The organism is Spirochaetota bacterium, from assembly GCA_034190085.1.
Classification (GTDB): domain Bacteria; phylum Spirochaetota; class UBA4802; order UBA4802; family JAFGDQ01; genus JAXHTS01.
This window is the reverse complement of sequence record JAXHTS010000058.1, coordinates 57,672-106,169: the sequence shown is the minus strand read 5'-3', so window position 1 is coordinate 106,169 and position 48,498 is coordinate 57,672. Positions and strand designations below refer to the sequence as shown.

The following is a 48,498-nucleotide window of genomic DNA, read 5'->3' as shown; positions in this document are numbered from 1 at the left end:
TATTCCATGCCGCGCATACTACGCCGAGTTTGGGGCAACCTGTGGGATCGCCGCCAGCCGCTGATCAGTCTGGTGGGCAATCTCTCATACAGGAAAAATTCTCAGTTGAGTTGCAAAGCATACACGGCCTTCAAGCGTTACCTGGGCAATAGGCGCGACTGTGAAAAGAAGCTGTGAAAGAAGACAGTGCTTGGTTCTTTGAAGACAATCACTGCGGGGAAAATGGCCTAATCGGGTAGCCGAGGGGTTCTCCCCCTCAGCTCCCACAACACCCAAGCAAGCGGGTCCGCACTGGGCGTTTCGTTAACCCTAGCGAAGCGAAATCCAGATATCTCTCAGAGATATCAAACCCTGTTCTTTCAACCAGTTATTACTATATGCAATTTGAATTCCTTCTGTCTTTGCACTATGCCAATATCCCTTGCTTGTAATACCGCAACTAACCGCTAATTTAGTTGAGACTCCAAGTTTAATCAGATTCCGTACTTTCGTGCGTGGTCTGCGCCATTGCTTCCAAAAGCACATTCGAAAACGTCGACGAATCCATTGGTCAAGATCCACTGATGTCTGGCAGGTTACAGCTATACCAAAATAGTGCACCCGGCCCCTGAGATATTGTGTGAGTTCCTTTATCTTTACCTCCATTGATACTTCCCAGAATCGACCTGATAATTTGTCTGGGAAAGATCTTATACCTAATGATATTATCTGATTAAATAAAGAATCCTCTATCTCTTTGTTTAATACATCTTCTTCAATATCAATAATACTAACTTGATCTTTAATTACCCCTTTTTATTGTTATACACCGTGGGTATCGCCTTTAAATTATATTTCTTATTGGCCCATTATCTAATAATGGGCTTGGAGACGCCACCTAATTTACAACATTCAATGGGACATTCCCGTTTCTTGTAAGCAGTAAAATTAAAATAAAATGCAATCGGCTTATTGACGTCAAAGATAGGATACAGTATTAAATTATTATTGAATAGTTTTAACAGTTAATTATTTTAGAGACAAACAAACGGAGCCTAGCATGCGATTATATATATTATTTTTTCATATTATTAACAATATCCGGATGTTCAAATAACAAATCATCCAATCCTTCTGATATTGGAACTGAAAATAAAAAGCCTGTAATTACAATTACTGGCTCTGAGAATATTGATATCAGTATTGGGGCGAATTACTTTGATCCCGGAGCAGCAGAATTTGACAGGGAAGACGGGGACATCTCTGCCCAGATCATTAGCGACGATCCTGTAGACACAAATAAAGTCGGATCATATAGCGTAATATACAACATAAATGATTCCGCAGGAAGTCCCGCTGACACAAAAACACGAATTGTTCACATGATAAATTCCAATAACTGGACAAACGAATTTGCGAAGGGAAAATATATACAAACAGCAAAAGCTATATGCAATGACCATGATCCGGTTTATCTCGGATTGGGAATCGAGGTAAATACCTACTATGAAACAGACTCTAAGGATTTTGACAGGTTCGTCACGTTTATAAGTCCGCTTACGATGAAATTAAATCAGATATTTCATATGCTGATGCCTGATATAAGGAAATAATCAAATACAGATTGCGGTTATCATGTTATTACTTTCCTGCGAAATTGTTTTTTAACTATTCCCGTAAGTCCTTGAGATCTCAATATAAATGACTGAAACGATGAGAAGCTATATTCTTCTTTCAAAAAAAGCGGCATTCTGCATCCAGTGAACAATAGAAAGGGATTTTGCTGAGTAATATTTTAATGGTTGCAGATATAACCATGTTGGAACAGAACTCATTGAAGTTCGCCGTTGAACTTGCAGATATAAGTGATATCCAGAACCAGATAATAAATAATTATGCATACAAGGATTTAGGGACTGAATATAGAGCATTATGAAATTATCAGAAATAGTACCTTGGGGAAGGTCATTGAGCGAATACAGGGAGATGTTTTCGTTATCTCATAGTGATCTTCAAATAAAGATACTCGGTTGTGGCGATGGTCCGGCTTGTTTCAACGCACAATTATCAAAAGAGGGAGGCAATGTCATATCCGTTGATCCAATATATCAGTTTAATGCTGAACAAATCCGCTCAAGAATTGACGAGGTATACCCTCAAATAATGGATCAAGTTTTAAAGAACAAGGAGGATTATGTTTGGACAAATATAAGCGATGTAGAGGAACTGGGAAAAATTAGAATGAAGGCAATGAGTATATTCTTAAATGACTATGAACAAGGCCGTAAAGAGAAAAGATACATAAACGCCTCATTGCCGACATTACCCTTTGAAGATGTTGAGTTCGACTTGGCCTTGTGTTCGCATTATTTGTTTCTGTATAGCGAGCATATAGACCAAGATCAACATCTCATGTCAATGAAAGAGTTGTGCCGTGTGTCTAAGGAAGTACGAGTATATCCACTCCTATCCATTGGCAACAACAAAAAATCGCAACATATTGATCATGTAATAACCTCATTAAGGGATAGCGGTATTGATATTTCATTGGTTCCAGTTGAGTATGAATTTCAAAAGGGCGCCACTGAAATGCTGGTCGCAAAATGTACATAACAATGCAAGATTAGTGGATCGTTATTGTATCAGCTAATTTACAATGACCTGGATAAGAATGTAAAAGTCTTAATCAATTATTATTTCTTCAGATAGATTCATGAAAAATATAACAATAACAGGCGCGCGTATCCACAACCTTAAGGGAATTAATATCTCCATCCCTAAAAACAAATTAGTCATAGTAACAGGTGTTAGTGGATCTGGCAAATCCAGCTTAGTGTTCGATATCATTTTCGAGGAAGGACGCAGGCAATACCTGCAATCCTTAGGTATGTTTTCAGGAATTGATAACGAGGACAAGTTCGATAACCTATCAGGCATAAGCCCTGCAATAGCAGTGCAGCAGAGTATTATCCGTCAAAGCAATCCACGTTCAACCGTAGGTTCGAGGACCAATTTACTAAATATGCTTGCAGTACTCTATGCGGGGGAAGGGCAAATCTCCTGTTCCTCATGCGCAACGCCTGTTGACGATGACTTGAACTGTGAGAAATGTGGGAATTCGGAAGAACGTCTTGAATCTAATTATTTTTCATATAATTCTGCAAATGGAATGTGTATGAGGTGCTCCGGACGTGGAGCGTACTATGATATTAATATAAAAAAACTGGTTCCGAATAATAGCACGACCCTTCAACAGATTTTTGATAGAGTTGGACTATCACCCGGTTATGAGAAGCTGCTATACAGGAAATTTTGGAAATATATGAAAATGCAATTCATACAAATCCCCGATGAAGTGAAGGAAGAAATACTCTACGGCCATCATGTAAATAGTAACTATCAAAAACGCAGCTTTTGCCTAACAAGATTTTTCCAAGCTCGTCTTTCCAAGGGTGAAGATTTAAAGGGTCTATACACAATATCTCTATGCGCAGAGTGCCAAGGATTCCGGATTGGAGAAGAAGCGCGCAGAGTGCATTTAAATGGCAGGCATATTGGAGAGATAGGGAAGATGACGATTGCTGAGACACAGGATTTTGTTGAAGTCTTATTAAAGCAGAAGACATTAAAGCCATTCGGAATAAACCTGCTTAAAGAAATACGGCATAAAATCTGTCATTTGACAAAGATCCGGCTGGGGCATCTTTCCCTTTACAGAGAGATACCAACGCTAAGTGGTGGAGAAATACAGCGGCTCTTTCTCAATTCTCATCTTGAATCAAAGATGGATTCCCTGATATATATATTGGACGAACCAACGATAGGACTGCATGAATCTGAGAAGGCCGAACTCTTACAATCGATAAATGCCCTTAAGGAATTGGGTAACACAGTTATTGTTGTAGAGCATGACAGGAATACAATAAAAATGGCGGAACATATAATTGATATAGGACCAGGAGCTGGCATAAGAGGTGGCCTGGTGGTTTATCAGGGTGATTTGGCTGGATTGCTTCAATGCGATGAATCTATAACAGGCAATTATTTATCAGGAAAAGCCGCAATGCCAAATAGAACTATTACTCAAAATATCAAAATTGATAAGCAAACACATAACAAAATTGCGTTTGATAAGGCAAGGCCATGCTTGACTATCCGCAATGGCAAAACGAATAATCTTAAGAATGTGACTGTATCAATCCCATTAGGTGCGCTTGTAGGAATTGCAGGTGTGTCCGGAAGCGGGAAGAGTTCGCTAATATCCAATACCCTAGTTCCCCTACTTAAAGAATACTTTCGTAATCAGAGGTCGAATGGCGAAACAAAGATTGATGAAACCGAAATTGATGATGTTGCTGAATCAGCACCGATTGAGACAGTAGCGGACAAAATGGAGGGATTGGAGCATATAACAGGATACGCGGAAGTATCACAAGCCCCTATTGGCAGACATATGAACTCCAATCCTGTATCCTATATTGGCATCTGGGATAAAATACGCAAACTGTTTGCCAGACAACCGGAAGCTATTTGCAAGCAATTATCATCAGGTCATTTTTCATTCAACTCTAAAGGCGCCTGTTCTGTGTGTGGTGGTAGCGGTCGTGAAAGGATATGGTTGGGTGGTAATTTAAATATATACAATACATGTAGGAAATGTCATGGGAAGAGGTATAATGATGAAGCTTTATCAATTCGATACAAAGATAAAAACATCTCCCAAATCCTTGAAATGCATGTATCAGAAGCTATTACATTTTTTGAAGATAACCAGGGAATTATCTCAACATTATTCGTATTGGAACGTATAGGCATGGAATACATAGAACTAGGTCAACCTGCTCCTACCCTTAGCGGAGGCGAAGCGCAAAGGATCAAACTCGCTAAAGAGATCGGCAGACGACGGCGAGGTAATATACTTTATGTGCTGGATGAACCTACAACAGGTCTTAGTCTATATGACACTACCAAGCTTATACTACTATTAGACGAACTTGTAGCAAAGGGAAATTCTGTAATTGTTATTGAGCATGACCCAGTAGTCTTATCTGTCTGTGACTGGATTGTTGAACTAGGTCCTGGGGGAGGAACAGAAGGAGGTAGGATTATTGCTGAGGGCATGCCTCAGTCACTGAAAACAAATTCAAAATCTATTATAGGGAGGTATTTAAATCTTAAATAATAATGAACCAGGAATAAAAAGAGACTACTGGCCTACCCTGGAGTGGCAGACTGCAGAGCCGGCATTCCTAGATATGGATCCGAAAAAATATCAAGATATTGAATACACTATAAGAACTCAGTATAAAAATATTAATGGCATAGTAGTAATGAGGAAGGGGTATATTGCCTTTGAAAGATATTATAACGGCTATAATCCATATGATACACATAATATCGCTTCTGTTACTAAAAGTATCATCTCTGCCCTAATCGGTATTGCTATAGACTCAGAATACATTAAAAGCATAGATCAGAAAATATTGGATTTTTTTCCTGAATATATTCAAGGTGAAGATGATATACAAAAACGCATACTAACCATAAGACACCTTCTCACTATGACAGCCCCGTTAGCATGGAAAACAACAGGATCAATGGGATACGAACCCCTGAACAGACTACGAAGGCAACGTGACTGGGTAATGTATATCCTTAACCTGTTAGGAGAAAAGGGACAGCTTGGAAGATTCCAGTATAGCAGTGTTGGGGTTCATCTCCTTTCAGCTATTATCACACGTACAACAGGCATGTGTGCCCGTGAGTTTGCAAATGAATTTTTATTTCGGCATATTGGAATGAGAGAAATCCCAGAGCAGAATATGAAATCATTTGGATTGGATGATGTTTTTGGAAAAGACGTAACCGGATGGATAAATGATCCTGATGGCAATAACACGGGGGGTTGGGGATTGACACTAACTCCCAGGGACATGACACGTTTCGGATTTCTATATCTAAACCGCGGTATCTGGGACAATAAACAGATTATTTCTCAAAAATGGATTGATGAGTCAACAGCTATGAATTCAAACAAATACGGCTATCTTTGGTGGCTTAAGGGAGAGGGCAGCACATCTGCCTACACAGCGGTGGGTTCAGGAGGAAATCTTATCTCTTGTATTCCGGAAAAGGATCTTGTAGTAGCAATAGTATCTAAAATAGTCCCAAAGCCGCGTGATATTGAACCACTTATTGAGAAATACATCATTTCTTCTTTAGTAGATTAAGTATTTTATTTTCGACCTAATATTAGAAAATGGATAAATTGAAATTTAGAGATGTACTGAAAAAAATATTCGATTGCGGCATATACCCAAGGGATTCAAAAGCTTTTTTGAATAAAAAAGTGAAAAATAAAAAATATTATTGAAATAATAATTAATAATGAGGCAGTATTATTTTCAATAATATTACTCCAATAGAAAAAAAATAAATCAATATAACTATCGATTGCACCAGATCTCATCTGCAGAGCCATTCTAATAATTATAGAGGTACTCAAGAACCTAGAATTTAGCAAATTTTGATGAATCTTTACTTTAGGTAAACCGATGATTCCTTGCGACTCACATCGCAAGGAATAGCAACACTCGCTTCATCAAGCGCCTTATCTTTCACGGCAAGTGCGCTGTGCAAGGTACTTGATCAAACTGTTTGTGGCAAGTGGAAGCAGAGGGATACATACAATTACCCGACATTATATCGTTTCAGCGCTTTTAGCTATGTAAGGGGGAAGATACATGTATGATAGAAACCTTGCACCAGTGTGTGGGATATACTGTGGGAACTGTGATCATCTTGGAGAGCTTTGCAAGGGATGTGGATACGTCAGGGGTAAGCCATTCTGGACCGTCCAAGATCCTTCTGGCGTCTGTCCTCTTCATTATTGTTGCCGTAACCAAAAAAAATTGAAGCATTGCGGACTCTGTTATGAGTTTCCCTGTAAGGCATTCCTGGACCTTAGGGATCCTAGCATGACAGATGAGCAGTTTCAGGAGTCATTGAAGACCAGACAAAGGGCTCTCAAAGGAAGAACCAAGATCGGGACTGATAACTGGTTAAAAGAAGTATCTAGCGACTAATTAGTCGATGCATGACATACACAGAACGAGTAGGTACTTAATTTAACTCTATAGTGAGGTTCCTTTAATAGTAATGGAAATATCACAATTCCCGCTGCTGGATGTAATTTCTGATGCTCATTGATTAATTATGAAGGTTTGTTGTTTATAAATAATAATTGTAATACAATCTAATAGCTATAAAAATAAAATTGAATTGATTCTATGGGAATCTCACTTCAATCATAACTACTGACCTCGATCTAAGGGATATAGAAAACCTTAAGTAATACATCCCCTTTGGTTTACGGGATTTTTCTCAAAAGTTTAAGAGATTACTATATGATTAACAGAGTGTCAAACCGGGAAAGAAAAAATTGAATATAAGTTAGATGATAATGCAATCACAATCAGAGATCTATAGACCAGCTGCGTTTCCCAGGATTATACAACTTAACAGATAAGAGGAAGTATGCCAACGAAAGACAAGATGATGATTCCTAGTGTTAAGGCGATTCATGTTGGTGCGCCATTCTTGTTGGTTTCTCTATTGCTGGTCTCTGGTGAATTGCTATTTGATATCCAATGGGAAAGGACTATCATCAACTACTTAATCCTCGGTGATGCAAAATCATTTGAATTATTTTCTGCCTTATTTGGAGCGGCTTGGATAACGGTAGGGATTTACCGATTTTGGAATTATCGACGGTTTCTGGAGTTACAAAATAAACTTCCCGAGAAAATATGTTTCGAATTGTTTTATGAAACTCAAAATAATCCCTGGTTGCCGCAAGTTTTGGTAGGATTTATATGCATGATTCTTTTCCTCTACATTATCAGCGGGAATCTCTATCCGCTTCTTGAAGTCTCTTATTCTGTTGAAAGTTTCATTGACAACCTGCGCGAAGAAGTACAATATTTGCCTGAATATATCCTGATCCTTAGCTGGTTTGGCGGATGCATCTACGGGATCTACCTTATCCTCAAAGGCTTGAAAAACCGAAGCTCTCATTTGAAGAAAACTGCTGAAATTTTGGATATGAATGATTGATAGCAGATCAGTGTGTAAAATTATTCTTAGGCTTAGTCACTAAAATCTGTGTGTATTGTAGTTCGGGTAATCCTTAAAAAAATAAGGTTAACTATAATCACGGCTCTTTGGATACAATAAACTCGATAGCTTTTCTAAATGGATTAAATAATGGATGCACTTGACATAATTAATTCTATCCCCCCATTGCATCTATTGATCTGAAAGAAATAATGAAACCAAGAGGCATCAATGAGAAATTGAATCGTTGTGCCTAAATTCCAATAACCAAATTTACTTATTGAAATTGTATCTTTATCAGAAACCTTCACAGCAAATTATAATATGAAACCCCGTTTGAGGTTTAACAAACTAGTTTGATATAGATTCTAATGCACTATATAGGTAGAATAAATGAAGCAACAATAAATTAGAGGGATACTATGAAAGCGAATGTACATACAAAATATGGGCCACCGGAGGTTCTTCAGCTAAAAGAGGTGAGAAAACCTATTCCAAAGGACGATGAGGTACTGATAAGAATATTTGCAACAACAGTTAATAGAACGGATTGCGCTATTCTCTATGGTAAACCGTTTCTAACGAGGTTTGCTTCAGGTTTGTTTAAACCGAAATCTCCCATTACGGGAACAGACTTTGCTGGGAAAGTTGAAGGTATTGGCAAGTGTGTAACATCCTTGAAAGTCGGTGATAAGGTTTGGGGATTTAATGACAATGGTTTAACTTCACATGCCCAATACATGACGATATCAGAAGATAAGGCAATTACAACAATACCGAATAATATCACTTATGTGCAAGCTGCAGCTAGCGCAGAGGGTACGCATTATGCCTATAATTTCATTAAAAAAGTGAACCTCGAAAGTGGGCATAGTGTTCTCGTTAATGGTGCAACCGGGGCTATCGGTTCTGCGGCTGTGCAATTTCTAAAATATTATAAAGCTAATGTTACAGCGGTATGTGATACAGAGAATATTGAATTAGTAAAATCCTTAGGGGCTGATAGAGTAATTGATTATATTAATGAAGATTTTACACGTGATGATCAAAAATATAATTTTATCTTTGATACAGTTGGCAAAAGTTCCTTTTCTAAATGCAAACCATTACTGCATCCTGGTGGGGTTTATATTTCTTCAGAGTTGGGTTATATGTTACAGAATCTGTTTTATGCCCTTGTAACACCAATATTTGGTAACCAAAAAGTCATATTCCCTTTTCCCACTGATATTAAGGGAAGCATCCTCTTTGTTAAGGATCTAATTGAGAAGGGAGAATATAAACCATTGATAGACAGAAAATATCCGTTGGAGGGAATAGACCAAGCATACATGTATGTTGCGTCCGGTCAAAAAATAGGAAATGTTATAATTATTTTTGATGATAATATGGAAGCATAGCAAAATAAAGCCATCATGGCTAATCACTATCACTACCGCTTTAGTTTAGCGATATGTGTAGAAACCAATACTCTATAAAGGAATGTAAAATGTCAAACATGATCAATGGAAGGGGGAGTTGCCTTTGTGGTGCAACTCGTATTACAGCAAAGAATATCAATAATAATGTAGGCGCATGCCATTGTCGCATGTGTAGGCAATGGGGTGGCGGGCCATTAATGGCAATAAATTGTGGTACGAACATTTCATTTGAAGGAGAAGATAATATATCAATATTTAGCTCATCAGATTGGGCAGAGCGTGGCTTTTGTAGAAGATGTGGGAGCCACCTGTTTTACCGATTAAAAGAAAGCAAACAATTCATAATCCCTGCAGGGATCTTTGATGAACAAGATAAGTTTGTTTTCGATAATCAGATATTTATTGATAAAAAACCTTCATTTTACAGCTTTATAAACAAAACAAACGACCTGACAGAAGCTGAGGTGTTTGAAAAGTATGGTTAATCTTTAAGAATAATACTTATTTTGGTACTCAAATCATACCTTACCCTTTTCACTTTGATGTATATTTTTATATCATACGTTATGTCCTAAGCCATTGGTGCCTTACTAAAAATGAGTGAAAGCCTCATAGTTTGGCAAGCTGAAGCAGGAATCATTCTGTCCTAAGCAGAGTTTGATCATAGCAACTGTCATGAGTATTGATAGATAAACAGTCAGGTAGTGATTGAAAAGGGGGACGCAAGTCAGCATATTACTGACAAATCTGTTTTCACCCAATGTATTCAATATCCGGGTTGGAAGGCACTGACAAGAAATACAGTCTACCAGCTACACAGTGGGCAATACAATAATGATCTACTGTTCAAACTGGAGATATGAGATAAACTAAAATAGATAGGGGGAAAAATTATGTATAGGAAGAAAAGTCTTATTAAAAAAACAAAATGGCAGAAATTATTATTTCTTACTTGCTCTGTTTTTATACTATCAATTGTCAACTGCAATGATGAAGGAAATAGACTTGATCCCCATAGCAGCAATGATGACAATGATATTGAATATGAGGTGAGTCTGGCTTCAAGTATAGAGAACAATCTTCCCTATGAAGAGGGGATGGACCAGGATGTATCTTTAAGTACTCCAACACATTTCGATGAAGGCACATATGGCAAAGGGAAACTTGAAGCGATAGATGAGGATAGTAATAAATATATTCTCAAACTGAGAGGAACACCTTATGAAATGGGATTCCAATACGGATACCTGATAGGTGATCATGCATTAATTATGGCCAGAGAATATCCGGAAAAAATCTTAATGTGTAATGTTGAATCCTTTCCCATTGAGATTTCAATCTCCCTTGATGGAGATATTTTAGATGTAGGAATAGCCCCGAACATACATATCAAGTTTAATTGCTGGACAATACTCAGTTATCATCTTAATTCCGTTCCAGCAGAATTTTTACAAGAGATTGACGGCATAGTGGATGGCGCAGCAGCAGCCGGTCATATTACAGACACTGAAAAAAGCAGAGAAAGATTCAGAAAAGATTTACTTTTTATTAATATGGGACAGGATATTCAATCAACTATCTATTATAAACTTAAATCAATATTACAACTTATTTATCCTAACCAAGAAGACAAGGTTGAAACAATACCTCATTCATGTGACGGTTTTGTGGCGCTTAATGATGCAACCGAAAATGGCAATGTCATTATGGGAAGAGACTTCATGTTTCATAGGGATGTATTCTATGAGCACGGTATTCTCATCGAATACAATCCAGATAATGGGAATTCATATGTAAATGTCGCGGCAGCGGGTTTGGTTTCTGTTGTCAGCGGGATGAACTCCAAGGGGATCGCTATTGGTGCGCATGTAACACCCTGTAGGAATGTTAATTATTTTACAGCAGGCATGGGAGTTAGTTTCCTGAAAAAGAAGGTAATGCAGGAAGCTAATGAATTAAGCGAGGCTATAGAAATATTGAAAAATAATAAAAGAGGCGTTCCCTGGATTGTTATTCTTGCCGACGGTCAGGGTGAAGAACAGGGCGGGGCAGTTGTTGAATACTCTGCCAATTTTTTCAAGGTAAGGCATACAGATTATGAATGGAATCCAACCTATATTCAAAGACTACTCGGTTATACTGATGATCTCCAAATAGAAAATAATCCCAATGTTGTGATAGCAGCAAATACCTTTATCACTCCTGAAATGAATATCTGGACACGTCCTATATACTCAAAAAAGTTTTTGTGGAATTCTCGAGAGAGATATAAATGCATTCTGGATCAGATATTTAACGTGAACTATGGGCTTTATGAAAGGATTAACATGGATAATGGGATGAACCTGGTTAATTACCTACATGCTGACCTGGAAAATTACCGAGAAGGGTATACTGATTATCATATTCTTGATTATGTGTGGATGCCAGAGGTGTTAGAGGACGACTTTGTTTTCAGCGAGGGACTTCCGGTTTCTGGCAGCAGAACAATATTTGACCTTGGCAATTTAGAACTCAAAACACTGTATGGCAAATATGGAGATCCATGGGTCTTTTATACAATGCCAAGATAAAAATCCATATACTCGTACAGTAATCATATCAACTATTAAGGCTTCCTGAATTAGTATATATTTAACTATAGAGTTAAACACTTCCCTTCATGAGATCAAAGTCAATGCAATTACATTTTATCAAACTGAAGCCTTTATTTCGTTTTAAAAGTCATCATTAAAATAAAAATACCTTTTATTGATTCACTGGATTACAGGAATTTAATAAATACACATAAATCCGAATCTCCTCCCCCTTCCCCACCCTTTTCTTCAATTATACTCAGTCGATTTGAGATTACGAAAGTATTAAATTTTTATTATAGCTTAGCTTCTGCAAGTCTTCTGATTACGAGAAGTTACGGTTAAAAGTTGGCTAATTTTGGATAAAGATCTTTCGCAAACCTATTTAGAATGAGTATACAACTCGATCTCTCAAACCAGCACTCCCTGCGTTATTCTATATGCTAATATTTCTTTTTTGTCAAACAAGATCCTAATTGAAATTTTAATATTATGATTCTTGCAAAACCTTATATTCTCTCCTGAAGGGTATATCTTATCCACATGGACTGAAGAGGAATAATTACTATAAGACAATAAGGACAAATGAGAGTGTCAGATATTATCGTACTATTACATCAAAAACTATACTTTGCCTCAAAAAAAAACCGATCCTTATCGTTGATATTTCTAAATAGTATCCTGTCACCTGATCTATAGAAGATGATGCCAGCCAATATAGAAAAGGCATCTATAACATCATATTCAATTGAATAGCGCTCGAAACCTCCCCCATCATCAGTAATACCTATAATTGATGCCAAAATTGTCAAATGAAGTGTGTCATTCATTAAATCTTTATTGCACCTCAATACAGTCTGAAAGTCATCCTCCTGGGTGCTGTCTGGCATTTCCTGCATCCTAGATTCATAATCAAATAAATGCCTATTGACCGCTTCAAGAGAAATTACTGTATCTGAAAATCCTGAATACTCCAATCCTGCAAGAAGATCAAAACGAGATGCTCTCTTGTCAGGTAGAGCGTAATATTTCATTCCATAAAAGTAGGCACTCTCAATCTTAAAAAGAAGGTTGCCTTTGACAACATTCACTGATAAACCTGCCATAGTCAGACGGCTATGATGCAGTTCCATACCAGAAAGCTCTCCCTGTAAGTTAGGCTTATCATCATAGAATCGAGCTAAATAAAAAGAAATATCCCATCCAGTAAAAATACCGTTAACAGCTAGGGCATATTCAGTATTATCTATAATATTTGCCGGTGCTTTCTCTTTTAAGTCAACTGGCATTGAATAGAAATCACTCCCATACACTGGATTCTTGTTCAAACGCATTTCGTGTACACTAAGCGCACTCAAGTTCCATTTGTCATAATAATAATCAACCCTTGTCATGGTAACTGGCAATCGAAGATCTTCAATATCTACAACCCCTGGCTCTCGATTATCCATTGGGTTGATTACATCAACCACGCGAATATTGTCCGACCTGCCCCACACAGCAATCTGACGTCCTATCTTTACATCTAGATTAGATAAAAGACTTCCTTGGAAGTATGTCTCTCCAAGCTCTAACTCCCTTTCATATAAATTCAAGGTCTTTTCTGTGAACTCACCCCGACCCTTGATTATGTATGCAAAATCATAAAATCCCTTTCCGCTTATCAAAGCACTCCATGCATCTGAAAACCTGAGCTTTAATTCCAGATTCAGCTTAGTTCTTAACCGTGAGAGGCATCGATAATCCGCTTGAGTGCTATCAGGTGGATCATGTGTAAAGTTATATGATACACCAAGACCAGATGATCCGGTTAGATCGTAAAAATAGGACTCTTGGACAGTATCTATTGATTCGGTAGTTTCATACTCACCCCATTCCCCATCAAATCCACTCAGGGCCTCATCTATCTCTTCATTATGCTCATCAGATAGCCCATTATCATCAAAACCTTCCAAAGCCTTATCTATCTCGATAGTATTATGCGGCGATTTTAACACCTCCTGTGCCTGAATGAGATTACGGGCCAAAATAAAAACCAAAAAAACAATAAAGAAATAATTAGCTGCAATATAAGCTATTCTATTCATCCAACTCACTTTATTGCTATAATAAACCCTTCTCAAGCTGACGCACAGAAAAGAGGCTTGGCTTTAAATCTTGATTAAATCTGACATTACTCCGTTTTAATATAGTCTTGTGTAGTATTATCTTTCCCTTCTTAGTGGTCATCTCTACTTCGGTTGCTACCCAAATACCATCTATCAATTCCAACTTTTTCACATCCATATACTTAAGCCGCTTCCCCTTCTTAACCCAGTGAAGGGCACGAATAACAACGTAGTTATCCTTTTGAACAAAGAGAATCGATTTAGTATAACCAATCTCATCTATCACCCCTTTTGTGCGGGGCACGGCCTTTAGCTGCCATGTCTGTACTCCCTTTACCCCAGTAGACTTCATCACGGAAAAATCATAATCATCCAGATCCCTTTTAGTCATATCAGCGTAAGAGAAGTCCGATCCCATAAAGCTCTTGCTCTTATCGCTGGATGCAATACGCTTGACCTTTCTCAGCGCTGGGAGATAGAGCCACTGATCATCATCCCTATTGGAATCATCATAATCATAGGTAAGAAATCCAGTATCCTTAACATCTGCTGGAGATAGAAAGAACAAAATGAAATGCGTATCCATCCCCATATCCTTCTCAAAACGGCGGATCTTCCTAACCCTCTGCTTCTTATTTTTATCTATTAGAATCATCTCTACATCAGATACTGCTCTATCCCCATCATCACGATCCTCCACTCTCTGCATTATCTCCCGCGCATTCATCGAAGAGGCATGTGAAAGGGAAGGATATATAAACATTAATCCCATAGCCATAAACCAAACAATTAGATTGGATATTGGAAATAGGCTAATGTATTCTGAGATTTTCTTTCGCTCCATAATTATTCTCCTTCATTACTGAGATATTACAGCTTTGGCCAGAACCGGGTAACCAATGTCATAAGAGCTGGGGCCAGGAGAACATCGGACAGAAATGCCAACAAAATAGTTAATCCAGTCAAAAGGCCAAAATTAAATAGATTATTCATTGAAGATAACAGATAAATAAAAAATCCACCCGAAAGGACCAATGATGTAAATAGCATTGCACGTCCTGCTATCTGCAATGTTTCTCTAACTGCAAATTTTGCATCACCGCTCCTTTTATAATATCTTCTAAAATTATGCATAAAGTGAATTGTATCATCAACTGCAAGGCCAATGGCTATGCTTCCAATGAGCATTGTAAATATATCCAATGGAAGATTCAACCAACCCATTATGCCTAGGATAATTACTACGGGCATTAGGTTAGGTATCATGCTGACAATGCCCATCCTGAAGTCTGCAATGAGCAAAATCATAAGGAATGTAATCACAATGCCAGCTATTAGATAGCTCATAGCCATACTGACAATCACAGCATTGAAAGTCCTCATTAAAATAGCTCCAATTCCGGTTAGGGTTACATCTATTTTATTCCCAAGAACTTGACGAAATCTACCCTCCAACTCATCAAAAAAATCCTTATATGCCATTGAATCAAGAAATGGCAATTTGACGCTAAAACGTGCCTTGCTGAACTGACTATCTACAAAATCCTCAAGATCATCCGAACCGCTGTTCTCAAAGAGAAGAAATTCCTGTGCAATTAAATCACCCTTTTGTGGAATGGCATAGAATTCAGGGCGTTCTTCATTTAGGGCCTGGTGTATTTCCTTTAGGATATCCACAACTGACATGGTCTTTCCAACAAAGAGATTATTCTCTTCATATCGTAATCTTTGGGTTGACTCACCTAAATCCTCAAGCTTGTTTAAGATATCAGGACTATACAATCCATTCTCTACACCCGTATTTATAACCACTTCTAAAAAAACGGAACCCTTCAATTCTCTATCTATCGCTTCAGTTGATCTGCGAATATGAGAATTATCTGGAAGCCAGTAGAGGGGATAATGTGTAAACCATAATCTGGATATTCCGATAAAAGAGAAGGCGATCAATACCATTGAGACAAGCACAATCCTCCATGGATGCATTGTTGCAAAGTCGCCTGATTTTATTAAAATCCTGTCGAGAAATGCCTGCAGAATATTGGAATCCCTTCCTTTGCCAAATGGAATTATTGAAAGGAGTGCCGGAAGCAAAATAATAGAAAATAAAAGTGCCAATATAACTCCAATCGAAGAAAATATACCCAGCGCTGATATGGGTTCTATCTGAGCAGTTGAGAATGATAATAATGCTCCTGCTGTAGTTACGCTAGTCATCACAATGGGCATCCCTGCATGAGCAAGGGAAAAGCAGACAGCTTCCTCTTTTGCATCTCCCTCTTTAAGGCGTCTGTAAAATATTGTGAGGATATGAACAGAATCCCCTACCCCTACAGCTAGCAAGAAGGACGGGAGGATCTGGGTTGGAAGATGTATGGGGATTTCAAAAAAGGCCATCAAACCGAGTGTTGAGAACAAGGAAAGAAGAACAACAAATAAAGGCAAAATTACACCTGACACGCGGCGAAAGAGAAAAAATAACAATATACATACAAGTAAAATCACAACCCCCATAAAGCGTCTAATATCCCTCATCATTCCCTTCTTAAGATTATCCATCACCACAGGCGATCCAGCAAAATATATAAGAAAATCCTCTCCCTTATGCCGCTCAATAACATCATTTACAGCTTCCACTATAATGCTGTTCTCCCTGTCAGTGAGCAACCTCCTTTTGCCTTCCTGATCCTCAAATCCCAGTAACTCATCAGTCTCATCATCACTTGAATAAAAGGCATCAACTTGTAGGATAATCGTCGTAAACCTCCCATCCTCAGATATGAGCATATTCCGATATATGGGATTTGATAATACCCTCTTCTTTACCTCAATTAAATCCGCATTATTCCTGGGCCATTTCTCCATCAATTCCTCTACAATTAACTCATCCCTCATACCCCGAGTTGAACGCGCATTGATAAGGCTTGTTATATCGTTTAAAAAGGGCACGTTATTCTCCATATCCTCATGAAGGGCCTTGAGCTTACTTAGAAATTTCATATTAAATACATCATTAGGTTTAATAGCAATAATAAGCCTATCATCCCGGCCAAATTGCTCACGAAAGGCGTTATACGTTATCCTTATCGGATCCTCCTCGTCTAGGAATCCCTCAATAGATGTATCAACCCTCAATTTTGGTAATTGAAAAACCATTACCGCAGATAGTAATACGATTATTAAAACTGCAATATAACGATGTTGATACAAAAAATGACCATAGGCCTCAAATCCATCTTCAATTTTCTGAATGATTTTGTTCATAGGTAATCCTTATGATTAACCTCCTGCTGCTTTCAGTGGAGGGAAGATAATCTTTTCTGTCCTTTTGATTATGCAAAGCAAAATTATTTTGTTATAATATATTCTGATCCTTCCCAGATCTAATACTTCTCAATGATCACAATATTGAATCGTTAAAAAAGTGAGAGCGGGCGTTAGCATAATAGCCATCACCCGCTAATTATGTGGTTAGTCGCTCTTGTCCGATATAACGCATGGATGATCATTTACATCTCCATGACACTTTTTAATCTGCTCAGATGTGCAGTCTCTGGGTTTTCCTTTCAGTTTTTCTGGTCTTTGACAATCACAGACTCTCTTATCACACATGACAACCTCCTAATCGATTTGGTTATTGAGTTAATACATTATAAATCAAATAAAACACCTCTTCATTATATTATTAGCAAATCATCAATTATATTCTTCCACACTGCCAATGTCTCCTCGTTTACTTCGTAATGAACATAGTATCCTTTCTTCTCCCCCCTAATGATCTCAGCATCCCTCAATACGCGCAGGTGCTGAGACACAGCAGGGGGAGAAATGCCCAGATGCGATGACAACGCATTTACACATAAAGATCGTTTCTTCAATAATTGTATTATTCTAACACGAGTGTCAACAGACAAAGCCTTGAAAATACGCGCTAATCTCCTTGGGTCACTCATAAGACAACATCCAATTAAGTTATTGCGCATATACTAACACAACCGGATTCTATGTCAAGTAAAAATTAATTTTTCCATAATTACTCAGTAACTAATGCTTACGTGCCTTCTTAGAGCAATTAGAACGCCCTGTTCGATAGATTTTCGATAGATTAAAGAATAAAAAGAATTAGGTAAGAAGTAACAAATATTATTGACTAACCTCAAAAATGGGTTTAGTCTCTTAATTGATTCATATTAATGGAAAGCAACGAAAGAAGTGTATGATTGATTATAATTATCCATAATAAAAGGATGACTCTATGTTAAAGCGAAAGCAATATCTACTTGATAAAAGGTTTCAACTAAAAACAACCTTTTCAATAATTGGCGTATCATCAATAATTGTGGCAATACTAATAATTGTGATTGTTTCGAGTATCACAGAAAATAATAACAAACTCGCAAATATAATCATAATACAAGAGAATGTCGTTGAATCCCTTTTAACCTACTCCCAAACAAACCAGAGTAGTGTAAAGAGATTAGCCTTCAAGAATGTCGCAAACAATCACTATACGAACATTACTACTATTAAAAAAATCATAAATCACAATAATCGATTGCTAATTATTATCATTATAATTGGCGTGCTTCAGAGTATAGTCCTATTCTTTTTCATGATAAGGAAGACTCATCAGATTTCAGGTCCCCTATTTGTTCTATCAAGACACATTAAGGATATTATCAATGGAAGCCATCCGACAATAAGACCTCTAAGAAAAAATGATGAACTAAAAGATCTATATGAGCTTTTTATAAAAATGGTCGAAACCATGAAAGAGAAAGAAAAAGATCCGACGGATGATAGTTAGTGAGTCTTTGTATTATTTATATTCAATGTAATAATCCTCAACTCACGACAAGCCAATCCTCGTAAAGGGTATTGTAGTAAAATGTTATCAATTCTGAATGCTTTCAAAACATTGTGGGTATACTCGCTGTCTCTTCTTGCTTCGATGATAATTTTTAGCAAGCTCCAGAAAGATGTCAAGGTCAGCCTCCAGGTTTGTTACTGTCCCATCAAAATAGAAATTCTTAATTGGTATATTATCATAGTCCCTGCTAAGATTCGGAAAGACTGATTCAGTGGCTATTCCATTCATACAGGTAAAAGGGCTAATATCAATTATTCCATCAATACCCTTCCCATACAAGTATATAGATTTGCCTACAGTCAACACCATCTCGCCTAACGCCCCATCAACTGGCAGATAAGGCAGGCTTGCTTCCAGGATTATGTTGATATCCTCTGGCTCCTCATATCCCTTCAAATCCTCATGGAATGGTTTAATTAACCTATGCTCATCATGGCGCTGTATCCGATTTTTTATCATATCAAAAATCATATCCCTTGAGAAACTATTCCCTGAATCAACTATCCGCTTACGAGTCTCTCTGTTCGTATACCATATCCATTCCGATATATCAGAAACCCAACATTCACCGCCTAAATCTTCTACCCTTCGAACTAGATCTTCATTGGAAAAGGGATTCATTCTACAGAAAATCTCTCCAAGAATGCCAATTAAGGGCCTGTCCTTGGTATATGTGGCAGGTATTGCCCTGAATTCATCACGAATTCTAATCAATACAGCCTGTAACTCTCTAAACTTCTCCTTCAGTTTGTTTCTCTTCTCAAGTACTGAGCATATATCCCCTGTGCTCCTCTCAAAAATTTGATCCGATTCCCCCGAGTTTAATTCATAGGGTCTGGTTCGGAGCAACAACTTCATCAATATATCCGAGCTTACGACACTCCACCATGCAGTGCGCATCAATTCGTTAGACGCATCCGTTAAGCCTGCATAACCATCATGGCTTGATGGAGATAGAATAATCGCATCTTCAAATCCAATATCTGTGAGAATCTTTTGGATAAGCGTTCTATACTGCCCGAACCTGCATGGGCCGCCAGCAGTTGGCATGAAAAAGGCAACATCTTTAGCATCTATCTTCTCATCAATAAGTATCTTCAGTAATCCACCCAGTGTCACCCTCTCAGGAAGGCATTCATCTCCTGACAGATATTTACCTGCAAGATCAAATCCAATCCTATTATCATCAGGAGAAACGGCAGCATTTATCCCCACGGAACGCAATGCCGCTGCAAGGGCTCTTGAACCAGCGTAATTCATCTGTGGCACATAGACCGTTCTCCTCTTTAACTCCTCCCTCTGATCGCGAAGCCTCATCTGCTGAAGATCTTTATCATCATTTTTTTCAAACATCTATTCAATCATCCTTAATTAATTCTTTCTGGCCCACCATCGTAAAAATCCCTTGCTATCCAAATAAGCCTCAATACGAGTCATTATACCAGCATCATTTGCATGTTCATCAAACTGGAGCGAGAGAAATGGTTTGCCCGAGGCGTTCAACATAAAATGCTTAATATAAGAGTCAGGGCCGCATTTAAAATTAGTGAGATAAATCAGATGGAGATTGGGATATCTCTTGATAAACTTTGCAGCCTGGAGTATCTTCTTCCCATAATTCCAATACATATTCTCATTTACATCGCTTATATCTATCCCATCAAGGGGCAAGGCATCTATTGGAATAACGTTAACGCCATAATAATCCCTTAACTTTTTGGAAACATCCAGGCTGACTCCGCTATCATTAATATTATAGGGTCGCCCGACAAGGACCATACCGAGTTCCCCTGACTCATCGATCTTATTCAAGGCCTGCCTGCCCACCTTTTGGAATTCCTCTTTAAAGGTTTGCATAGCAGAATAAGCAGAGTCAATCGCCCTATTGGAGCGACGACGCGATACCCCTAAAGATCGAGTCATCTGATATATCTCATCCTTAACGTTTTCAATTCCATCACGAAAATGTATTCGTGGACGAAGTATCATATCCATCTTGCCATCCATGAGGGGAGAATGAGCAATCATGAATGTCATTGTTTGCCCCCATGGGCAGAGATGAGAATTAACTTCCATGAACTCTGTCTCAGAATCTATTATATTCGGCAACAGGATATAATCAACACCCTTCTCCAAAAGATTCGCCACATGACCATGAGCTACTTTTATTGGAAAGCAAGGCTCAGCAACCGTGGCGTCAACACCAGAAGAAATTATTCTTTTATTAGTTGGATCAGAAAGCACAACACTGAAACCCAACTCATTAAACAGACTAAGCCAGAATGGAATTCTGTCGAAGAAATACATTGCCCTTGGAAATCCTATTTTGGTCCCATTGCCTTTATCAGGATGATAGTCACGTAATAACAAATCATCACGAAGGGAAATTATATCAGGAATCACGGGCTCCTTTTCACTCTTTACATGTTTTCTGTATCTTTCAGAACACTTATCCCCCCAATAGGTCACATCCCCCTCAACAGTAAATTGTTGTATATCACAATAATTTGAACACCCCTTACATGTAAATTCTCTAAGATTATATTTAACCTCCCCAATATTAAATCCTCTAAACCTTGTGGGTATCTTAAACTCTTCCACCTTCTCCTTAGCCAAAAGAGCCGCTCCAATGGCGCCTATTACACCATTGTGCGGAGGTACAACAATCTCCTTATCCAGCAATGTAGAAAAGGCCGCAGCGACAGAATCGTTATACGCTGTTCCTCCTTGAAAAAAAACTGAGTCGCCTATATGCCTTCCTCTCACTACCCTGTTAAGATAATTAGTAGCAATGGAGTATGCAAGCCCAGAACACAGATCCTCTTTCGTTGCTCCCTTCTGCAAAAAGGGATTTATCTCCTTCTCCATAAAAACTGTGCACCTTTCGCCAAGCCTTATGGGGTTTGCTGAGCAGAATGCTAAGTGGGAAAATTCATTTATAATATTTACATCCATCCTTGCAGCCTGCTCCTCAAGAAAGGAGCCTGTACCAGCAGCGCATGCCTCATTCATGGTAAAATCCACTACAACATCATCCTCGATGCTGATATATTTAGAATCCTGACCACCTATCTCGAATATGGTGTCAGGAGTATTGTTTATCAGTTTTTGACCCACAAAGGTTGCTCCGGTTTTGTGAGAGGTAATCTCATCCTTGATGATATCCGAACCTATGAGTTTGCCAATAAGTTCCCTTCCGGATCCGGTAGTTCCAACACCCCTGATAATTATTTTATCACCAATTGTTTTTTCAATGCTCTGCAATCCTTCACTAATAACCTCAATCGGCCTTGATCTTGTTCTCTCATATATCTCCAATATCATATTTCCAGCACTGTCAAGAATGGCAAAATTCGTGCTAACTGAGCCTACATCTATCCCCATATAGGCATCCACTGGCAACCCTTTCCCTACAAAGGAGAAGGGCTTAATCATATCTCTCAGGAGAACCACCTTCTCTTTTGATAATACATTCATGAAAGGCAAATCCGATCCTTGAGAGTTTGTAAGTGAATCGAGGTCACCTATGTGATAAACATTATTCCTATCTGAGTTTTCAATTTCAATCATGCTAGCGCCAATAGCGCTAAACCATGCATGATACTCAGGTATGAATATCTCTTCCTCTGTAAATTCATATATCTCTCTCATGGCAGAGGAAACACCCTTGTTTGCAGCAACACCGCCAATAAATGCTACTTTAGGCACAATCTTCTTTCCTTTAGTAATGCTTCCCTTAAAATTCCTGACCACTGCATCGCACAATCCCTTAAGGATCTCTGAGGGTGTATAACCCTTCTGTTGAGCATGGATCATATCAGACTTTGCAAAGACTGAACACCTCCCAGCTATAGCCGGATTTTTTTTTGCAGATATCACGATGTCACCAACATCCTCAATATCATATTTTAATCTGACCGCCTGCTGATCAATAAACGAACCAGTTCCAGCCGCGCATTCACCATTTTTTTCATAATCCAGAATCCCAATTTTCCCATTAGGATCACGTCCCAAAAGGGTGTACTTGGAGTTATCTCCACCCATCTCAAAGATCGTCCTAACATCCGGATAAAGGGTTCCAACCCCTATTGCTGCTGTTTTAAAATCATTCTCTACTGGAGCATTTAGCGCCTGACCTACCAACTGTGCGCAAACTCCGGTAATCCTTATTCCATCTATCTCAGGCAGATAACCGAATATATCTCGAAGTATATTAAGGGTTGACCCTAATGGCTCCCCTTTAATCCTGCGGTATTCGGATATTAGAATAGGTCTATCAAAATCTACTCCTCTAATTAGCGAGAGTAAAGGGCTCTTCATATCAATTTCGCGAAACCCCTGCCAATCACTTAAACTGCCTATTACAGCTACTTTTACGCTAATAGAGCCGACATCGATCCCAAGGCTAATCATATTTCATCCCTACAAATAAATTTACATATAAAAAAATCTACAATGTCTACTTTCCCAAATGTAACAAATAGACTGTCTATTTCTCAATAAATCAATGTATAGACATTGAATCACCAAACAAGAATATTATTGTAATGATATTGATCATATCAATTATTTGAATCTGTAAAAATATAAAACTAATACTTGCATATTACAAAAATCAAGTTGAATTCTTAATCCTAACACAAAAAAGTTAGGCCAAATCTAAATCGTAATTCTCATCAATCCAATCAATAGATGTCGTTAATTCATATTCTCTATTCTTCCACAAGCTCTTTAAGTATGAATAGATGCATCATATAATTAATTCAGTGATTACATCTCCCTTTACTACTGAGTGAAATTATGTCTATAGCTCAGGATGACAAATAAAATCTAAATAAAGAAAAATATTTGATTGATATTCAAAAAAATAAGAAGATAATAAATGTACTCAACTACTTTTGGAAATATCCATCAATTGCAGGCAATGAAAATCTCATCTATGATGGATATCCACAATAATAATTATTAAAAATAAATATTTTTCAGGGAAATCAATGCCAGAAATTGAATTCAAGATTAGAAGCAGGGATATAGACACATTAGTAGACATCGTTACCCAGTATTGCACCCAAATAGAGATTGAGCAGCTATCTAAGGCATATGAATATGCCGAAAATGCCCATAAATGCCAATTTAGACTTTCAGGCGAACCCTTTATCATCCATCCCTTAGAAGTGGCAATTATCCTTGCCAATCTCAATCTTGACATTACCACAATAAAGGCAGCCCTCCTACATGATGTTGTTGAGGATACTGAAACATCACTTGAATTCATAAAAGAAAAATTTGGTGAGGATACATCATTATTAGTTGATGGAGTCACCAAAATCTCATCTATAAAAAAACGCACACGCTATGACGAACAAGCCTTAAATCTCAGAAAGATGCTCCTTTCAACAATAAAGGATGTAAGGGTAATAATAATTAAACTGGCTGACAAATTACATAATATGAGAACAATTATGTTTCAGCCAGAAGTTAAACAGAAACAGATAGCAAAGGAGGTTTTGGACATTTATGCTCCCATGGCAGGAAGATTGGGTATTTCAAAAATAAGATCAGAACTCGAAGACATCGCCTTTCGTGTTTTGTATGCAGAGGAATATAACAAAATATCAAGAGAGGTTGTTCAGAAAAAGCAGGAGATAGTGATATATATTAAAAATATTGAAAATACCCTACAGGATAAATTAAACGAGAATAATATTAAGGCTGTAATAACTGGAAGAGCAAAACATTACTATTCCATTTTCAGAAAAATGCAATTACAGAAGAGGCCCTTAGATGATATATTTGATATTAGGGCGATCAGAATAATAACTGATGAAATAAAAGACTGTTATGCTATCCTTGGAATCATTCATACAATCTGGCCACCAATAGGATCCAGGTTTAAGGACTACATAGCGGTTCCAAAATCTAATATGTACCGATCTATCCATACAACCGTTATTGGGCCTGAAGGTCATGCCTTAGAGATTCAGATACGGACATGGGAAATGCATTCAACCGCTGAGATGGGGATTGCCGCTCACTGGCTATATAAAGAAGACTCCAATGTGTCTGAAAACGAATTCATTAACTTGGCCCTCCTTAAAAATATAAACAAATGGCCTGCGGAACTGAACGATACAAGAGAGTTCATGAAGGAACTCAAGATGGACCTATATGATGATGAGATATTTGTATTTACCCCAAAGGGTAAGATAATAAACCTTGCTAAGGGATCTACTGCTATTGATTTTGCATACGCAATCCACACTGAAATCGGTAATCACTGTATTGGCGCAAAGGTCAACAACACTATCGTTCCACTAAGATCTGAGATTAAAAGTGGCGATATCATTGAAATCCTTACAAGCAAAAAGGGACATCCATCACAGACATGGCTAAAATATGTTAAGTCATCCAATGCCAGATATAAAATCAGAAGCTGGCTACGAAATCAGGAAAACAATCAAAAAGTCACTGAACCTGATGAACCAAGCAACAAGGATGAAAAAATAGCTGAAGTAACAATTCCAAAAGATGAACTCCTCAGGATAAAGGATTTTCCCAAACGTAAAATATTGGGGATTAGCGTAGATGGGACATCAAACATTCAGATTAAATTATCCCAATGCTGTCAACCTATCCCTGGTGATGAAGTAATCGGATTTATCACCAGGGGCAGAGGGATCACCGCACACAAGAAGGACTGTTCTTCACTCAAAAGGTTGTCAATAGAAAAAGAAAGGCTTATTAATATAATATGGGAATCATCAGAGAACATATATCCGGTCAAAATAGCTGTTTTTGCCATAGATCGTCCGAATCTGCTAAAAGATATTGTTAGCGAGATATCCCTTCATAATACAAATATGCTTAAAGTTGAAGCCCAGGTAAAGGAAAAGGATAATGCAATATTTAAATTTGTGCTTCAAGTGAGGAATGTTGATCATCTGAAAGAGATAATCTCACGCATAAAAAAGATTAAAAGTGTTTCCAAAGTTCATAAGATAAATGAAAAAGTTTTAATTAAATAAGCAAATCTTGGTTTGACTGATCGCTTAGTTTCAGTTGAAATAAATACTAATATAGAATCAATTAATAAAGAATAACTAAAATATAATACCTCATAGGAGGATTATAAACATGAGAAAAGAGCATGATCTGTTAGGAGAACGAGAGGTGCCGGAGGATGTCTATTGGGGTATACATACTTTACGAGCTCAAGAGAACTTTCCTGTATCAGGATATAGACATCACCCTGATTTTATTCGGGCCTTGGCAGAGGTAAAAAAAGCCTGTGCTGAGGCTAACATTGAGATGGGGTACTTAGACAAAGAAATTGGTTTAGCTATTATATCAGCTTGTAATGATATAATAGATGGAAAATTACTCAGGCAATTCGTTGTGGATGTATTTCAGGGGGGAGCTGGAACATCCAATAATATGAATGCAAATGAGGTTATAGCCAATAGAGCCATTGAGATAATGGGCGGTAAACTTGGTAATTATAACATCGTGCATCCGAATAATCATGTTAATCTCCACCAATCTACGAATGATGTCTACCCGACAGCCATAAGGATAGCGCTGATAAGATCATATCGTAGATTGTCAATAGCAGTAGCATTGCTTCAAGATGCATTCGAAGCAAAAGCGCATGAGTTTTCTGATATCCTAAAGATGGGCAGAACCCAGCATCAGGATGCTGTACCTCTTACCTTAGGGGATGAATTCAGCGCTTATGCTGAGGTGATTAAACGTGATAAGGCTCGTATAATTGAATGTGAACAGATATTTAAGCGGGTTAATCTCGGAGGCACTGCCATAGGCACTGGGATCTCAGCCCCAAAAGGATTTGGTTGCTTGGCAATTGAAAAGCTAAAACAGAATACTGGTCTTTGGCTTCTTCAAGCATGCAATCTCATTGATGCCACGCAAAATATTGATAGTTTTGCCAGTGTTTCCGGTGTACTAAAAATACATGCGCTGAATATTTCTAAAATTTCCAGTGATCTCATGCTCTTGCATTCAGGCCCAAGAGCAGGATTAGCAGAGATTAGGCTTCCTGAAATGCAGGCAGGCTCATCCTTGATGCCTGGGAAGATTAATCCGGTAATCGGAGAAATGATTGAACAGGTAGCTATGCGTGTAATATCCAATGATTATGTGGTTTGCGAAGTAATACGACGCGGTAGGTTGGAGTTAAATGCTTTTCAACCATTGCTTTCGCATTGTCTATTTGAGACAATCACCATACTTGAAAACGGGGACAGAATCTTTGCTCACAAATGTGTTTCAGGGGTTGAGGCGAATAGAAAAGCCTGTCAAGAGCATTTAAACAAAGGTTGGAGGGAGAACGGTCTTCCCGCTTTAGTCCCCTATCTCGGATATGAAAAGTGTACTGAAATCGCTATGAAAGCCAAGGAGAGGGGAATGAGTCCGCGACAATTCATATTATCTGAAGGCATTTTCACTGAAGAAGAGTTAGACTCTATTCTCTTTGCAAAGGACTATGGGATAAGCAATATATGCAAATAGATATTCCTTATATGGACTTATAATAATTCAGTTACATCCTATTGATAAATTTTCAGAAAATTCAAGGACCCAATGAAATCCTAAACACCTTAACGCTCACAGAGTTCTAGGAGAACCCCACCTGTGGCCTTTGGATGAAGGAAGGCTATTTGAGCGCCACCCGCTCCTTTTCGTGGATTTTCATCAATGAGTTTTATCCCTTTACTCTTGAGTTCAGCAAGCGCTTCTTCAATATTTTCAACTCTAAGGGCGATATGTTGAATGCCTTCACCCTTTTTCTCAATATACTTAGCTATCGGGCCATCCTTCTCTGTCGATTCAAGCAATTCAAACTCGCCCTCACCAAGAGGAAGAAATGCGACCTTAACCTTCTGCTCTTCAACCACTTCAGTATCCTCCAACTTTAATCCAAGGACATCCCTGTAGAAGGATAATGATGCTTTAATGTCATTAACAGCAATTCCGATATGATCAATATGTTTAATTTTCATTTTCACACCTCAAACACTCTTGTGATTTAGACTAATTCACATTACTCTCTATAAACTTTACAATCTCTTTTGTGTCTGTGCCTGGACCAAAAATTTCCTTTATCCCACATTCTTTTAGGGCAGGGATATCACTCTTAGGTATCACTCCACCTCCAAGAACAAGTACATCCTTTAGGTCTTCCTTCCTGAGCAGGTCCATTACACGCGGAAAGAGGTAATCATGAGCTCCTGAGAGTATACTCATGCACAAGACATCTGCGTTTTCCTGAAGGACTGCGCTAACGATCTGTTCAGGTGTCTGCCTAAGGCCGGTATAAATAACTTCCATTCCAGCATCCCTGAGCGCCATTGATATTACCTTAGCCCCTCTATCATGACCATCTAATCCAGGTTTAGCAACAATAACTCTTAATTTTTTTTTGTCCACCATCTTTATTCTCCTAATTAAATAACAAAGGATACTTTATACTCTCCGAAGACCTTCCTCAGAACATCACAAATCTCGCCTAGAGTCGCCTTTTCTCTAACGCAATTAATTATTAGAGGCATAAGATTTGCGTCACTCTCCGCGGCTGCCCTTAATGCATTTAACTCCTTCTCCACTGCTGCCTTATCTCGCTTATCCTTCATGGCCTTAATCTTCTCAATCTGTCTCTCTCTAACCGCTGGATCAACCTTTAAGAGATTTGAAGGTTCTTCCTCTTCAGTCTGGAATTTATTGACTCCAACAATAATATTCTCTTTTGACTCAACCCCCTTCTGATATCGATAGGCAGTATCCTGTATCTCCTTCTGTATATATCCCTTTTCAATCGCGCTTGGCGCACCACCAAGTTCATCTATCTTTTTAATATAATTCATGGCCTCAGATTCTATTTTGTCAGTTAACGATTCGATATAATATGAACCAGCCAATGGATCTACTGTATCAGTCACCCCGCTTTCATAACCTATTATCTGTTGTGTCCTTAATGCGGTCTGCACCGCATCCTCTGTCGGAAGCGCCAGAGCTTCATCCATTGAATTTGTATGAAGCGACTGTGTGCCCCCAAGAACCGATGCCATTGCCTGAAAGGCGACCCTTACAATATTGTTCCTGGGTTGCTGTGCAGTGAGCGTACAACCAGCAGTTTGTGTATGAAATCGCATCTGGAGCGTCTTAGGATTCTTTGCGTTAAAGCGCTCCTTCATAATTTTTGCCCAGAGCCTTCTTGCAGCGCGAAACTTTGCAACCTCTTCTAAAAAATCAAGATGTGAATTAAAAAAGAAGGATAGCCTCGGACCAAATGCATCAACATCTAAACCGACCTTGATCGCCGCATCAACATAAGCGATCCCATTCGCAAGGGTAAATGCAACCTCCTGGATAGCTGTTGATCCAGCCTCACGAATATGATAACCGCTAATGCTGATTGTATTCCATTGTTCAACATTTTTTGAGCAGTATTCAAATATATCCGTTATTATCTTCATCGAAGGTTTGGGAGGGAAAATGTAGGTGCCTCTTGAAGAATACTCCTTCAGAATATCATTCTGAATGGTTCCTCTAAGCTTATCAGGAGAAACACCCTGTTTCTCTGCAACCACTATATACATCGCAAGCAAAACAGCAGCCGGCGCATTTATTGTCATTGATGTGCTTACTTTATCAAGGGGTATTTCATTAAAGAGGGTCTCCATATCCTCAAGCGAATCAATTGCTACTCCCACCTTTCCTACTTCACCCTCTGCCAAAGAATGGTCAGAATCATACCCTATCTGGGTTGGGAGATCAAAGGCAACGCTAAGGCCGGTCTGTCCCTGATCCAGTAGATATCGATATCTCTTATTTGACTCCTCAGCAGTGGCAAATCCAGCATACTGTCGCATTGTCCACAATCGCCCCCTATACATAGTAGGTTGGACACCCCTAGTATAAGGATATTCGCCTGGGAAACCAATATTATCCATATAGCTCGAATCTTCACCATCTAAAGGAGTATAAAGCCTCTTTGTAGATATACCTGATATCGTAGCAAACTCCTTTTTTCTCTCAGGTCTCTTCTCAGAGGCCTTCTCAACCTTTTCTTCCCACTGCGATAGAACCTCATTTAATTTTCCTTCTTCATGTTTCATAATCTCACCTCTACAATGGAATATTACCATGCTTCTTAAAAGGAATAGAATCTTCTTTATTTTTTAAAACCTCAAATGCCCTAATAATCTTCTGTCTGGTATATCTTGGCAATATAACCTCATCTATATATCCAAGTTCCGCTGCTTTATAGGGACTTGCAAAGGTATCTCTATAATCAGAAATAAACTTCTGCCTCGCAGCCTTGGGATCGTCGCTGGCCTTTAACTCCTTTCTATATAAAATATCCACAGCCCCTTCTGGTCCCATTACGGCGATCTCAGCAGTTGGATATGCAAAATTGATATCGCCCTTGAGATGTTTGCTGCACATTGCATCATAAGCACCACCATAAGCCTTTCTAGTTATTAAAGTAACCTTTGGAACTGTAGCCTCAGAATAAGCAAAAATAATCTTCGCGCCATTAGTAATAATCCCTAAATACTCCTGCTGCACCCCAGGTAAATATCCTGGAACATCAACCAGGGTAAGGAGAGGAATATTAAAGGCATCGCAAAATCTTACAAATCTAGCGCATTTCTTCGAGGCATCAACATCTAAACAACCTGCTAAAAATCTGGGTTGATTCGCAATTATGCCAATAACATCGCCATTCAATCTCGCAAACCCAACCACCATATTCTTGGCATAATGCTTGTGTGCCTCAAAAAAGACTCCATTATCAACAACACTCTTTATTATCTTTTGAATATCATAGGGTTTTGTTGGGACATCAGGGACTACTGTGTCCAATTCTTCATCAATCCTGTTAGGATCGTCACCACCATCAATCCTTGCAGGTTTCACAAGGTTACTGGATGGCAGAAATGATAAAAGCTCCTTTACTCCATCAAGGCACTCTTTATCGCTCTCATAGGCAAAATGGGCAACACCGCTTGTAGTGTTGTGGCTCATCGCCCCACCTAACTTCTCGGTAGTCACCTCTTCACCAGTAACGTTCTTTATTACCTGAGGACCGGTAATAAACATATAACTCGATTTTTTTACCATAAATATGAAATCCGTTAAGGCAGGTGAATAAACCGCCCCACCCGCACAGGGCCCCATTATAACTGAAATCTGGGGTATCACACCAGATGCGAGAACATTCCGACAGAATATATTGCCATATCCGCTTAGGCTGAATACTCCTTCCTGAATTCTTGCACCTCCAGAGTCATTCAATCCTATAATGGGGGTTCTGCTCTTCACAGCCAGATCCATAACCTTACATATCTTCTCCCCGACAACACCACTTAGAGAGCCGCCAAAGATTGTAAAATCCTGTGAATATAAATACACCGGTCGCCCATCAATCTTTCCATAACCTGTAACTACACCATCACCAATTATTTTTGTCTTCTCCATATCAAAGTCTGTACAACGGTGAACAGTATATTTATCGAACTCTTCAAAGGTGCCATCATCGAGAAGATATTCAATCCTCTCCCTAGCGGTCATCTTCCCTTTTTCATGTTGTTTTTCTATTCTTTCTGCGCCGCCACCAAGCTCTGCTTCTTCATTTAATTTTTGTAATCTTTCATACTTCTCTTCCAAGGTCTCCATATTATACCCCTATTATCTGCATAATAATTTAAGATTCTCACTTTTCCGGTTCTGGAACTAATCTTGATATTATTCCACCAGATATATACATAGATATTAACAAAACTAAAAGCACAACAAAAACACCGATGAATCTTATAACAAGCGTGCCTACAATCCAAGTCCAGCTATTCTTGTATATTGAAACAAATACACCTTCTTGATCGGCCCTATCAATTATTTTTATTTTATGCCATTCTCTGCTTCCCCAATCGTGTATTATTACACCATTGCCATCCTGCATCGTCTCCCATTTAATATCCTTTTCATCCTTTAATTCACTCTTATAATAATCAATTATCTCATCTAAGGGTATACCCTTATACTGAAATTGGATCCTTGTTGCCTCTTGAGATGCACAAGCTTCACCTTGGGGATAAACCGGGGCTTGTACATTCTGATTATTCATAGAAGCATAAACCCCTAAGGATGTCATAAATATTATAAGTAATATAAATACTATTCTTTTCATAAACACCTATTCCATTTCTTATTTAAACATAGCAATAAACATTCCAGCCGCTGCTGCTGAGCCGATTATACCCGCTAAATTTGGCCCCATTGCATGCATTAATAAATGATTTCTCTTATCATATTTCAGACCAATTACTTGAGAAACCCTTGCAGCCATTGGCACAGCAGAAACCCCCGCTGACCCTATTAAAGGATTTATCTTATCATTCAAAAATTTGTTCATTATTTTTACCGTAAGAATTCCACCAAATGTACATACAGCAAAATCGATGAGTCCTATACCGAATATGAAGAGGGGTTTCCAGCTAAGAAATTTGTCCGCCTGCATTGTTGCGCCAACAGAAACACCAAGAAATATGGTAACGATATTCATCAATGAACCCTGTGCTGTATCGGAGAGCCTGTCAACAACCCCGCTCTCTTTCATTAGATTTCCAAGCAGGAACATCCCCATTAACGGAATAACAGAAGGCACAAGTAGCGCAATTATTCCTGTTGTAACAATAGGAAATATTATCTTCTCCCTTTGCGAAACATGTCGTAATTGCTTCATCTTTATAGCCCTTTCCTCTGGACTAGTCATCATCCGCATAATAACTGGTTGGATAATCGGAACCATGGCCATATAGGAATAAGCGGCAAGGGCATTGGCGCCCAAAAGCTGAGGAGCAAGATGCTGCGTTAAATAGATTGTTGTAGGCCCATCTGCTCCACCAATAATACCAACTGATGCTGCCTCTTTTAAGGTGAAGCCTGCAAGCACTGAACCAGTAAATGTAATAAATACACCAAGTTGCGCCCCCGCTCCAATAAGTAGCGACTTTGGATTTGCTATTAGCGGTCCTAAGTCTGTCATAGCGCCCAAACCAAGAAAAATTACGCAAGGGATAACCTCCCATTCAACGCCATAATGATAAAAAATGTTAATAAGTTCTCTGTGACCCTGTTCTGTGAAACCCATCAAGGGGGTTAATGGGAAATTAACAATAAAAATACCAAATCCTATGGGAAGTAGAAGTAGAGGTTCATACTTTTTGGCAATTGCAAGATAAAAAAAAAGGCATCCAATACCCCACATAATTACCATTTTCCAGCCTATATTCATTAAGCCTGTGGTATGAAAGATGTTGCTAAGCATCTCAAGAACTTCAGCAAAAGTCATAAGCAATTCTCCATTCTATAAAAAATATATACTTTCTGCTCCAATTGCATTGAAAATACTATATTTACTCTACATATACCAAAACATCATCACAACTATATTAATCAAATGGTTATACATTCAAAACCTATTCTTTCTCTAGCGTTAAGGTGTATTATAAACAAGTCACATCTCAAATCCAACATCACTGAATAATATAACTTGACACTTAATCAAAAACATTAAATAATCAATGATGATTAATATATACTATAAATATAATATGCTTCCTAATTTTAGGACTTGACCAAATATAATTTGAGAGTTGGAAAGGTCAAGATAAAATGAAATATCATTAATAAAAAAAATTAATTATAATATTTGGCATATATATTAAAATTATCCCACAATCCGGATGTATCAATTCAAGATAATCTTTTAAATAAATAAATCCGGAATGATTGACTATATATCTCACCAATGAAATGCAAGTTTCACATCAGCATTCAGGAAGCATCAATTATGGATCAAAAGACCTTTTACAAGCGTGATGAAGAGGGCAAAAAAGTCGCTAAAGAATTAAAGACAAAAATAGCAAAGATTCGATTTAAAAATCGATCCATTCATATAAACAAAATTATCACAATTGGTAGGGATGAGCTTAATGATATTGTTATCAAGGACGACCCACTCGTCTATAGAAGGCATGCTATAATAGAAAAAGTTAATAATATATATTATTTACAGGACAAGGGAAGCACTAATGGCACTTATCTCAATAATAATCCAGTACTTGCAAAAGGGAGAATCCAGTTAAAAAGCGGAGATGTAATAATGATTGGAAAGACAAAGTTGAATATTCTATAAGTAATCTCAGAGGAATTTCATCCCAAATAAGCTAATACACATTCCCTTCCCTTCTATTCAGAAGAAAAACTCTCCTCAATAAACCTGATCATATTGTAAACAAACATATTGTTTCTGACGTCAATACCATATTGACTCCCAAGCCTAACTACTGCGCCATTCAAGGCATCAATCTCTGTTCTCTTCTTTTCTCTAATATCCTGCAGCATTGAAGCCTCATGCCTTGCTGTTGGAGGGAGAAGTTCTTCATAAAACACCTTCAGGTATTCTTCTGAGGATTCCCAAAAGGATTGACATCCCCCCCCCTTCATAACCTTAAATATTTCATCCACAATATTTCCAATTATCCTGCGTGAATACTCCGATTCCCCCAGGTCACCATAGGGCACTCCAAAAATTGCTCCTAATGGATTGAGAGCACAATTATACAGCATCTTTGCCCATAAATCTTTCTCAATACTATGAGTTATTTCACAGGGGACGCCCCCTCTATATATAGACTCACATAAATCCTTAATATCCTCTAATTTATTATCATAAAGACTGCCAATATGAATAGCATCCGCATGAACTGTAATCTCTACCTCATTTTTTCTTGGCCTATAAAAACCTGTAATAACTCTTGCATTGTATATTTTAGAGCATGGAATTATCGAAGCAAAGTGTTCAGCATTCCCCCATCCATTCTGAAACAATACAATTTTTGAAATCTGTGTTAAGTTTATATTCCTGGCTAAATCATTGGCAACAGCAATGGAGTCATAGGATTTGGTACATACCAGGATAAAGTCATATTCCTCATCCTGCACCTCAGATGATAACTCATAACTATTAAACATGCTGCCCTCAGCATGATATTCTCCAAATAATCCAGTTCTAAAGAGCCCATAGTCTCTTAAAAGAGATACTGTATCTTTTCTAGCTATAATATCAACACTGTTACCAGATTTAATGAGACAACTTGCTATTCCAAGCCCAACCGCTCCTCCCCCAAAAATTAACACCTTCAACACAACCTCTCCATCTGCACAACAATAATGATCAGGTTCTCAATACCCTTTAGCAGTTTCATAATCAGTATTATGAATCATGTGATTGATCCTTCCTTAACCTATTCTCCTAATGTGAAAAATAAAGTGAAGCAATTAGTCAACATTCTATAATAATATCAATCTGGTAATTTTATAACATTATTTAATAATGGGATAAAATTATAATAATTTATGATACACTTGACATGCCTATCAATTGATTCATCATCCGTTACATCTATTAGATAATTAAATACTTCATTATAATACTGCTTCAACCTGCTACGACTATCACCTATTTTTTTACTCTGTTCAACATTTAATCCACAGAGTATTTTACTCGATATTCCAGATAAATTAAGAAATTCATTAATATCAACTATATAGTACCTTTTATATGTAATATCTTTCATATTAAAAGAAGTAATTATTTCGCCATCTCTATTTGGCTCACGAGTATAAAATCTACGATTTGCATCACCTTTTTCACTGAGTTTCATAATATACCTATCAAAGGCTTCTCTCACAAATTCAATCATCCGTTCTTCGCCATCAATACCCTCCCAGGGGCTCCAATTGACTTTTCCATCATGGGTCTTACAATATAAATATGGATCCTGTGGATAGTTATAGAAGAAACGCGGATACCATTTTTCAGGCACCAAGTCGGGTTTTAACTCAGGCATGCTTGTATAAAATCCATCAATAGCTTTTATAATATTTGCTATGTCGAGGTACGGTGAATGTTGTACTCCATTAAATTCTATTACTATCCCCATCTATTGAATCCCACAAATTTGATGATATCACATCCCCTGAAGCCAAATTAAAGCAAAATTCATTCTCTATCTTCTTTTCAGGCACCTTCATCCTGATAGAAGATGAAAATCGTCCTGAACTCTTATATCAAGTTTAACAATATGATCTCTTATAGTCAAGCCTTCTCCAATTCCACCTGATAATAATCAGTAACTTTTAAAAATTATATAAGAGAACCCCCAGAATAAGCGAGGATCATGACATTCCCCTTGCTATTAATTAACAATTTACCTATTTCGGTAATTGTAATCCTAGTTGCAGAACTTATGATTACCAAGTCTTAACTGCCCTAATTTTATTAGGGCTTCATACATATATGTATTCACTCTAAGGTATAGACTTAAAATATTGACCACCTGCAGAATAGTTACAAAGATAAAATTTCTAAATTTTATATTGAGAAATTTGACTAGGTTCAATTTTTGAAAAAAAATACAAAAAAATTATATATTCAACATTTTTCAGTTGACAATTGTTTTATAATCTGATATCTATTAAAGATTTGATTCTAATTCATTTTAAAAATATTAATACAACTATTATTCATATAAAAATAGATATAATAAATACTCTGACATAGAATCTGGGGTTTATATTGAATTGACATAAATCCTCTTAATAATTTCTAAAATAATTATACCAATTCTACAAAACCTCAAATTCATCGAATAATTAGAATATTTTTGGAGTTCAACCTCCTATTGTAATAAAATTTTTGTTAATGCAACAACATAAATATTAGGTTTAGGGTTATCCTATGAATTGATATGCAGAGTCATATAGGTAATTTATTTAAATATATAAATGGCAATATCATCAATTCTAAAAACCTTTTTTAAGTAATTTAAAAAAAAGGAGATCTTTTATGAAAAAAAATAAGGATTATTTCACAGAATACATTTCATTAAAATCAATTTTACAATGGTTATACACACCTATTATGATATTAATGCTCAGTTTGTTTTCAATAGGATGGAAATGCAATAATGATATTGAATTATCGCTTCCACTATCGCCAAATAACCTCATTGCTAATGCAGCAACATCAAGTTTAATAGAATTGAACTGGCAGGATAACTCGGCAAATGAGGTTGGATTCAAAATTGAAAAGAAGTATATAGGAGAATCATTTATAGAGATTGAAACTGTAGCCCCAGATGTTACCTCTTTCAATGATATAGGTTTCATTGAGGGAATAACATATTATCGTGTTAGAGCCTTTAACGATAACGGTTTCTCAGAATATTCCAATGAGGCAAAGGCTATTTTAGAAGAAGATTGCATTGAAAGCGATCCCTCATGGCAAAACCATTCTCTTACAGAAAGTCTTTATGACACCTTCACAGCAGATGTGGTTGTAATACCTGATAACGATAATATAGATGGTATTTTTGCCTTTTCAGATGGATCGGGCGCGACATTTTCAGATTTTGCCATACTCGTGCGTTTTAATGAAACAGGTTTAATTGATATCCGCAACGGGGATTCATATGAAGCGGATGAAACAGTTCCCTATACTCTTGGCATATGTTATCAATTCCGCCTGGCAGTCGATGTAACAAATCATACCTTTAGCGTCTATGTGACGCCTGAAAACACAAGTGAAACCATGATTGCTATGGACTATATCTTTCGCACAGAACAGAATACTGTGACCAACTTGAATAATATTGGTGTATGGGCAGATGATGGTGGCTCACTTCAAGTATGTAACCTAACGATTACAAGTACTGAACCAACAGAACCACCTGCGGCCCCGAGCAATCTTGATATCCAGTCTATCTCCCCCAACCGTATCGATCTAATCTGGAATGACAATTCCAATAATGAACAGGAATTCAGAATCGAAAAAAAAATCTCTGATGGAACTTTCATCGAGATTGCTACAGTTCCTAAAAATACTGAAATATTCAGTGACACAAGTGTAGCACCAGAAACTCCTTATTCCTACAAAATAAGAGCTTATAATATTGTTGATTACTCCGGTTATTCCAATGAAATTAGCACGACTACACCTCCACAACCGCCCCCTACAGATGGAATTATTATTGACCATACCTGTACAAAACTAACTGACATACCTGTGGAATATGTTGCTAAGGTGAAAGAAGAGTTATCCGTACATTATTGCGGTAGATCTCATGCATGTCAAATATATTGGCCAGGATTGCGTGAAGTAGATAGCAATGGTGGAGGCAATTGGGATTATTATTACCCAAGCAATGATACCCCCCTCTCAAATAATTCAAGATTGGATCTTGTTCACTATATAGGATCTGATCCAGGTATCGAGCCTCATGAATATTTCGGCGGAAACTCTGACAGTCCAGCTTGGGATTCGCGTCCTTACCCAATTGAAACCTATCTTGATGCGCATCCCGAGATCAATGTTGCTGGTATTGAATGGTGTGGTGAATTACATCTTACTAATCAAGGCGCCAATTCTAATTATGTGGATGGTTACATTAGAGCGATGAGTAATCTTGAGGAAAGATATAATGGAGCGAATGATAGAAAAATTACTTTTGTCTATTTTACAACAAATACTCAATATAGAGATGATGATACCGATATGGGTGGTAGCAATTTGGATGAGAAACAAGCGCGGGCACATCTAAACAATGAGAGAATACGCGCTCATTGCTATGAAAATAATTGTGTACTATACGACTTTGCAGACTTGGATATTTATTGTCCTGTTGATGGAAATGGAGATTTTGATCCCAACAGTGATAATTGGGTAAAGGAGCCAAATAGAAGCGCAGTAATCAGTTATAGTGATGAGACACATGACAATGAACTAAGAAATATATCATTTCCGGTATCCTATATGGGAGGTCCTGGAAATGTAAATCCTATTGGTTGGGGAAATTATAATATTACATACTATCATACAACCTTAGCCCATGCTGAGATAAAAGGGCAGGCATTTTGGTATTTACTTGCCAGGATTGCTGGATGGGATGGCCAATAATAAAAAATCAAAACTAATTGGTTGTCTGCCAATAAGTAACAGATGAGATGTTGTATCGCATTTTCTCCTTCAGTTGAGTGTTTTAGGAACAATTATGAATTACTAATAAATACAAGACTGAGGGAGAAAATAAGTATTATCAAATACCTGCCCTATATACAATTTTTAGTAATAAATTAAAAATTGATAATAATCAATCCGATACATAAACATAATCCCCTGACATAAGTACCACATCTTCAGCATCTCCTTTCATAACCTTTTTAATATCTATCTTGATAATATTCTTTCCAGGTCTATCTTTTCTAAATCTATGCACAACAACCTTACCAGAAGCATAATTCGATAATCCCCCTGCAATAGCTATCGCCTTTAAAACCGTAGTATATTCTCCTAAAGGGTATGAACCCGCATTTTGCACCATGCCGGAAATTGTAAAATTTCTGCTTCGAGATTCCAGAAGTGTTACAGTAACAATCGGATACTTTAAATAACCATTAGCAAGTCTCTGCTGTATATCTAATTGGATTTCACTTATTGTCTTACCCTTAACCTTAAGACTACCAATATAGGGGACAGATATCTCACCAGAAGGGGTTACAGCATTTTCTTTAGTAACTTGTTCTGGCTGCAATATGCTAATCTCTAATATATCACCAATACCTACTGTATATTCTTTATCTTTTGGTGATGAGATAGAAATCGATGGATAGTATATAATCATTAATACAAGCAATAAACGTATCATTATTATTCCCCCATTTATTATTAGCAGAATCTATACTTTAATAATGATTTGTAATATGAAATAATGAGCTTTAATCCTGCCAGATTACATTTTTATGTAATTATAATCCCCTTTGGCAAGAAATGATACTAATAATAGTTGATCAGAACTCGGCAGTCACCATAAGGATCACTTGATTCCTGGAGTATTCAGTAGTCTCAATACCCTCTGCTTTATTATTTGTATATGTATAGACTAAACTACCTTCTATGTTTTCTTTAATATCATAAGCTAAGGAAGTAGTTACTCCAATAAGCTCAGTTGTTGTATCTGAAAGGGTATATTCACCATAACCGTAAAAAGCTGAAAGGGATAATGATAAATCTCGCAGCATTTGTCTTGAGGCTTCACCTGAAATTCTAATATTCTCAAAAGGATCCTCGGAATACCCTACAACATTGGTTTGTTTTATGAATAAAACATTGATGGTATTATTTTCATCTATCTCATATGTAATTGAAGTAAGTAAATACGGGTATGTATTTTGAGTTCCATCAATAGTAATAATATAGACCCCACCGATACAACAGTTAGTATAAAATTGTCTTGTAAAAGAATGTCTATATTCGATGCCTGCCATTTGTTCTGAATTCGCCTCGCCTGTGTCATATTTGGTATACGTGAAATCATAAAATGGGTAAATTATATTAGAATTATTCCAGGAATACTCTACTCCAACTCCTGCTCCATTTGAATAGGAGTCGCATACCTCTCCGCCTGAATAATTATATAATTGATTGGTATATCGAATATTAAAAGAAAAATATCTCGATAACGTCTTTAAGTATGTAAGCTCAAATATATTAGAATAATAGCCAACCCTAACATCTGTTCTTCCAAATAATACTTCGAAACTGCGGGGTTCCGGGTAATGATTGAAGGTATCAGCAAGCTGAAAACGAGAGCGCCGTGAACTATTGTAAATATAATCTAATGTTAAATCCTGCGAATTATAGTTATCTTCCTGATTGTTTATATGAAATTGCTGATAGGTTCTACCTGCAAGCGTCAGAGATTGGAATCTACCCTCATGATTTATTCCCAAACCAAGCATCAAATATGTAATAAAATCATATTCCTGATCATCACTGGAAGCAGTAATATTATCATCGTACATTTCACTTATGCTCCCCATTATCGTAAAATCCCAACCAAATGCATATGCTCTTAGAAAAAGAAAAGTAAATGAAAGTAATAGAATAAGAAGTTTAATATAATTCATACCATATCATAATATCATCAATAAGTAAAAAATTTCAAAATAACCAAGAAGTATCAACTTTATCATATTAAAAATTCTATTGACATTAAGCTACTATTGAAATAATAATAATGTCAACTAATAAAATAAAATTAAAGAGAATATCAGATAACGGTTCAACTGACCGCGCTCAGGAAATAGCTAAAGGGTTAGTAAAAATACCCCAATTATACATATATCCAACTTGATAAGAAAGGAGTAGAACGAGTACTGAAAGCCTTGTAAACTCGTCCAAATGCTAATTTTAGGAATTAAGCATCCTGACATATATTATAGGCTTTCATAAAAATTAAATTGAAATATACAATTGAATTATATCAAAATATAATTTTATTTTTTCTACACAATGTTCCATTTTATAATAGGAGTAGGTTTCTTGTAAATAGAATAGATTGTAAAAGTTAAAATAATACTCACATTACTCAAGAAGACTCAATAAAATTAAACAATAGCCTATTGATATTCTCGAATCTATCAAAAGATTATAATACTATATGACGTTCCTTCAAAAAATTGATTTCTATAATATCGATACTGATTACAGTCAGTTACATACGATTATAGGCAAATATGGAACGCAAACTTTGTCAAAAGTAGTTTTTACTGTAGCGCCATATATAGTAAATTACTTCTTCACCTGATGCATAAAGATGTTTTCTTATTCAACAACTTTTATCTTGCTATAAGTGTTTACATTTAATAATATGTAATTGAATTGTACATAACTCCAAATCAATGATCTCTAAACTTATTCATATATATAATAACAACAAGAAAGAAATAAAGCTCTTTCTTAAGTATTGTATTGTTGGTGTTTCAAATACTATTGTTGGATTAGGAACAATACTAATACTATATAATATCTTTAAGGTTGACTATAGGCTTTCAAATATAATAGGCTATACTTTAGGACTGATAAATAGCTTTATACTAAATAAAATGTGGACATTTAGATCAAAAAGCGTATTCTACAAGGAGATAATTCCTTTTTTCCTATTTTTTTTAGTAAGCTATATTATTAACTTAGGAGCTGTAGTCTTTTGCGTTGAGATTCTATTGATTAACAAAAATATAAGCCAACTCATAGGAATGGTTTTTTATACTAGCACTAATTTTATTGGTAACAGATTATGGACTTTTAAAAATGAACTACTATAAGCGGAGAATATAGCAGGATATTTTGGCTCATACAGAGAATGATGTAATAAAGTGTAGCTCTGAAAGATTGTGCCCGATAATAATTTAGGAAACGAGTTTAACCTAATCCTATTGTTAGAGGTTTACAATCATGAGGGATTTTCCCCTTTCAGATTTGTTGGATTCAGAAAAATCTTATGATTCTCTTATCAAGATCTTACATCCCAATGTAAATGGCAACCTTCTCTCCCCCCCCCGAAGGTAGAGCTGCCTCATGCTAATTTTTGCTGAAATATTACGACTATGCACAAGAAGACCCCCCTAAATCCCACGAAGGGGGACTTGAAGATCTGTTATTGTTTGTTTTAAATTGTAATGATCATTTGTTAATTATGAATGCTGATATTACAACTCCGAAATATGTTAATTTGCTTGTAAGAGATATGAGTAAAAATATGACGCTCCCTAAGTAATATAAATAAAGTACTCCTTCGGTAAATAGAAATTATGGATCTCCCAATTTCACAGACTACTCCTCTTAAGGAAATTGTTATCCAGACTTGATCGCTTTTATATCTCTTTGTATAGACCTGAGTCCGCAAGCACATACCCTGTATGAAAGGTCCTCTTCTGTTAACACCGCTCCCTGAGTATAAGCTTCTCTTGTTATCCTTAATATCTTATTACATCTTGCTGCTGTTGTTGAAGCTATCTCGGCAAAATTATGTTCTTTGCAAAAACTCGAAGGATTTTCTCTTTATCTTATCATCTTCAGCATTATGTAATGTAATTATTATCTCTTTTAAATCAGTCTCTGAAATTTCCCGACCATGTGTCGCTTCAATCTTTGCTGCTAAAATTATCGTTTGGAAATGTCGCAATCCTGACCGATCATTATCAAATAAATACTTCTTTGAAAATTCTACAAATACTACTTGAGTTTCAATTCTTGATAAATTAGTATTCTTGAAAATGAAACTCGTAAAAAGCTTTCTTCGCTTTTTTATTTTAATCTATTAAAGCTGTCTCTACAGTTCGTTTGGTAACTCTTTATCATCTGGTATCTTTCATAAATTATACTCAGTCGACTTGAGATTACGAAAGTATAAAATTTTTATTATAGCTTAACTTCTGTAATTCTTCTGATTACGAGGAGTTACGGTTAAAAGTTGACTAATTTTGGATAAAGATTTTTCGCAAACCTATTTAGAATGAATATAAAATTCAACAATATTATTTCCGAAGGCGCTATATGACACATTTAAATCAATATATTTACGTCATTTGACGTAATTTTAATTTCAAAATAATTGGATTCAAAATGCGATAGAAGAGACCTTTGGAGTTTTTACCGAAGAATCGCCTGCTGTAAAATTAATAACTTGATTTATTTTAATGATTCATATATCATTTGTTTATAATAATAGTGATTTTCTATAGATTTCTATTTCACTTAATACAATTATATCAATGACAAGCATTTCTACCACCATATAGTTATGACAAATTCAGAATATATATTTTCCAATTATAATTTGAAAAATGTGCTTATTACAGGAGGGCTCGGATTTATCGGCTCAAATCTGGCTCTTAAACTTGTGCATCTTGGGGCAAAGGTCACGTTGATTGATAGTATAATCCCAGAATATGGTGGCAATTTGTGGAATATCGAACCAATAAAAGATAAAGTTCATATAAATATCTCAGATGTGCGTGATGAACACTCGATGAAATATTTGATAAAAGATCAGGATTATCTGTTTAATCTTGCAGGACAAACGAGTCATATTGATTCGATGAACAATCCGTATACTGATTTAGATATTAATGTACGCTCTCAATTGTTTATATTAGAGGCTTGTAGAAATTACAATCCCAATATAAAGATTATTTTTGCCAGCACTCGTCAAATGTATGGAAAGCCTCAATACCTTCCAGTTGATGAACGACATCCTCTATGTCCAGTTGATGTAAACGGCATCAATAAAATGGGAGGTGAATGGTATCATCTAGTGTATAACAATGTGTATAATATCTGTTCAACGGTTTTACGATTAACAAACACATACGGCCCTCGAATGAGAGTTAAAGATGCACGTCAAACTTTTTTAGGAATATGGATCCAACGGTTGATCGAAGGGAAGCCAATCCATATTTATGGTGACGGAAAGCAAATTCGAGATTTTAATTATGTAGATGATGTAGTAATCGCATTATTACTAGCGGGTATATCAGAAGATGCGAATGGAGAAATTTTCAATCTTGGAGCAGAAGATCCGATTACCCTAAAGGATACAGCTCAAATGCTTATTGAGTTGAACGGTAGCGGAAATTATGAAATAATCCCCTTTCCAGCAGATCGAAAAAGCATTGATATTGGGGATTATTATGGCGACTATCGTAAAATTCGCTCAAAACTAGGTTGGACCCCACAGACACCACTAAAAGAAGGACTTCGAAAGACAATCGACTATTATATAAATAATTCTGAATTTTATTGGGACTCAAATTAAAATTCATAAAGTTACCACTTAGAAAAGACACATGATTGTATTCAATAATTTTACTCGTCAATACGAATCAATTAAAAATGAAATTGATAATGCAGTTCAAAACGTGCTAAATAAGGGATGGTTTATACTCGGTGATGAGGGATGCCAGTTTGAAAATGAATTTGCTAATTATATTGGAGTATCATATTGTGTTGGAGTAGCTTCAGGAACTGATGCAATTACTTTGTCATTAATGGCTCTGGATATTGGAAATGGTGATGAAGTCATTACATCAAATATGACAGCTTATCCCACTATCACAGGGATTATGAGGGCTGGAGCAATTCCAGTTGTGGTTGATATTTCTGTAAAAGATGGACTTATTGATTGGCAGAAAATCGAGAAAAAAATAAATCACAAGACAAAAGCAATAATCCCTGTTCATTTATACGGACAGAGTTGTAATATGGATCCAATTTTACAACTGGCTGATCAAAATCATCTAAGTATAATTGAAGATTGCGCTCAAGCAGCTGGGGCAACTTATAAAAATAAATATGTAGGTTCAAATGGAACATGTTCCGCCTTTTCATTCTATCCGACAAAAAATCTTGGAGCTTATGGTGATGGTGGCGCTATTACCACAAATGATGAAAATATTTATAATAAATTGCTGCTGCTTCGGAATTATGGGAAAAAAACTGGTTATGAGCATACATTAAATGGTGTAAATAGCAGATTAGACGAACTTCAGGCTGCAATATTAAGAGTGAAACTCAAATACCTCAAACAATGGAATGAGAAACGTCGCCAAATTGCTTATTTTTACCAGCAATACCTAAATACTGTTGAATGCTTAGTTGAACATTCTTATGGTCAATGCGTTTATCATCTATTTGTAGTTAGAACTCATAAAAGGGATGATTTACTCATGCACTTAAAGAGAGCAAAAATTCAATCATTGATTCATTATCCAATTCCGATAAACAAGCAAAAAGCATATCCATATCAACAAAACGAATGTTTTGAAAATACAGAATTATTTGCGGACACTATTTTAAGTCTTCCAATTTTCCCAGAATTAAATACAGATGAATTAAAGACAATTGTGAAGGTTATTAATGAATTCAATTAGCACTAATTCGTTTATCTCAGTTGTAATTCCTGTCTATAAAGGAGAGGCAACTATTGGGAGAGTTGTTAATGAATTGATTAATACAATAACTGAGTTGTTTACAATCGAAATAATTCTTGTAAATGATAACTCACCTGATGATTCAGAGCATGAGTGTATAAGACTTTATCATCAATTTCAAGGCATCGTTCGATTTTTTTCACTATCAAAGAATGTAGGTGAACATAATGCAGTTATGGCTGGGCTTAATAAATCTCGAGGTGATTTTGTGGTTATCATGGATGATGATTTCCAAAATCCAATAACTGAAGTGAAAACATTAATCAACGCCGCAATCAATAATAAAAATGATGTTATTTATACTTATTACGAGAAAAAGGAACATTCACGTTTTAGAAATTTTGGGAGTTGGTTTAATGATAAAGTTGCTAATATCATGCTTAACAAACCACGCAATTTGTATCTTTCAAGCTTTAAAATTCTGAACCGATTCATCGTTGATGAAATAATAAAATATGATCTTCCTTATCCATATATTGATGGTTTAATTTTACGAACGACAGATAAGGTGGGAGTAATAAATGTCAAACATCAGAAGAGAGAGATAGGTGAATCCGGCTATACACTTAAAAAACTTGTCTCTTTATGGTTAAATATGTTTGTTAATTTTTCTATCCTACCGTTACGAATAGCAACAATTATTGGATTTTTGTTTTCATTATTTGGGCTCGTGTTTGCTATAATCACCTTTGTGGAAAAAATATTAAATCCAGAATTGCCAGTCGGATGGGCAACAATAACCATCTTTATTTCTATCTTTGCAGGAATTCAACTCATAGCCTTAGGAATGATTGGTGAATATGTGGGTAGAATATTTCTTTCTCAAAATAAAAAACCTCAATATACCATAAAAAAATCATTTGAATAGAATTATAAATAGTAATAATTATAAGGAAATAATATAATTGAGATAATATTTAAAATAAGATTTACTCCTTTGCCTGTCAAAGACAGGCGCTTGTAACTCTTGTGCTCGCTTGCACTAGATACATCCCTGTATGGTAGGATTAGAAGAATCTGTGATGTATGTAAAATCCAAGAACCGATATAGGTATAAAATAGCTTTTTCGCCCTCTACTTCCCTCTTTTTATCCTTACCCTCACCTAAATCCCTTCGGCTTCGCTTAGGATAGGTCTCGAAACCCAGCCTCTATGAATCCTTACATGGTTATAAAACCGACATTTTACAAAAAACGCTCATTTGAAAAATGATTAAAATTTCGATATGCTAAACCATAAACATAAAAAATCAAGCTTTTCAGAAAATTATGGTCACTACATCTATGTCTTATATACTTTCCCGAGAAAGGACAACAGGATTAAGATTATGATTTCTAAAAATAGTTATTTCAATCTTGTTAAAATTGACTTTCTTTTCTAATTTAAAATTATTAAAATAATATTTATAGGTTTTATCCACAACCCCATCTCTATACTTCTGAATTCTTATGGATTTCACAAAAAACATTCTACTATGAAAAGATGTATTTCCAATAGCCTTATCAACTGTAATATCAAAGGGCATACAGAAGTCATTTAATCTACCTGAAGGGGCATAATATTGAGCTACTCTCAGAACACTCTCATGAAAGATGAGAGCTGCATCTTTGTCTTTAATATTCACATCAAGATATCTAATAGCCCCCCTCAAATCGACCTTGCTATATATGGGATTATAATAATGATTGTATAGTGAGAATCCTGTTATCAATAATAATATTAAAATTGAGATAAATCTAGTATAGATATTCATCTTTTCAATTCCATGTCCTATAAGAAGCAGGTATAAGGGTAGAGCGTATAGGATATATCTAACATTAAATGGTACACTATTAGAGAAAAAGGCAGTTAAGAAAATAAAAAGTGAAGGTATAAAGAAAGGTATCAAATAGCCTAGCCTGTTCTCAATATCTTGATCCTTAATATAATATATAAAAGTACAAAGTATAAGATATAAAAGAAAAAGTGCTGAAGGAATAAGAATAATACCATATTCTTGAAAAATTATTTTCAAGGATTCTGCTCCATATAGAGCATGAAGTGACCTGATTTCCGTGATAGGAGGCCCGAAACTAGTTCCAACATTAAAAGTAAAAATTGCATATATTAAATCAAGAATACCAGTTTTATGCATACCGCCAATATTAGAAAACTCTGCATTAAAGAAGGCTAATATACCAGGAATATAGCTTATAGTAATTACAAACATACAACCGATAAAACTTATAAATTCTTTTGTATATCTCTTTATATAAAGTAGAAAATAGATACCAATTGCAGCAAATATATATATTGAATTTAGATGTGTCCATAACATAGATACTGCAATGAGTGTAAAGAGGATCCACGTTCGTAGAGTACTAAGTTTTAATATCTTGAGAAATAGAAATAATAAGAGAAGTGTTAGCAGCACCCACAATGAATACATCCTTGCTTCTTGAGAATACCAGATATGAAGGGGTGATAAAAGGAACAGTATAGCGCCAATAACAGCGCTTCGTTTTTTAAATAGC

Annotated in this window: 37 protein-coding genes (1 of these 37 cut by a window edge); 18 read left to right on the top strand and 19 right to left on the bottom strand. The window is 36.6% G+C overall.

Features of this window, described 5'->3' with window-relative positions:
• Nucleotides 1–309: 309 nt before the first annotated feature.
• On the bottom strand, nucleotides 310–645 hold the full coding sequence (locus tag SVZ03_11970) for a group II intron maturase-specific domain-containing protein (protein ID MDY6934920.1): 336 nt from the start codon (nucleotides 643–645) through the stop codon (nucleotides 310–312).
• 716 nt (nucleotides 646–1,361) lie between these two features.
• On the opposite strand from SVZ03_11970, the gene SVZ03_11965 reads away from it, so the two are divergent.
• The 9 genes from SVZ03_11965 (at nucleotide 1,362) to SVZ03_11925 (ending at nucleotide 12,088) form a co-directional block, all read left to right on the top strand.
• Nucleotides 1,362–1,592 (top strand): hypothetical protein, encoded by a 231-nt coding sequence (locus SVZ03_11965; protein MDY6934919.1) that lies wholly within the window; start codon nucleotides 1,362–1,364, stop codon nucleotides 1,590–1,592.
• A gap of 319 nt (nucleotides 1,593–1,911) precedes the next feature.
• Complete coding sequence (locus SVZ03_11960; protein ID MDY6934918.1) at nucleotides 1,912–2,592, top strand: class I SAM-dependent methyltransferase; 681 nt, start codon at nucleotides 1,912–1,914, stop codon at nucleotides 2,590–2,592.
• 100 nt (nucleotides 2,593–2,692) lie between these two features.
• On the top strand, nucleotides 2,693–5,161 hold the full coding sequence (locus SVZ03_11955) for an excinuclease ABC subunit UvrA (GenBank protein ID MDY6934917.1): 2,469 nt from the start codon (nucleotides 2,693–2,695) through the stop codon (nucleotides 5,159–5,161).
• A 13-nt stretch (nucleotides 5,162–5,174) separates the two neighbouring features.
• The gene (locus tag SVZ03_11950) at nucleotides 5,175–6,209 is read left to right on the top strand and encodes a serine hydrolase (GenBank protein MDY6934916.1); all 1,035 of its coding nucleotides are present in this window, start codon (nucleotides 5,175–5,177) and stop codon (nucleotides 6,207–6,209) included.
• A 513-nt stretch (nucleotides 6,210–6,722) separates the two neighbouring features.
• Nucleotides 6,723–7,064, top strand: coding sequence for a DUF3795 domain-containing protein (locus tag SVZ03_11945; protein MDY6934915.1), 342 nt, complete (start codon nucleotides 6,723–6,725; stop codon nucleotides 7,062–7,064).
• 451 nt (nucleotides 7,065–7,515) lie between these two features.
• Nucleotides 7,516–8,094: a hypothetical protein gene (locus SVZ03_11940; protein MDY6934914.1), complete on the top strand. Its 579-nt coding sequence runs from the start codon at nucleotides 7,516–7,518 to the stop codon at nucleotides 8,092–8,094.
• A 422-nt stretch (nucleotides 8,095–8,516) separates the two neighbouring features.
• The gene (locus tag SVZ03_11935; GenBank protein ID MDY6934913.1) at nucleotides 8,517–9,494 is read left to right on the top strand and encodes an NAD(P)-dependent alcohol dehydrogenase; all 978 of its coding nucleotides are present in this window, start codon (nucleotides 8,517–8,519) and stop codon (nucleotides 9,492–9,494) included.
• Nucleotides 9,495–9,583: 89 nt separating this feature from the next.
• Nucleotides 9,584–10,000 (top strand): GFA family protein, encoded by a 417-nt coding sequence (locus SVZ03_11930; protein MDY6934912.1) that lies wholly within the window; start codon nucleotides 9,584–9,586, stop codon nucleotides 9,998–10,000.
• 408 nt (nucleotides 10,001–10,408) lie between these two features.
• A complete protein-coding gene (locus SVZ03_11925) occupies nucleotides 10,409–12,088 on the top strand; it encodes a C45 family peptidase (protein ID MDY6934911.1) in 1,680 nt (559 codons plus the stop codon).
• 620 nt (nucleotides 12,089–12,708) lie between these two features.
• Here the strand turns inward: SVZ03_11925 and SVZ03_11920 are convergent.
• The 5 genes from SVZ03_11920 to SVZ03_11900 all read right to left on the bottom strand — a co-directional run bounded on the left by SVZ03_11920 (nucleotide 12,709) and on the right by SVZ03_11900 (nucleotide 18,152).
• Nucleotides 12,709–14,178 carry a DUF1302 family protein gene (locus tag SVZ03_11920; GenBank protein MDY6934910.1) on the bottom strand — a complete coding sequence of 490 codons (1,470 nt, stop codon included), beginning with the start codon at nucleotides 14,176–14,178 and terminating at the stop codon, nucleotides 12,709–12,711.
• 16 nt (nucleotides 14,179–14,194) lie between these two features.
• The gene (locus SVZ03_11915) at nucleotides 14,195–15,043 is read right to left on the bottom strand and encodes an outer membrane lipoprotein-sorting protein (protein ID MDY6934909.1); all 849 of its coding nucleotides are present in this window, start codon (nucleotides 15,041–15,043) and stop codon (nucleotides 14,195–14,197) included.
• Between the two features lie 26 nt (nucleotides 15,044–15,069).
• On the bottom strand, nucleotides 15,070–17,463 hold the full coding sequence (locus tag SVZ03_11910; protein ID MDY6934908.1) for an MMPL family transporter: 2,394 nt from the start codon (nucleotides 17,461–17,463) through the stop codon (nucleotides 15,070–15,072).
• Nucleotides 17,464–17,670: 207 nt separating this feature from the next.
• A complete protein-coding gene (locus tag SVZ03_11905; GenBank protein MDY6934907.1) occupies nucleotides 17,671–17,811 on the bottom strand; it encodes a hypothetical protein in 141 nt (46 codons plus the stop codon).
• Nucleotides 17,812–17,876: 65 nt separating this feature from the next.
• Entirely contained in the window at nucleotides 17,877–18,152 is a 276-nt protein-coding gene (locus SVZ03_11900; GenBank protein MDY6934906.1) for a metalloregulator ArsR/SmtB family transcription factor, read from the bottom strand.
• Between the two features lie 302 nt (nucleotides 18,153–18,454).
• On the opposite strand from SVZ03_11900, the gene SVZ03_11895 reads away from it, so the two are divergent.
• On the top strand, nucleotides 18,455–19,006 hold the full coding sequence (locus SVZ03_11895) for a hypothetical protein (GenBank protein ID MDY6934905.1): 552 nt from the start codon (nucleotides 18,455–18,457) through the stop codon (nucleotides 19,004–19,006).
• Nucleotides 19,007–19,093: 87 nt separating this feature from the next.
• On the opposite strand, the gene SVZ03_11890 is transcribed toward SVZ03_11895, so the two are convergent.
• Together SVZ03_11890 and SVZ03_11885 are read right to left on the bottom strand one after the other, a co-directional pair.
• Nucleotides 19,094–20,422 carry a hypothetical protein gene (locus tag SVZ03_11890; GenBank protein MDY6934904.1) on the bottom strand — a complete coding sequence of 443 codons (1,329 nt, stop codon included), beginning with the start codon at nucleotides 20,420–20,422 and terminating at the stop codon, nucleotides 19,094–19,096.
• A gap of 18 nt (nucleotides 20,423–20,440) precedes the next feature.
• Complete coding sequence (locus SVZ03_11885; protein ID MDY6934903.1) at nucleotides 20,441–23,482, bottom strand: acyl-CoA dehydratase activase; 3,042 nt, start codon at nucleotides 23,480–23,482, stop codon at nucleotides 20,441–20,443.
• Between the two features lie 581 nt (nucleotides 23,483–24,063).
• Here SVZ03_11885 and SVZ03_11880 point away from each other — a divergent pair.
• Nucleotides 24,064–26,094 (top strand): bifunctional (p)ppGpp synthetase/guanosine-3',5'-bis(diphosphate) 3'-pyrophosphohydrolase, encoded by a 2,031-nt coding sequence (locus SVZ03_11880; GenBank protein MDY6934902.1) that lies wholly within the window; start codon nucleotides 24,064–24,066, stop codon nucleotides 26,092–26,094.
• A gap of 109 nt (nucleotides 26,095–26,203) precedes the next feature.
• Nucleotides 26,204–27,598, top strand: coding sequence for an aspartate ammonia-lyase (locus SVZ03_11875; protein MDY6934901.1), 1,395 nt, complete (start codon nucleotides 26,204–26,206; stop codon nucleotides 27,596–27,598).
• An 89-nt stretch (nucleotides 27,599–27,687) separates the two neighbouring features.
• Here SVZ03_11875 and mce read toward each other — a convergent pair whose 3' ends face one another.
• The 6 genes from mce to SVZ03_11845 are packed head-to-tail and all read right to left on the bottom strand — an operon-like array spanning nucleotide 27,688 to nucleotide 33,443.
• Complete coding sequence (gene mce / locus SVZ03_11870) at nucleotides 27,688–28,089, bottom strand: methylmalonyl-CoA epimerase (protein ID MDY6934900.1); 402 nt, start codon at nucleotides 28,087–28,089, stop codon at nucleotides 27,688–27,690.
• A 31-nt stretch (nucleotides 28,090–28,120) separates the two neighbouring features.
• Nucleotides 28,121–28,519 (bottom strand): cobalamin B12-binding domain-containing protein, encoded by a 399-nt coding sequence (locus tag SVZ03_11865; GenBank protein MDY6934899.1) that lies wholly within the window; start codon nucleotides 28,517–28,519, stop codon nucleotides 28,121–28,123.
• Between the two features lie 14 nt (nucleotides 28,520–28,533).
• The gene (locus SVZ03_11860) at nucleotides 28,534–30,204 is read right to left on the bottom strand and encodes a methylmalonyl-CoA mutase family protein (protein MDY6934898.1); all 1,671 of its coding nucleotides are present in this window, start codon (nucleotides 30,202–30,204) and stop codon (nucleotides 28,534–28,536) included.
• Nucleotides 30,205–30,214: 10 nt separating this feature from the next.
• On the bottom strand, nucleotides 30,215–31,759 hold the full coding sequence (locus SVZ03_11855; protein MDY6934897.1) for an acyl-CoA carboxylase subunit beta: 1,545 nt from the start codon (nucleotides 31,757–31,759) through the stop codon (nucleotides 30,215–30,217).
• 46 nt (nucleotides 31,760–31,805) lie between these two features.
• Nucleotides 31,806–32,279: a hypothetical protein gene (locus SVZ03_11850; GenBank protein ID MDY6934896.1), complete on the bottom strand. Its 474-nt coding sequence runs from the start codon at nucleotides 32,277–32,279 to the stop codon at nucleotides 31,806–31,808.
• A gap of 18 nt (nucleotides 32,280–32,297) precedes the next feature.
• Nucleotides 32,298–33,443: a sodium ion-translocating decarboxylase subunit beta gene (locus SVZ03_11845; GenBank protein MDY6934895.1), complete on the bottom strand. Its 1,146-nt coding sequence runs from the start codon at nucleotides 33,441–33,443 to the stop codon at nucleotides 32,298–32,300.
• 501 nt (nucleotides 33,444–33,944) lie between these two features.
• Between SVZ03_11845 and SVZ03_11840 the strand changes: the two genes are divergently transcribed.
• Nucleotides 33,945–34,289 (top strand): FHA domain-containing protein, encoded by a 345-nt coding sequence (locus SVZ03_11840; GenBank protein MDY6934894.1) that lies wholly within the window; start codon nucleotides 33,945–33,947, stop codon nucleotides 34,287–34,289.
• 53 nt (nucleotides 34,290–34,342) lie between these two features.
• Here SVZ03_11840 and SVZ03_11835 read toward each other — a convergent pair whose 3' ends face one another.
• Together SVZ03_11835 and SVZ03_11830 are read right to left on the bottom strand one after the other, a co-directional pair.
• Nucleotides 34,343–35,293: a 2-dehydropantoate 2-reductase gene (locus tag SVZ03_11835; protein MDY6934893.1), complete on the bottom strand. Its 951-nt coding sequence runs from the start codon at nucleotides 35,291–35,293 to the stop codon at nucleotides 34,343–34,345.
• A gap of 164 nt (nucleotides 35,294–35,457) precedes the next feature.
• Entirely contained in the window at nucleotides 35,458–36,099 is a 642-nt protein-coding gene (locus tag SVZ03_11830; protein ID MDY6934892.1) for a hypothetical protein, read from the bottom strand.
• A gap of 905 nt (nucleotides 36,100–37,004) precedes the next feature.
• Between SVZ03_11830 and SVZ03_11825 the strand changes: the two genes are divergently transcribed.
• Entirely contained in the window at nucleotides 37,005–39,113 is a 2,109-nt protein-coding gene (locus tag SVZ03_11825) for a fibronectin type III domain-containing protein (protein ID MDY6934891.1), read from the top strand.
• A gap of 193 nt (nucleotides 39,114–39,306) precedes the next feature.
• Here the strand turns inward: SVZ03_11825 and SVZ03_11820 are convergent, their stop codons facing one another.
• On the bottom strand, nucleotides 39,307–39,861 hold the full coding sequence (locus SVZ03_11820; GenBank protein ID MDY6934890.1) for a polysaccharide biosynthesis/export family protein: 555 nt from the start codon (nucleotides 39,859–39,861) through the stop codon (nucleotides 39,307–39,309).
• A gap of 142 nt (nucleotides 39,862–40,003) precedes the next feature.
• Nucleotides 40,004–41,035, bottom strand: a complete 1,032-nt coding sequence (locus SVZ03_11815) for a hypothetical protein (GenBank protein MDY6934889.1) — start codon at nucleotides 41,033–41,035, stop codon at nucleotides 40,004–40,006.
• An 861-nt stretch (nucleotides 41,036–41,896) separates the two neighbouring features.
• On the opposite strand from SVZ03_11815, the gene SVZ03_11810 reads away from it, so the two are divergent.
• From SVZ03_11810 to SVZ03_11795, 4 genes are all read left to right on the top strand, one after another.
• Nucleotides 41,897–42,319 carry a GtrA family protein gene (locus tag SVZ03_11810; protein MDY6934888.1) on the top strand — a complete coding sequence of 141 codons (423 nt, stop codon included), beginning with the start codon at nucleotides 41,897–41,899 and terminating at the stop codon, nucleotides 42,317–42,319.
• A 1,478-nt stretch (nucleotides 42,320–43,797) separates the two neighbouring features.
• Nucleotides 43,798–44,811 carry a GDP-mannose 4,6-dehydratase gene (locus SVZ03_11805; GenBank protein ID MDY6934887.1) on the top strand — a complete coding sequence of 338 codons (1,014 nt, stop codon included), beginning with the start codon at nucleotides 43,798–43,800 and terminating at the stop codon, nucleotides 44,809–44,811.
• Nucleotides 44,812–44,842: 31 nt separating this feature from the next.
• Complete coding sequence (locus SVZ03_11800; GenBank protein MDY6934886.1) at nucleotides 44,843–45,925, top strand: DegT/DnrJ/EryC1/StrS family aminotransferase; 1,083 nt, start codon at nucleotides 44,843–44,845, stop codon at nucleotides 45,923–45,925.
• A complete protein-coding gene (locus SVZ03_11795; protein ID MDY6934885.1) occupies nucleotides 45,912–46,853 on the top strand; it encodes a glycosyltransferase family 2 protein in 942 nt (313 codons plus the stop codon). The genes SVZ03_11800 and SVZ03_11795 overlap by 14 nt, the downstream gene beginning before the upstream one ends.
• Nucleotides 46,854–47,273: 420 nt before the next feature.
• Here the strand turns inward: SVZ03_11795 and SVZ03_11790 are convergent, their stop codons facing one another.
• A protein-coding gene (locus tag SVZ03_11790) for a glycosyltransferase family 39 protein (protein ID MDY6934884.1) crosses the window boundary here: on the bottom strand, nucleotides 47,274–48,498 show its 3' portion. Its footprint extends 314 nt past the window's final position; only the last 1,225 of its 1,539 coding nucleotides appear in the window; its start codon lies off the right edge, out of view; its stop codon occupies nucleotides 47,274–47,276.

Excerpts from the sequence above, each read along its gene's own strand:
- SVZ03_11970 (MDY6934920.1), bottom strand. The coding sequence starts at position 645 with ATGGAGGTAAAGATAAAGGAACTCACACAATATCTCAGGGGCCGGGTG.
- SVZ03_11965 (MDY6934919.1), top strand. The coding sequence starts at position 1,362 with ATGATAAATTCCAATAACTGGACAAACGAATTTGCGAAGGGAAAATAT.
- SVZ03_11960 (MDY6934918.1), top strand. The coding sequence starts at position 1,912 with ATGAAATTATCAGAAATAGTACCTTGGGGAAGGTCATTGAGCGAATAC.
- SVZ03_11955 (MDY6934917.1), top strand. The coding sequence starts at position 2,693 with ATGAAAAATATAACAATAACAGGCGCGCGTATCCACAACCTTAAGGGA.
- SVZ03_11945 (MDY6934915.1), top strand. The coding sequence starts at position 6,723 with ATGTATGATAGAAACCTTGCACCAGTGTGTGGGATATACTGTGGGAAC.
- SVZ03_11940 (MDY6934914.1), top strand. The coding sequence starts at position 7,516 with ATGCCAACGAAAGACAAGATGATGATTCCTAGTGTTAAGGCGATTCAT.
- SVZ03_11935 (MDY6934913.1), top strand. The coding sequence starts at position 8,517 with ATGAAAGCGAATGTACATACAAAATATGGGCCACCGGAGGTTCTTCAG.
- SVZ03_11930 (MDY6934912.1), top strand. The coding sequence starts at position 9,584 with ATGTCAAACATGATCAATGGAAGGGGGAGTTGCCTTTGTGGTGCAACT.
- SVZ03_11925 (MDY6934911.1), top strand. The coding sequence starts at position 10,409 with ATGTATAGGAAGAAAAGTCTTATTAAAAAAACAAAATGGCAGAAATTA.
- SVZ03_11920 (MDY6934910.1), bottom strand. The coding sequence starts at position 14,178 with ATGAATAGAATAGCTTATATTGCAGCTAATTATTTCTTTATTGTTTTT.
- SVZ03_11915 (MDY6934909.1), bottom strand. The coding sequence starts at position 15,043 with ATGGAGCGAAAGAAAATCTCAGAATACATTAGCCTATTTCCAATATCC.
- SVZ03_11910 (MDY6934908.1), bottom strand. The coding sequence starts at position 17,463 with ATGAACAAAATCATTCAGAAAATTGAAGATGGATTTGAGGCCTATGGT.
- SVZ03_11905 (MDY6934907.1), bottom strand. The coding sequence starts at position 17,811 with ATGTGTGATAAGAGAGTCTGTGATTGTCAAAGACCAGAAAAACTGAAA.
- SVZ03_11900 (MDY6934906.1), bottom strand. The coding sequence starts at position 18,152 with ATGAGTGACCCAAGGAGATTAGCGCGTATTTTCAAGGCTTTGTCTGTT.
- SVZ03_11895 (MDY6934905.1), top strand. The coding sequence starts at position 18,455 with ATGTTAAAGCGAAAGCAATATCTACTTGATAAAAGGTTTCAACTAAAA.
- SVZ03_11890 (MDY6934904.1), bottom strand. The coding sequence starts at position 20,422 with ATGTTTGAAAAAAATGATGATAAAGATCTTCAGCAGATGAGGCTTCGC.
- SVZ03_11885 (MDY6934903.1), bottom strand. The coding sequence starts at position 23,482 with ATGATTAGCCTTGGGATCGATGTCGGCTCTATTAGCGTAAAAGTAGCT.
- SVZ03_11880 (MDY6934902.1), top strand. The coding sequence starts at position 24,064 with ATGCCAGAAATTGAATTCAAGATTAGAAGCAGGGATATAGACACATTA.
- SVZ03_11875 (MDY6934901.1), top strand. The coding sequence starts at position 26,204 with ATGAGAAAAGAGCATGATCTGTTAGGAGAACGAGAGGTGCCGGAGGAT.
- mce (MDY6934900.1), bottom strand. The coding sequence starts at position 28,089 with ATGAAAATTAAACATATTGATCATATCGGAATTGCTGTTAATGACATT.
- SVZ03_11865 (MDY6934899.1), bottom strand. The coding sequence starts at position 28,519 with ATGGTGGACAAAAAAAAATTAAGAGTTATTGTTGCTAAACCTGGATTA.
- SVZ03_11860 (MDY6934898.1), bottom strand. The coding sequence starts at position 30,204 with ATGAAACATGAAGAAGGAAAATTAAATGAGGTTCTATCGCAGTGGGAA.
- SVZ03_11850 (MDY6934896.1), bottom strand. The coding sequence starts at position 32,279 with ATGAAAAGAATAGTATTTATATTACTTATAATATTTATGACATCCTTA.
- SVZ03_11845 (MDY6934895.1), bottom strand. The coding sequence starts at position 33,443 with ATGACTTTTGCTGAAGTTCTTGAGATGCTTAGCAACATCTTTCATACC.
- SVZ03_11840 (MDY6934894.1), top strand. The coding sequence starts at position 33,945 with ATGGATCAAAAGACCTTTTACAAGCGTGATGAAGAGGGCAAAAAAGTC.
- SVZ03_11830 (MDY6934892.1), bottom strand. The coding sequence starts at position 36,099 with ATGGGGATAGTAATAGAATTTAATGGAGTACAACATTCACCGTACCTC.
- SVZ03_11825 (MDY6934891.1), top strand. The coding sequence starts at position 37,005 with ATGAAAAAAAATAAGGATTATTTCACAGAATACATTTCATTAAAATCA.
- SVZ03_11820 (MDY6934890.1), bottom strand. The coding sequence starts at position 39,861 with ATGATACGTTTATTGCTTGTATTAATGATTATATACTATCCATCGATT.
- SVZ03_11815 (MDY6934889.1), bottom strand. The coding sequence starts at position 41,035 with ATGGGGAGCATAAGTGAAATGTACGATGATAATATTACTGCTTCCAGT.
- SVZ03_11810 (MDY6934888.1), top strand. The coding sequence starts at position 41,897 with ATGATCTCTAAACTTATTCATATATATAATAACAACAAGAAAGAAATA.
- SVZ03_11805 (MDY6934887.1), top strand. The coding sequence starts at position 43,798 with ATGACAAATTCAGAATATATATTTTCCAATTATAATTTGAAAAATGTG.
- SVZ03_11800 (MDY6934886.1), top strand. The coding sequence starts at position 44,843 with ATGATTGTATTCAATAATTTTACTCGTCAATACGAATCAATTAAAAAT.
- SVZ03_11795 (MDY6934885.1), top strand. The coding sequence starts at position 45,912 with ATGAATTCAATTAGCACTAATTCGTTTATCTCAGTTGTAATTCCTGTC.